General features: G+C 44.8%; 55 protein-coding genes and 7 pseudogenes (1 of these 62 running past the window's edge). 45 read left to right on the plus strand and 17 right to left on the minus strand.

Going from position 1 to position 57,671, the window contains the following annotated elements:
- Positions 1-375 precede the first annotated feature (375 nt).
- On the plus strand, positions 376-585 hold the full coding sequence (locus FU659_RS19100) for a hypothetical protein (protein ID WP_147949034.1): 210 nt from the start codon (positions 376-378) through the stop codon (positions 583-585).
- A gap of 265 nt (positions 586-850) precedes the next feature.
- On the opposite strand, the gene FU659_RS19105 is transcribed toward FU659_RS19100, so the two are convergent.
- Both FU659_RS19105 and FU659_RS19110 read right to left on the minus strand, forming a co-directional pair.
- Positions 851-1,138 (minus strand): hypothetical protein, encoded by a 288-nt coding sequence (locus FU659_RS19105; RefSeq protein ID WP_147949035.1) that lies wholly within the window; start codon positions 1,136-1,138, stop codon positions 851-853.
- Complete coding sequence (locus tag FU659_RS19110) at positions 1,122-2,135, minus strand: phosphotransferase (protein WP_261807922.1); 1,014 nt, start codon at positions 2,133-2,135, stop codon at positions 1,122-1,124. Before FU659_RS19110 ends, FU659_RS19105 begins: the two co-directional genes overlap by 17 nt.
- A gap of 124 nt (positions 2,136-2,259) precedes the next feature.
- Between FU659_RS19110 and FU659_RS19115 the strand changes: the two are divergent.
- Positions 2,260-2,376, plus strand: a pseudogene (locus FU659_RS19115) (DegT/DnrJ/EryC1/StrS family aminotransferase); the annotation flags it as partial.
- Positions 2,377-2,402: 26 nt separating this feature from the next.
- Here FU659_RS19115 and FU659_RS19120 read toward each other — a convergent pair.
- The gene (locus FU659_RS19120) at positions 2,403-3,287 is read right to left on the minus strand and encodes a LysR family transcriptional regulator (RefSeq protein ID WP_147949037.1); all 885 of its coding nucleotides are present in this window, start codon (positions 3,285-3,287) and stop codon (positions 2,403-2,405) included.
- A 262-nt stretch (positions 3,288-3,549) separates the two neighbouring features.
- Here FU659_RS19120 and aroC point away from each other — a divergent pair, with 262 nt between their 5' ends.
- Positions 3,550-4,605 carry a chorismate synthase gene (aroC, locus tag FU659_RS19125; protein WP_147949038.1) on the plus strand — a complete coding sequence of 352 codons (1,056 nt, stop codon included), beginning with the start codon at positions 3,550-3,552 and terminating at the stop codon, positions 4,603-4,605.
- A 431-nt stretch (positions 4,606-5,036) separates the two neighbouring features.
- On the opposite strand, the gene FU659_RS19130 is transcribed toward aroC, so the two are convergent.
- From FU659_RS19130 to FU659_RS37345, 4 genes are all read right to left on the minus strand, one after another.
- Entirely contained in the window at positions 5,037-5,267 is a 231-nt protein-coding gene (locus tag FU659_RS19130; RefSeq protein ID WP_147949039.1) for a hypothetical protein, read from the minus strand.
- 76 nt (positions 5,268-5,343) lie between these two features.
- Positions 5,344-6,384 carry a hypothetical protein gene (locus tag FU659_RS19135; RefSeq protein ID WP_187274252.1) on the minus strand — a complete coding sequence of 347 codons (1,041 nt, stop codon included), beginning with the start codon at positions 6,382-6,384 and terminating at the stop codon, positions 5,344-5,346.
- 83 nt (positions 6,385-6,467) lie between these two features.
- Positions 6,468-6,998 (minus strand): hypothetical protein, encoded by a 531-nt coding sequence (locus tag FU659_RS19140; protein WP_147949040.1) that lies wholly within the window; start codon positions 6,996-6,998, stop codon positions 6,468-6,470.
- A gap of 178 nt (positions 6,999-7,176) precedes the next feature.
- Positions 7,177-7,308, minus strand: coding sequence for a hypothetical protein (locus FU659_RS37345; protein ID WP_261807915.1), 132 nt, complete (start codon positions 7,306-7,308; stop codon positions 7,177-7,179).
- Between the two features lie 523 nt (positions 7,309-7,831).
- Here FU659_RS37345 and FU659_RS19145 point away from each other — a divergent pair.
- From FU659_RS19145 to FU659_RS19160, 4 genes are all read left to right on the plus strand, one after another.
- Positions 7,832-9,175: a phenylacetate--CoA ligase family protein gene (locus FU659_RS19145; protein WP_147949041.1), complete on the plus strand. Its 1,344-nt coding sequence runs from the start codon at positions 7,832-7,834 to the stop codon at positions 9,173-9,175.
- Between the two features lie 90 nt (positions 9,176-9,265).
- On the plus strand, positions 9,266-10,516 hold the full coding sequence (locus tag FU659_RS19150; RefSeq protein WP_147949042.1) for a phenylacetate--CoA ligase family protein: 1,251 nt from the start codon (positions 9,266-9,268) through the stop codon (positions 10,514-10,516).
- Between the two features lie 232 nt (positions 10,517-10,748).
- A complete protein-coding gene (locus tag FU659_RS19155) occupies positions 10,749-11,771 on the plus strand; it encodes a bifunctional 3-deoxy-7-phosphoheptulonate synthase/chorismate mutase (protein ID WP_147949043.1) in 1,023 nt (340 codons plus the stop codon).
- 171 nt (positions 11,772-11,942) lie between these two features.
- Positions 11,943-12,563, plus strand: coding sequence for a 4-hydroxybenzoate synthetase (locus FU659_RS19160; protein ID WP_147949044.1), 621 nt, complete (start codon positions 11,943-11,945; stop codon positions 12,561-12,563).
- Between the two features lie 616 nt (positions 12,564-13,179).
- Here FU659_RS19160 and FU659_RS19165 read toward each other — a convergent pair.
- Together FU659_RS19165 and FU659_RS19170 are read right to left on the minus strand one after the other, a co-directional pair.
- Positions 13,180-13,455, minus strand: a complete 276-nt coding sequence (locus FU659_RS19165; protein ID WP_147949045.1) for a hypothetical protein — start codon at positions 13,453-13,455, stop codon at positions 13,180-13,182.
- 174 nt (positions 13,456-13,629) lie between these two features.
- Positions 13,630-13,869, minus strand: a complete 240-nt coding sequence (locus FU659_RS19170; protein WP_187274253.1) for a hypothetical protein — start codon at positions 13,867-13,869, stop codon at positions 13,630-13,632.
- Between the two features lie 514 nt (positions 13,870-14,383).
- Here FU659_RS19170 and FU659_RS19175 point away from each other — a divergent pair.
- Positions 14,384-14,665 (plus strand): hypothetical protein, encoded by a 282-nt coding sequence (locus FU659_RS19175; protein WP_147949047.1) that lies wholly within the window; start codon positions 14,384-14,386, stop codon positions 14,663-14,665.
- Between the two features lie 169 nt (positions 14,666-14,834).
- On the opposite strand, the gene FU659_RS19185 is transcribed toward FU659_RS19175, so the two are convergent.
- Positions 14,835-15,365: a transposase gene (locus FU659_RS19185; protein WP_147949048.1), complete on the minus strand. Its 531-nt coding sequence runs from the start codon at positions 15,363-15,365 to the stop codon at positions 14,835-14,837.
- A 4-nt stretch (positions 15,366-15,369) separates the two neighbouring features.
- Positions 15,370-16,422 (minus strand): transposase, encoded by a 1,053-nt coding sequence (locus FU659_RS19190; RefSeq protein WP_261807916.1) that lies wholly within the window; start codon positions 16,420-16,422, stop codon positions 15,370-15,372.
- Positions 16,423-16,586: 164 nt separating this feature from the next.
- Here FU659_RS19190 and FU659_RS19195 point away from each other — a divergent pair, with 164 nt between their 5' ends.
- Positions 16,587-17,150: a CPBP family intramembrane glutamic endopeptidase gene (locus tag FU659_RS19195; protein WP_261807917.1), complete on the plus strand. Its 564-nt coding sequence runs from the start codon at positions 16,587-16,589 to the stop codon at positions 17,148-17,150.
- Between the two features lie 221 nt (positions 17,151-17,371).
- On the opposite strand, the gene FU659_RS19200 is transcribed toward FU659_RS19195, so the two are convergent.
- Positions 17,372-18,418, minus strand: a complete 1,047-nt coding sequence (locus FU659_RS19200) for a glycosyltransferase family 2 protein (RefSeq protein ID WP_147949051.1) — start codon at positions 18,416-18,418, stop codon at positions 17,372-17,374.
- Between the two features lie 220 nt (positions 18,419-18,638).
- Between FU659_RS19200 and FU659_RS19205 the strand changes: the two genes are divergently transcribed.
- The 3 genes and pseudogenes from FU659_RS19205 to FU659_RS19215 all read left to right on the plus strand — a co-directional run bounded on the left by FU659_RS19205 (position 18,639) and on the right by FU659_RS19215 (position 19,853).
- The gene (locus FU659_RS19205) at positions 18,639-19,424 is read left to right on the plus strand and encodes a hypothetical protein (RefSeq protein WP_147949052.1); all 786 of its coding nucleotides are present in this window, start codon (positions 18,639-18,641) and stop codon (positions 19,422-19,424) included.
- Positions 19,421-19,555, plus strand: a pseudogene (locus FU659_RS19210) (sugar phosphate nucleotidyltransferase); the annotation flags it as partial. The gene FU659_RS19205 and the pseudogene FU659_RS19210, both read left to right, overlap by 4 nt.
- Complete coding sequence (locus FU659_RS19215) at positions 19,530-19,853, plus strand: hypothetical protein (RefSeq protein ID WP_261807918.1); 324 nt, start codon at positions 19,530-19,532, stop codon at positions 19,851-19,853. The pseudogene FU659_RS19210 and the gene FU659_RS19215, both read left to right, overlap by 26 nt.
- 31 nt (positions 19,854-19,884) lie before the next feature.
- On the opposite strand, the gene FU659_RS19220 is transcribed toward FU659_RS19215, so the two are convergent.
- Positions 19,885-20,079, minus strand: coding sequence for a hypothetical protein (locus FU659_RS19220; protein ID WP_147949055.1), 195 nt, complete (start codon positions 20,077-20,079; stop codon positions 19,885-19,887).
- A 190-nt stretch (positions 20,080-20,269) separates the two neighbouring features.
- A complete protein-coding gene (locus FU659_RS19225) occupies positions 20,270-20,617 on the minus strand; it encodes a helix-turn-helix domain-containing protein (RefSeq protein WP_147949056.1) in 348 nt (115 codons plus the stop codon).
- 32 nt (positions 20,618-20,649) lie between these two features.
- On the opposite strand from FU659_RS19225, the pseudogene FU659_RS19230 reads away from it, so the two are divergent.
- The 21 genes and pseudogenes from FU659_RS19230 to FU659_RS19330 all read left to right on the plus strand — a co-directional run.
- Positions 20,650-20,904: pseudogene (locus tag FU659_RS19230) on the plus strand (carbohydrate ABC transporter permease); the annotation flags it as partial.
- 257 nt (positions 20,905-21,161) lie between these two features.
- Entirely contained in the window at positions 21,162-21,458 is a 297-nt protein-coding gene (locus tag FU659_RS19235) for an HPr family phosphocarrier protein (RefSeq protein WP_147949057.1), read from the plus strand.
- Positions 21,459-21,491: 33 nt separating this feature from the next.
- Positions 21,492-22,385 carry a LysR family transcriptional regulator gene (locus FU659_RS19240; RefSeq protein ID WP_147949058.1) on the plus strand — a complete coding sequence of 298 codons (894 nt, stop codon included), beginning with the start codon at positions 21,492-21,494 and terminating at the stop codon, positions 22,383-22,385.
- A gap of 131 nt (positions 22,386-22,516) precedes the next feature.
- A complete protein-coding gene (locus FU659_RS19245; protein ID WP_147949059.1) occupies positions 22,517-23,530 on the plus strand; it encodes an LLM class flavin-dependent oxidoreductase in 1,014 nt (337 codons plus the stop codon).
- Positions 23,531-23,576: 46 nt separating this feature from the next.
- Positions 23,577-24,911, plus strand: coding sequence for an LLM class flavin-dependent oxidoreductase (locus tag FU659_RS19250; protein ID WP_147949060.1), 1,335 nt, complete (start codon positions 23,577-23,579; stop codon positions 24,909-24,911).
- A 54-nt stretch (positions 24,912-24,965) separates the two neighbouring features.
- Positions 24,966-26,293 (plus strand): annotated as a pseudogene (locus FU659_RS19255) (LLM class flavin-dependent oxidoreductase).
- Between the two features lie 30 nt (positions 26,294-26,323).
- Positions 26,324-27,979, plus strand: coding sequence for an ABC transporter substrate-binding protein (locus FU659_RS19260; protein WP_147949061.1), 1,656 nt, complete (start codon positions 26,324-26,326; stop codon positions 27,977-27,979).
- A gap of 21 nt (positions 27,980-28,000) precedes the next feature.
- Complete coding sequence (locus FU659_RS19265) at positions 28,001-28,927, plus strand: ABC transporter permease (protein ID WP_147949062.1); 927 nt, start codon at positions 28,001-28,003, stop codon at positions 28,925-28,927.
- A gap of 35 nt (positions 28,928-28,962) precedes the next feature.
- Positions 28,963-29,850 carry an ABC transporter permease gene (locus FU659_RS19270; protein ID WP_147949063.1) on the plus strand — a complete coding sequence of 296 codons (888 nt, stop codon included), beginning with the start codon at positions 28,963-28,965 and terminating at the stop codon, positions 29,848-29,850.
- A gap of 24 nt (positions 29,851-29,874) precedes the next feature.
- Positions 29,875-31,932 carry an ABC transporter ATP-binding protein gene (locus FU659_RS19275; protein WP_187274255.1) on the plus strand — a complete coding sequence of 686 codons (2,058 nt, stop codon included), beginning with the start codon at positions 29,875-29,877 and terminating at the stop codon, positions 31,930-31,932.
- A gap of 153 nt (positions 31,933-32,085) precedes the next feature.
- On the plus strand, positions 32,086-32,958 hold the full coding sequence (locus FU659_RS19280) for a transporter substrate-binding domain-containing protein (protein WP_147949065.1): 873 nt from the start codon (positions 32,086-32,088) through the stop codon (positions 32,956-32,958).
- The gene (locus FU659_RS19285) at positions 32,958-33,656 is read left to right on the plus strand and encodes an amino acid ABC transporter permease (RefSeq protein WP_147949066.1); all 699 of its coding nucleotides are present in this window, start codon (positions 32,958-32,960) and stop codon (positions 33,654-33,656) included. The genes FU659_RS19280 and FU659_RS19285 overlap by 1 nt, the downstream gene beginning before the upstream one ends.
- 10 nt (positions 33,657-33,666) lie before the next feature.
- Complete coding sequence (locus FU659_RS19290; RefSeq protein ID WP_147949091.1) at positions 33,667-34,377, plus strand: amino acid ABC transporter permease; 711 nt, start codon at positions 33,667-33,669, stop codon at positions 34,375-34,377.
- Complete coding sequence (locus FU659_RS19295) at positions 34,374-35,126, plus strand: amino acid ABC transporter ATP-binding protein (protein ID WP_147949067.1); 753 nt, start codon at positions 34,374-34,376, stop codon at positions 35,124-35,126. The genes FU659_RS19290 and FU659_RS19295 overlap by 4 nt, the downstream gene beginning before the upstream one ends.
- Positions 35,127-35,144: 18 nt before the next feature.
- Positions 35,145-35,612, plus strand: coding sequence for a DinB family protein (locus FU659_RS19300; protein WP_147949068.1), 468 nt, complete (start codon positions 35,145-35,147; stop codon positions 35,610-35,612).
- A 32-nt stretch (positions 35,613-35,644) separates the two neighbouring features.
- Positions 35,645-36,769: an N-methyl-L-tryptophan oxidase gene (gene solA / locus FU659_RS19305; RefSeq protein WP_261807920.1), complete on the plus strand. Its 1,125-nt coding sequence runs from the start codon at positions 35,645-35,647 to the stop codon at positions 36,767-36,769.
- A complete protein-coding gene (locus FU659_RS19310; protein ID WP_315971336.1) occupies positions 36,711-36,938 on the plus strand; it encodes a hypothetical protein in 228 nt (75 codons plus the stop codon). The genes solA and FU659_RS19310 overlap by 59 nt, the downstream gene beginning before the upstream one ends.
- A 53-nt stretch (positions 36,939-36,991) precedes the next feature.
- A pseudogene (locus tag FU659_RS39350) lies at positions 36,992-37,719 on the plus strand (LLM class flavin-dependent oxidoreductase); the annotation flags it as partial.
- A gap of 5 nt (positions 37,720-37,724) precedes the next feature.
- A complete protein-coding gene (locus FU659_RS19320) occupies positions 37,725-38,219 on the plus strand; it encodes a GNAT family N-acetyltransferase (protein ID WP_147949070.1) in 495 nt (164 codons plus the stop codon).
- 179 nt (positions 38,220-38,398) lie between these two features.
- Positions 38,399-39,406 (plus strand): annotated as a pseudogene (locus tag FU659_RS19325) (LLM class flavin-dependent oxidoreductase).
- A gap of 67 nt (positions 39,407-39,473) precedes the next feature.
- Positions 39,474-39,686, plus strand: coding sequence for a hypothetical protein (locus tag FU659_RS19330; RefSeq protein WP_147949071.1), 213 nt, complete (start codon positions 39,474-39,476; stop codon positions 39,684-39,686).
- A gap of 190 nt (positions 39,687-39,876) precedes the next feature.
- Here FU659_RS19330 and FU659_RS19335 read toward each other — a convergent pair whose 3' ends face one another.
- Positions 39,877-40,530 (minus strand): MBL fold metallo-hydrolase, encoded by a 654-nt coding sequence (locus tag FU659_RS19335; RefSeq protein ID WP_147949072.1) that lies wholly within the window; start codon positions 40,528-40,530, stop codon positions 39,877-39,879.
- A gap of 492 nt (positions 40,531-41,022) precedes the next feature.
- Between FU659_RS19335 and FU659_RS19340 the strand changes: the two genes are divergently transcribed.
- The 6 genes from FU659_RS19340 to FU659_RS19365 all read left to right on the plus strand — a co-directional run bounded on the left by FU659_RS19340 (position 41,023) and on the right by FU659_RS19365 (position 50,208).
- The gene (locus FU659_RS19340) at positions 41,023-41,502 is read left to right on the plus strand and encodes a TnsA endonuclease N-terminal domain-containing protein (RefSeq protein WP_147949073.1); all 480 of its coding nucleotides are present in this window, start codon (positions 41,023-41,025) and stop codon (positions 41,500-41,502) included.
- 38 nt (positions 41,503-41,540) lie between these two features.
- On the plus strand, positions 41,541-45,929 hold the full coding sequence (locus FU659_RS19345; protein WP_222708583.1) for an AAA family ATPase: 4,389 nt from the start codon (positions 41,541-41,543) through the stop codon (positions 45,927-45,929).
- A gap of 215 nt (positions 45,930-46,144) precedes the next feature.
- Entirely contained in the window at positions 46,145-46,849 is a 705-nt protein-coding gene (locus FU659_RS38365) for a TULIP family P47-like protein (RefSeq protein ID WP_147949075.1), read from the plus strand.
- A complete protein-coding gene (locus tag FU659_RS38370; RefSeq protein ID WP_147949076.1) occupies positions 46,846-47,409 on the plus strand; it encodes a TULIP family P47-like protein in 564 nt (187 codons plus the stop codon). The genes FU659_RS38365 and FU659_RS38370 overlap by 4 nt, the downstream gene beginning before the upstream one ends.
- A 34-nt stretch (positions 47,410-47,443) precedes the next feature.
- Positions 47,444-48,997 carry a TULIP family P47-like protein gene (locus tag FU659_RS19360; protein ID WP_147949077.1) on the plus strand — a complete coding sequence of 518 codons (1,554 nt, stop codon included), beginning with the start codon at positions 47,444-47,446 and terminating at the stop codon, positions 48,995-48,997.
- A gap of 38 nt (positions 48,998-49,035) precedes the next feature.
- Entirely contained in the window at positions 49,036-50,208 is a 1,173-nt protein-coding gene (locus FU659_RS19365; RefSeq protein WP_147949078.1) for a TULIP family P47-like protein, read from the plus strand.
- Positions 50,209-50,705: 497 nt separating this feature from the next.
- Here FU659_RS19365 and FU659_RS19370 read toward each other — a convergent pair whose 3' ends face one another.
- Together FU659_RS19370 and FU659_RS19375 are read right to left on the minus strand one after the other, a co-directional pair.
- Positions 50,706-51,908: an MFS transporter gene (locus tag FU659_RS19370; RefSeq protein ID WP_147949079.1), complete on the minus strand. Its 1,203-nt coding sequence runs from the start codon at positions 51,906-51,908 to the stop codon at positions 50,706-50,708.
- Positions 51,909-51,932: 24 nt separating this feature from the next.
- Positions 51,933-52,259 carry a TetR/AcrR family transcriptional regulator gene (locus FU659_RS19375; RefSeq protein WP_147949080.1) on the minus strand — a complete coding sequence of 109 codons (327 nt, stop codon included), beginning with the start codon at positions 52,257-52,259 and terminating at the stop codon, positions 51,933-51,935.
- A 97-nt stretch (positions 52,260-52,356) separates the two neighbouring features.
- Between FU659_RS19375 and FU659_RS39355 the strand changes: the two are divergent.
- The 6 genes and pseudogenes from FU659_RS39355 to FU659_RS19400 form a co-directional block, all read left to right on the plus strand.
- Positions 52,357-52,497, plus strand: a pseudogene (locus FU659_RS39355) (IS3 family transposase); the annotation flags it as partial.
- 245 nt (positions 52,498-52,742) lie between these two features.
- On the plus strand, positions 52,743-52,931 hold the full coding sequence (locus tag FU659_RS19380; RefSeq protein ID WP_222708584.1) for an S-layer homology domain-containing protein: 189 nt from the start codon (positions 52,743-52,745) through the stop codon (positions 52,929-52,931).
- On the plus strand, positions 52,931-53,146 hold the full coding sequence (locus FU659_RS38905) for an S-layer homology domain-containing protein (RefSeq protein ID WP_147949082.1): 216 nt from the start codon (positions 52,931-52,933) through the stop codon (positions 53,144-53,146). Before FU659_RS19380 ends, FU659_RS38905 begins: the two co-directional genes overlap by 1 nt.
- Positions 53,043-54,767, plus strand: coding sequence for an AAA family ATPase (locus tag FU659_RS19390; protein ID WP_397356087.1), 1,725 nt, complete (start codon positions 53,043-53,045; stop codon positions 54,765-54,767). The genes FU659_RS38905 and FU659_RS19390 overlap by 104 nt, the downstream gene beginning before the upstream one ends.
- A 39-nt stretch (positions 54,768-54,806) precedes the next feature.
- Positions 54,807-57,365, plus strand: coding sequence for a LuxR C-terminal-related transcriptional regulator (locus FU659_RS19395; RefSeq protein WP_147949084.1), 2,559 nt, complete (start codon positions 54,807-54,809; stop codon positions 57,363-57,365).
- Between the two features lie 165 nt (positions 57,366-57,530).
- Positions 57,531-57,671: the beginning of a leucine-rich repeat domain-containing protein gene (locus tag FU659_RS19400; protein ID WP_147949085.1), read on the plus strand. The gene runs 441 nt beyond the window's last position; the window shows 141 of its 582 coding nt (coding positions 1-141); its start codon is at positions 57,531-57,533; its stop codon lies beyond the right edge, outside the window.

The following is a 57,671-nucleotide window of genomic DNA, read 5'->3' on the forward strand; positions in this document are numbered from 1 at the left end:
ACTGAAAATTCTGATCATTATACTTGAAATTTATTTGCTTATTTTTTATCCATCGTCCCGATGGATAATCCTACCTTACACAAACTTCTTGACGCTTCCGAGTAAGGTTGAGTTGTAACACTGATTTTCAGTGTTACAGAAGGGTTGCGGCTCGTCAATGACGCTGTAAGCCCGAAAAACGTGCTTATAGTGAAGGGAAAGGGCCATCCTGTCACAAATGGGGACTATTTTATGATTACTATCCTTTGAGATTTTATATAAAGTTATAAGTTTCTATTAAGCCGTTTATCATGTCCACTTGCGGTTGCCATTGTAACTCGCGGTAAGTGATTCCTCATTCTTCGGCTACAAAACGCATCTTGCCATGACCAAGGAATGATTACAGCCGCCGTTGAAGAGCGCTTCTTTGTCGCGGATGTCGCCGATGAAAAACATGAAATAGTCTACTGGCAGAAACTCATTGACGTGCTTGAAGAAGAAGGAGGTGTCTGCGCAAAACCCCTTAGCCGCAGCTTTCGAAACTTAGTTAACGAACAGGAATCCATTACTGGCTCTTCCGGTGCCATGTTAAAAATAGGATGGTGAGAGTATCCAGACTGTAGCGCTCCTGCTTCATGTCCCAACGTTTCTCCATAATGAAGGATGATCGGAGCGGACGGATGCTCCTAATTCGGTCAATCCACCACGCTGATCGGAACGAAGGACGGACGCTAGCCAGAATCATCTCCAACGCTCGAAGTCCTGGATCCATCTTTGTAGTGAGTCATCCCGCGATCCGTTCGCAACAATTACATAACGAATAGCCTCCAGATGGTCCCCAATGTCAAGGAAAGAAGGGTGTCGGGAAAAATCAAGTCGATACGTACTGATACGGCTTACTCGGAGAAAGCTTGCCCCGGTGGGATGTCCATAACTTATTATTAAGACCATTTACAGGCTTAGGAGCATAGCGATAGCCCTTATTATCAAGGTATCCGAAAAGCTCTCTTATGAACGCAACCTCATCTTCCTCGAATTTGTATGGCTTATAACAAAGGGTTCGATGGTTTGCTGTGAACACTTGGAAAACATCACGATTTTTCTTCTTCTGCTTAATGCGTAAGTCGAATTCCTTTTCAAAATCAGTCCATAGCGGCATGTTTCTCCTCCCTTGCTCTTTGCTGGGACCAAATGTCCATCCATTGGATTGCTTCCATTCTTGCATTCCAAGATTTTTCTACAATATCAAGAAGGTGCTCATATTTACGGCCGCTAGAGGCATATCGACAGACATGCCAAGCCTCTCTGGGGATGCGGTACAAGGCGCTGATCAGCTTTTTCTCGCTGCGGGTCAGCGGGCACACCTGTTCATATCCGCTAAGGAAAGCAGCCATATTCGGAATGTTAAATCCTGCCGTATTGGTAATTGCTACGACCAAATCGAAATAACTTGATCCCGGTCCCATCCCATCCCAGTCAATTAAATAGGTACGTTCTTTTGATTTAAGCACATTTGGAATGGTAACATCCCCGTGCACAAGAGGCGGCCGCCGGCTCTCCTTTAGCATCCTGGAACGAATCCTCTCCGTTCCTAAAGAATCCAGGGCATCCCGACACAACTTCATGCAATGATCCCCATGTTCTTGAAACCATCTTCCCGCTTTCGTAGATTTCCCTCGGAGAATCTTCAATTGGCTGCAGAACGCGGCGTGGCGTTTCCCAAGCTTTCGGATAGACGAATCGGACCGGGGAGCGAGTCTGAAGCTTCGTGAAACGGAATGCAGATTAGCTAAAGCTCCCCCCAACTCGGCAAAATCCTCCTTGCTGCCGCTTTTGTGAATTTTTCTTCCCTCTATCCATTCCGTTACGTAATAGAGCTTTCCGCGCTTCTTCACCCAATGCTTCCCCGAACGGGTTTTAAGCCATTTCGGCATGCTGCGAAAACCTTTTCTGTGCAATCTTGCCGCATAAGAGGAAAGTCGGATAAGACGGCTTCGCGATCCGATAAAAGGCTTGACCATGTAGTTTCCTTGATTGGTTGTTACCCGGAATGCGGCAATGTTTTTATATTGTGAGGAGTAGGAACGGATTTTTATGACGGAGAACCCGTAAGAATGAGCTATCTGTTTTAAAATCAGTTTGTTGCTGCTAACCATTCTGGCCAAGAAACGTCCTCCTTCCTGAAGGGAGCCTAAAAATTTACTCTTAACATTTTATTAATGAGGATACGGATTGGTGCCCCTCCATTCTGCAGGAGCTATACCTGTATTTATAGACTCAGTCTTTTCTTTCAATGGTAATAAGATCATAACCGCCTCAGGTGGTGGCATGCTTGTTTCCGATGATGGGGATGTCTTGAAAAAGATGCGTTTCTGGGCTACCCAATCTCGTAGTCCAACCTTGCTATTGCGGAATCCGCGGTGTCATTGCTGGGCACGAAAAATCCGAACGAAACAATCAGCCGCAACTGACAGCTTCATATCTCGCCGTACGGCAAAGCCTATGCTCCGGGGGGGAAGTGGATCGTCCAGCCGTAGTTCAAAAAGCTTTCCACTTTGAAGCTCCTTATGCACGAAAGAATGGCTAATGAAAGCGGCCCCGTAGCCTAACCTCGCGAACTCAGCTAGTAGATCTATGCTTCCCAATTCAATATCTGGCTTCACCATAAGTCCTTTAGCAGCAAACCATTGATCGACGAAAACTCTAGTGCTGCTTCCCGGAGATAAAAGAATTAAAGGGAGCTCCGCAAGTTCCCTCGTTGTAATGGAACGGCTCGCCAAATCTTGATAGGCTTCCCCCACTACAAAGCAATCTTCCAGTATGGCCAGTGCTTGAATATTCAACTGCGGATCGTTAATAGGCATGTGCACGACGGCACAGTCGATCTCGCCTTCTTTTAAGCGCTGTGTGATCTCGGGCGTTTTCCCGTGCGAAAGACGAATCCTTATCCCAGGATATTCCTTATGAAACGAGTTCAACTGCGGTAGCAAAAGATGCTTGATAAGCGAATCACTCGCACCGATCCGAATCTCTCCCTCGCTTAACTGCTTTAGATTTTGAAGATGTTTCTGTGCAGAATCCAGCATAGCAAACGATTGCTTCACATATTCGAACAGCGCTCGTCCTTCTTCCGTTAGCTCTACACCTTTCGATAGCCGGTGAAACAATTTAAGCCCCAAAGTATCTTCCATCTGCTTAATTGCATAGCTCACTGATGGCTGCGTGATGTGTAGTTCTTGTGCAGCCTTTGTTAAATTTCGATAACGCGCAGTATGCAAAAATATCCGATACCACTCCAGGTTAATCATGTGATATAGATCACCTCTATAACATTTTGATAAAAATCCAATTTCACTTATTCCAATTATCTTATTATAATTGAGATATATCAATAAGACAAAAGAGGGGGATGAAATGGCGGCTTTACTTTCTTTGATCGGTCTAATGGTAGAAAACATCCGTATTACAGACCCAGGCTGCGTATCTAAGACATGTCCAGATTATTTTGAGCAGTAGTCTGCGCTAGGGGTAGAAATAAACATAAACTACTAAACGAGGAGGAATATACCAATGGCAGGTAACACGTTCGGCGAAATTTTTAAAATTACAACCTTTGGAGAGTCACATGGTGCGGCGGTTGGTGTCATCGTGGATGGAGTGACGCCTGGAGTCGAAATCAATGAAACGTATATTCAGAGACAGATGGACAGGAGGAAGCCAGGTCAATCCACAGTTACTTCACCTCGCAAGGAATATGATATTGTCCAAATATTATCGGGAGTATTCGAGGGGAAAACAACCGGGACTCCGCTCTTTGTAATTCTTCATAACCACGATATGAAACCGGAGGCTTACAATGAAATCCAGCACTCATTTCGGCCTGGTCACGCAGATTTTACGTATTTACAGAAATACGGAATTCGGGATCATTGGGGTAGTGGGCGGGCATCGGGAAGAGAAACTGCGGCTAGAGTGGCTGGAGGTGCTGTAGCCCGAAAGTTGTTAGAGAAAAGAGGTGTACAGGTGTTGGCTTATACGCGAGAGATCGGGGGGATTATTTGTCAAACTTTCGAAGAGGAAGTCATTGAACAAAACGCTGTCCGCGCCTGTGATCCTACCGCAGGAGCGAAAATGATTAGAAAGATTGAGCAGTTGGCCTTGATTGGCGACAGCTGCGGAGGCATTGTAGAATGCCGTATTCGAGGGGTTATTCCGGGTCTTGGGGAGCCGGTATTCGATAAATTGGATGCTGAGTTGGCAAAAGCGATGCTGTCTATTGGCGCTGTAAAGGGTATAGAATTTGGAGCCGGCTTCTCAGCAGCTCCTATGCTTGGAAGTGAGCATAATGACGAGATGGGCAGCAGTGGCTTTCTTAGTAACCATTCGGGTGGAATCATCGGAGGGATCAGCACCGGGCAGGACATTATATTTCGGATAAGTGTAAAACCGACATCGTCCATTTCTGTTCCTCAGAATACGATAAACGTTAAAGGAGAGGAACGAGTGATTAAGACAGAAGGCAGGCATGATCCATGTATTTGTCCGAGAATCGTGCCAGTCGTTGAAGCGATGGCTTGTCTGGTATTGGAAGATCAGTACAAACGACAAGCCGCCATGCTTGAATAATTGTATATTGCTCTGATACATTCCTGTGCATGTATGGAAACGATAGTTCAGTATAGGCGAGGATTTTGTTCTGGTTTGAGTAACTTTATTATTAAACCCGTTCACATTAAGGATGGGTTTAATAAACTTCTGTGACTGCATCTTTTAAACGAAATGAATGACTGGTGCAATCTCCTCCAATATCTGTGTTGCAGTAGGTGCTGAGGGGTGATGGTTCAAGGTCTTGCTGTGACGGGGGGGAGAAGGATCACTCCGATTACGACTTTGTCTCATCAAGGTTCGACGTTGTTGAGGTATGTCAATGAATGCGAAAAGGCTCTAAGCCTTCAATAGGCTTAGGGCCTTTTGCGTAGAACTCCTGTCTTATTCCTCATTTTTTTGGATGTAGGTTACTCGGGAAATTTCGATGTATTGTCTAGCGAGTTGACTGCCTAAACGCGTTCGAGTCTTTCCTTCACAATTTCTAGGCCAGTCTCAAGGGCGCCGTTCTTCAGGCCAGTAAAGATTTTCAAGAGAACAATATCGGACGGCTGATTTACATCACTCACCGCGTCCAGAAGTTGTTTGCCGATATTGTTAGCGCCGCTTCTCAAAGCAACTTCGATGAAATCTTTGGACTCTTTCTTAACTCGCGTGGCGATCTTTTTATGGTTGTTAGACATGTGTCTCACCTCCTCTCGAAAATCCGGTTTCCCCCGGAGGAAAAGTCTGTTGCGTCTTGTTCTAGCGTCGACCTTTCTACTTCTTGCTTTGCTTAGGACGAACTTCATTTGTCTTTCCTATTGCCTTTCCTTTTGCACTTACTATTGCCCTTCCTATTGGCCTTCCTATTGTCTTTCCTAATGTCTTTCCTAATGTCTTTCCTAATGTCTTTTCTATTGCCTTTCCTATTGGTCTTCCTTTTGCCCTTCCTATTGCCTTTCCTATTGGCCTTCCTTTTGCCCTTCCTATTGCCTTTCCTATTGGCCTTCCTTTTGCTCTTTCTCTTGCCCTTTCTTTTGCCCTTTCTTTTTCCTTCTCCTGCTCGACCCAGCTTAGGAGAGCGTTGCCGACAGTGCGAGTGGCTCCTATCAATATCGAAGTGGGGCTGTCGTTGGTTATGTTTTCAATCTCCGGTTTGCCTTCAAGAGACTGCAGATTTTGCTTGTAGAGCTGTTGCAATTCTGGATTTTGCGTTTGATTCTCCAACCTTCTCCAGCACTCGGCTGCATCCTTGTTCCGACCGATCCTCTGGTACGCCTCGCCGAGCTCATAGATCAGTTTCGAGTACTCTTCAGTCTCGAGTATGCCCTCTTGGCGTATATGCTGATCGATAAGGAAAGTATAATCTTCAATCACCGTCTGTGTCCGGTGGAAATACTCCTCCGGTAGATTGTACGCGTTCTTGCCGCGAAGCAGTCGGATCATGCCGTCCTGCGGAGCGGTGGCTACCGCTTTGTCAAGAATCTCCAAGCCATTATTCGACCATCTCAACTTATCTAACGACTTCGGTTTATCCCGAGCGATTAATATCATTGTGCTGCCATAAAATGCGTCCGCAAGTGGGCTATCCGGATAATCGAATCGCAGCCGTGTTAACAACCGATGTGCTTCCTGAACGGCGGTTACATTGCCTGCCACGCCCTCCTTGTGTAGTTTGATGGCCTGGGCGAGTCTCTCATTGAATGGGGCAGAATGAACAGGCTCCTGATCTGACTCGGTACTCGGGTTATACTCGGGCAATGTTGTGTTCTCATTCAAAGCCGATACTTCAATATTTTTTGGGTTTAGGTTTGTCAATGGATTCCTTCCTCTCTGTGCGTTAACAATTTTTTACTAGATCGTGTGGAATTGGCTTGAACGCATCGTCCGCTTCCGTTGATCTATCCGTCATGTTTCTCCGGATTCATTTTGGCTAGACGCTGCAAGACCGCATTCGCCTCGTCCTGTTTTCCGGCATTTTGGTAGGCTGTACTCAGATTTCGCAGTACTTCTCTGACTTGCTTTTGGGAAAGGTAACTGGAACTTTCTTGATAGCGGTCAAGAAGGAAGGAGAAGTCCTCGATCGCCGTCTTCGAGCAGTGAAAATATGACTCCGGCAGCCGCAGACAGACGTTCGCGCGTAACAACCGAATTTCTTTTTGGTTCGGATCCAAAGTAACTGCCCGATTCAGTGCATCTAATCCTTCTAGCGCTTTTTCCTCTTTTTCCAAAGGCTTAACGGCATCCCGCGCTAATAGAGCTAATGAGCTACCGTAATAGGCTTCAATTAGCGCATTGTCAGGCTCGGTCTCACGGAGCTTTAATAGTTTCTCGTTTGCGCTTTTCACCGCTTTTTTGTCTCCGTCTATACCATCATTATGGAGCTTTTTAGCTTCCTTGAATTGTTTCTCATCGTTGCTGTTATTTGCCATTTCTATCAACCTCCTGATGAAAAGTCTTGATGAATAACGAGAATCAGGTATATCTGTTGAGCAGGAAGCGATACAAAACGAGAGATTCTAAATTCGGGACTGTATACATAGATTCCGTCGTCTAAGAATTTAACCGGGTCCAGATACAAGTAGTCATAGGGAAAAACATCGAAACGTTTTAGGTGTTTCTTTCCAACCAAATGTCGCTGATATGATGAGTATCTTTGTCTGCAGGATTGAATCGAATTTCTCCTATTCGCATGAATGTATCGACCTTATAGCAACAGATCGCATTGATCGCCGTTTCCACGATAAATACGCCTCTATCATTCAGCTTCGCGATGCCATGAAAGTCGAGTTTCCCTCCCTCATGATTCAGAATTCTTCATACTTGTTACGATATGTGAGTCCCCCATACAGCGATTGGATGAAATACTTACTTTATTAAAAATATACGCATGTCCGAGTCAAGAATGTAATTTGTTGCATTTCATAATAGAGTAATTAGGAAGGAGGGAACAGCATATCACGGCTAAAGAAAAACATGCAAGGAAAAGAGAATAACAAAAAAGCGGAAAAGAGAATGAGCAGAAAGAATGGTAATAATGAACACGTGAAAACTGAAAATATAATGGAACAGGAGATCATAATACAATCGGATAGGCAAACGGTAAGAGAGTCAGTTGCCCGGATCCTGGACTTTTTAACATTGCATAACCATCTATACAGAGAGAGCCCAGAATGATCAAACGTTCCTTATAGCGCTGATTTCCAACCGGCAAGACGGATTGCGATACCGGAGGTTACTATTGAAAATAGATAGGAGGGCTTTTATGAAATTGCAAACCCATAAGATGACGGTTTCCATGGACGAACATTCATCTCATCTGGAACAATTCAAAGATTATTTTAAGCAATTGGATGATGAAGGAAGAACCATAGAAAAACTGCCACGGCAAACAATAGAAGACTATCAGTTGAAAGCCATAAACGCTACGCTTTCTCATATCTGGAACCGGAATGAATATTACCGTTCGAAGCTGGAAGAAGCAGGCTTCTCGGGACCGAAGATCGAAAGTCTGGAGCAATTAACGTCTGTACCGCTGTTGAATAAAGACGTTATACGAGGAGATAAGCAGAAGATCTTGTGCGTTGATCCGAAAGAAATCGGTCAGGTTCACCTCACAAGCGGAACCTCGGGGAAACCGATTTATACCTCCTACACGTTAGCTGATCAATATATATACGATTTGCTGCCGAAATATTTGGAATTGTTTAAGGAGTCGGACATTGATGTGGCGGCAATTGCGTTACCGTATGAGTTTGCCCTGCCCGGTCTTGGATTTCAGCGGTTGTATCAATTTGCGTTTGGAACGGCGGTGCTGTCGCTTGGCAAAGGCGGATACATGGCTCCCGTCGACAAGTCATTGGAATTGATGAAGGAATTCCAAGCTACAGTCCTCGCTACGACACCTTCCTATGCAGCACTCTTGGCAGAAGAGAGCGAGCGGTTCGGCATAAAAATAGGTGAAGATATACGATTGAAGAAAATTTTGCTTACCGGTGAAGGCTGCTCCAGCACCTTCCGGGAGCGGCTGGAAAAATGGTGGGGATGCGAAGTATCATTCTTCTACGGCTCGACCGAATGCGGGGTTGTCGCTGTTGAATGTAGCGAGCACAAAGGGTATCACGTGATGGAAGGACATGTAAAAGTAGAAATCATCGATCCGGTTTCGGAGAAACGGCTTCCTTACGGCAAAACTGGAGAAATCATTGTGACGACGCTGCTGCGCGAAGGAATGCCAATGGTGCGCTACCGCACCGGGGATATTGGTTATTTACAAAAATCCAATTGCGCTTGCGACATCACTATGGACGTCCTGCATTTGAGAGGCAGAATGGAGAATATGCTGCGCCTGGGCGGAGAGGATTATTCTCCGTTCATGATAGAACACTTCCTAATGGAAATTCCCGATGTGGGTTTGTGGTATCACTTCAAGCTGAGTCAGGGAGTGTTTAAGATTGAAGCCGAGCCGTTTCGGACGGAATTAAGCGACGAACAATTGGCAGAGAAAATCCGAAAGCATATGGCTGATAGGATCGGGATTGATTGCGATGTTGAAATTAGACACGATATCCCTCGTACATTCGGCAAAGCGACCAGAATATTCAATTAGATAAAACCGGAGAAACGGCCCGGAACAAGGGGCTCAGGATTCGTTTCAGCCATACTAACGTGCTGTGTTATGCCGAGAGGAGGTGCCCTAATGACTGACAATAGTTGGGAGCGGGAGGGAAGGTTCAAGGATTTATTAGTACGCCTTGCTAAATCCCCTCTGTACAAGGAAAAATTATCGGAATATAACCTGGAGAACATGGGATTGGACCTCATTCAAACACTGCCGTTGACAACAAAAGAAGATCTCCGGAAAGCCGGCACTTTCGGTCACCTTGCCGTCGAAATAAAAAAGGTTGCACAATACCACGAATCAACCGGTACGACCGGAGAGCCCTCCGCTTCCTGGTTCACTCGAGAAGATTTGAAGATTGGCGGAAAACAGCTGAAGGAATGCGGTGTTCGTTTGACCGCGGAAGATCTTGTACTAATTCGTTTTCCTTACGCATTGGCACTTCCCGCGTTTTTAATGCAGGAAGCAGCATGGCAGTCGGGAGCTGGGGTCGTTCCCGCAAGCGGACGTACCGTAGTTACTCCATACCCCAGAGTAGTGGATCTTATGAAGCGTCTTCAAGTCACTGTGATGGCTGGGCTCCCGCGCGAGATGGAACTGCTGGCCGAGGCAGCACGTCTACTCGGTTCAGCTTCGAACAAGGATTTTCCAGCGCTGCGAGCCATTTGCGTTGCCGGTGAATTGATGAGCGACAAGCGCAGGGAACATATAGAAATGCTGTGGGGCGTGCCTGTATATAATATGTATGGTTCGACTGAAACCGCTAATATCGCTGCCATGTGTGAATACGGCGCAATGCATATCGTGGAACAGGATTTTTTCGTGGAAGTGCTGCATGAAGACGGTTCAGGCCCTGTTGCTCAAGGAGAGAGAGGGTTTGCGGCGATTACAACGCTTTCCCATCAGGGTTCTCCTCTATTGAGATACTTTAATGAAGACATTATCTCTGTCGAACCTTCCTTATGTGCTTGCTGCCGAACGGTGGGCAAGTTGGTGCATTACGGCAGAAGTAAGGATCGAATCCGTTTCGGTGAAACCATCCTGGACGCCCTTGACATCCATGAAGCCGTATATTCGTTATCTCCTGTTCCAGATGCTTGGAAGGTGTTGGAGCAAGAGAACGGGCTGCACTTTCTTCTTGATTCGCATGATTCTGGCAAATGGTCGGAGGAGGATATCCGTTCTCGATTATCATATATGCTTCAAGTACCTGTCACTGTAGAGATCATTGCCGACTCCATGCTGCTCGATCGTGTCGGGCTCGTGAATAACGTTCCGTCGACAAAGCCGGTATATATTCAAAAGCTCAGTAACGATACATCTGTTTAAGCTGTCAGTATCGGTTGTTCCTCGGAATGCCAATGTTCGTGCGAATGTTATATAAAAATGGAAAACTGGCTCATGCAGCAACGCATTGAAGGAAGCATTGTCTCGCGAACCTGAGCATGGGCGAGCGATAGAGTTACTGGCTGATGCGGCAAAAGGGGATATTGGATTGTAAGCATAAGTTGGCCAGGAAAAGGTTGCAGTCATTTGTGGAAAAGAAGGGAGTGCTCGGGTCATGAGCGAAAAATTGCAACAATTAATATCTCAATTGAACGGGCTTGACCAACAATTGCTTCATCTGCTGAGCGAACGGGCACGTATGACCAGTGAAATCGTTCAAGAAAAGCAAAGTCAGGGCATATCAGAAGCGGAGCCGATTGGAAACCAACAAATACTAAACGAGCTTGCAAAGTATAACCTGGTAATTCCGAAAGGGCAAAAGGATGCTGTAACCGAGCGCAAGCTCCTCGTTAGTCGGCATCATAAGAGCGAGGATACGATCATCCATGTCAAGCATGCCGAAATCGGAGGTTCCTCGCACGTAATTGTCGCCGGTCCCTGCTCAATCGAATCCAAAGATCAGCTTTTGACGGTTGCGGCCGCAATGAAGAAAGCTGGCGTCACGGTCTTACGCGGAGGTGCGTTCAAACCGAGAACTTCTCCGTATGATTTTCAGGGGCTTGGCGAAGAGGGGTTGAAAATCATGAAGGAAGTGGCTGATGAAATCGGAATGGTGACTATCAGCGAAATCATGAGTCCTTCACAAATTGATACGGCAGAACGCTATATCGATATCTTTCAGATTGGTGCCCGCAACATGCAGAACTACGAACTGCTGAAAGCCGTCGGCCAAACCAGAAAGCCTGTACTTCTGAAGCGCGGCCTTTCCGCCACACTGGAGGAGTTCATTCTTGCGGCAGAATATATTCTATACAACGGTAATGACCGGGTCATGTTGATCGAGCGCGGTATACGTACCTTTGAAAAATGGACTCGAAATACGCTCGATATTTCTGCAGTTCCGATATTGAAACAGGAGACTCATCTTCCGGTGTTTGTGGATGTCAGCCATTCCACCGGCCGAAAAGATATCCTGCTTTCTTGCGCGAAGGCTGCTCTTGCTGCGGGCGCCGATGGGATCATGGTCGAGGTGCACCCGAATCCACAGGTTGCACTGTCTGATGCGAAACAGCAGATCAACATTGATGAGTTTAATACATTCTGGACGGGGCTCCGCGAATCGGGCTTGTATCATTGATATGATTTCATCACAACGAGGTTGAGATCCCATGATGGACATGTGGTGTGCTTGGATGATGCTTTTAAAGCGGTAGCGGGCGAAATACTGCAGGAAAGACAGACTACCGGGAACTGATGCAGAGAGTTGCGAAGCTGCTCGAATTGACATACGGCTAATGGAGGAAAGTGTATGACAGATATAAATTCTATTGGCAAGGACTCGCAGTATGCGAGAGAGGCATTGGATTTTTTGCAGGGGGTGATAATCAATATTCTACTGGCGACGGACGGACGGACGACGGATCTGCTGGAAACTTTGTTAAATGAAAAAATGCTCGTTACTGTTATTCGGCAAGAACATTTGAATAAAGAACTTGCCGATCTTCTGGGCGAGTCCTCCGACGCTCCGTATTATATGAGAGAATCTATCTTGATAAGCGATAAGAGCCATTTTATTGTATCTCACAATATTGCCCTTGTTAATTCGAGGCATGTGCCGCCCTCTTTGTTTGAGAAGATTGCGCACCGACAGGAGGGGATTGGAAAATCAATCAGTTCTATAGGTTTGCAAACGTTCAGAAAGGTAATTGATTCCGGGCTTAAAAGTGAGGAAGAAGCGGTCGATCTGTTCCAAAAGCCGATCAAACTTCGTTTTCATGAGCTGCACAATAAAGTTCCTTACAAGAGATACTCCATTTATTTCGGACTGGTACCGGGGATTCAGATGCTTGAATATTTTAATCCGGATGTCGTCAGACACCGGTTGAAGCAGGTTGTCAATTATAAAGATGGTGGGATGAATCATGAGTGACGAAACAAGGAAAGAGCAGAAGCAAGCAAGGAAACAATTAAGAAAAGAGGAAAAAGAAAGAGTAAAAGAGCAGAAAAATCAAGATTGTGATGCATAATAAAAGGAAAAGGCTGACTCAAAAGGGAGAGAATGAATCCTAGTCATACCCCCGTTAAGCAGACAACAAGAAAAGGCTTTTATGCTGCGACTGCTTCCCTGAATTCGACTGGGGAGCGGTCGTTTAGTTTTCTTTGTTATTATGGTGGTTCTACGAATTTCAGCAAAAAAATCCCCTCCGGTCAACAACGTAAGTTCATCAACCATAAATTCTTTTGACTTTTTAGGCTCTTCGTTAGAATCAGTGCTTGATTGGATAGGAACGCGGACACAGCAGCCGTTAATTACCTTTTATCCCCCGTAATTCGCCTGCCCTGCGGACATACGTTCCGTTAAGGGTCGTGAAATCGTCGATATCGGCCCCTTCTCGTTCGAATAACGGCGCTGGTGTCCGCTAAGTCCAAATTAGACTATTCAAGACTACAATAACGGCTCCAGGGTCCGATCCGCCACTTGCACCCTCTATCCTTTCGTCAAGCACCGATTTCGATGTTTAGCCACTTTTTATGTTCTCTTCTTCTTATTTTTTTGCTTTTTTTTTCATTTGTTCAACGAAATCCATTCCTGAGTCCATCATTTGTTCACCGGCATGTTGTACACCGATTTTAACGGCCGCTATCAGCTTACCTGCAGGAATATCAGCTGGTTGATCCAATTCTTCTACAACTTCAATGATTTGTTGCCCGGCCACTTTCGCACCACTTTTCACCGCGCTTGCATAGCAGTTGGCGAAATGTAGAAATTCTCGCTTGATTTCGCCGAAAATCCCCGAGATATCCTGACTTCTCTCTGACATTTGCTCCACCTCCTCTCGAAAGCTACTCATTACGTGCAAGAAAGGGATCTTAGGGAGAGAAAGCGACAGTTTCATCGAGAAGCCTAAGCCTGCTCCTCGCCCGCGTCTGCATTTCCGGCAATTGCCTCATCATGAAGTTGAATTGCTTCAGCCAACCTTTGCTCGAACGGGGTATCAAAAAAACTCTGCCTTCGGCTCATCATCAGGCATCGGGCCGGAATGAATTTGAACAGGTCGCTGTTTGCTATCCATAAAAAATTTTAATACTGCGACAATTACGCCAGCCACAAGAACAAATGTAATAACACCGGCTAATGTTAGTCCAAGAATGAATATCGCTCTATCTGCAAATCCCATTTTCTTCATATTCACTTCAATTCTCACTTCCTTTGTACTTGGAATACCTATCTGCATCGAACAAAGGGGGGGATACCCTGCCTACTGTCCTTATTTCATTACACCAAAATGTTGAACGTTTGAATCCAAATATTCTATTAACTTCATCTTCGTGAGCAGGCTCGGCTTGGAACGCTGAAAAAACATTATAGATGCTTTTGGTCATGCTCCTGCATAAATCAACCTCCTTCTGGAAAACACAATTTCCAGTATGTCATGATCAAGCCTTTGAGTTTTGGTTGTTTGGGGCAATGAACGACATCATTTCACACAATTGAAGAAAAATAGCGGGTTACTGTCAATCGTTGCCTTTCACAATAATTCAGTATATGTATGGGTTTCCTCGATAATATGGGTACATGCATATTGTCCGGAGTAATTCCGCTATTGTCCATTCCGCAGGTACAAACCGGCACATAAGTATAGTGAGGAAAGAACTAATAGAGAGCTGTACAAATCATTTTTAAGCTGCTCCGGGAGATTGTCCAGGAACAGAGCGTTCGTAATGAGACTTAATCTGGGAGGAATAACTTTGGATCATCTTCAAAGTGAGCTAGGGTCTAATCCCAGGCAAACAGTTTCTCCTGAAGTTCCGAACTCCAATCTGAGCAAAGAGGAGGCATTGAAGGAAGTGAGCAAGGACCATTGGAGACAGCTACTGAAGCCGATCCGCCAGCAGCAGAACGGGGGTAGACCTAGAGTGGAGGCAGTTCATCCATCAAGAACTCGAGAGATTGCAGAATCGGGGAAAAAGTTGAGCCGAATCGATAAAAATATAACCAACTTGAAATATAACCAAGTTATAAGCAGGTGATAAATTATGAATTACGAATTACTCCGGAATATGGCGTCCTTGTTCTTGTTTGGGTCACTTATTACCTTACTTCAAACAAATAACTACCTACTGTTGTGTCTTTGGGGAGTATGTGCCGGGTTGCTTTGTATTTACAAGCCTATGAGATTTTTTTTCTACGACGGCAAGATTAGCAAACACATTGTGCATTCCATAGGTTTTCCAGGCTTTCTAGGTACTTTTGTGGGTCCCGTCTGAATCGTTTACGTTTTACGCTATCTTGTAAGCGGTTCTGCCAATTTTGTTTCTGTACTTTGTATCTGTCGTAATCAACGCTTTTTAATCGAGCAAGAATATGCTTTTGCTTCAGTGCATCCTGAACAAGAACGATCATTTCTCCATTGCGTAAGATGTACTCGTTCCAATTACGAAGACCCGTGATTCGACGGTGTGCTGTCTTCGTAGCACGGAAAAATCGCTCCAAATCATTATTGGTTCTTGGGACGTGATACTCGTCATAGCAAGTAAAAAGTCCTTTCCAGAAGCCTCCAGAGTAGCTTAGTAAATTGGTAACCATAGTTACGTCGTGTTCTTCTGTATAGGTCTGTTTTACCCAATTCAGTAGCTCATTCATCTCCCATCGCACGTTCTCCGTGGTCTTATCCATGCTGGGTTCAAAGATTTCTACGATATGACGGATCGGCTGCATCCAGCGCTTCACAGCTTCATAGTGAGTCTGTAGATTGTTTATTTTGCTGAATATTCTGAAAATGTTTTCGAGCAGGGAAGGCCCCTTTTTTACTCAGGCATTTTTGTAAAGAGGCCTGAATGGCTTGAGCTTTTTCGTAAATTCGCATGCCAGGTAAATCAAGGGGAGGATTGCCATCCTCTAGTAACAGCGAGCGAACAGCTGCGACATATCCTTTAGCAACTTCGACTTCTATAGAATCACTTTGTTCAATTTTACGCTCGGCATCTCGAATCCCACGCATACTTTTCTTCAGCTCTGTTTTGAGCTTTCGATCTATGTCAACGACTGGTTTGGCAATGTCTTTTAAGTAGTGATACTGACAATATTGGTAAGGAACTTCTGGCAATAATGTCTCCATAGCCAAACGGATAGATTGTTGACCGTCGCTCACAATACCTACAATTGGATAGCCTAAATCAATGATCGGTTGAATAAGCGTTTGTAGTTCGACTGCTGTTCCGCTCTTCATGTTCCGTGCGACTAAAACCGTTCCGCTGAATACTTCACGGATCACATAAAGAGTTTCGTTTCCCTTTTCAGGTTGAACACCATCCATCGACAAGACAATGCCGCCATTTTGTTCAGTTACTTCGGCAAGCGTATTTTTCACGTGATCATCCAAACTTGCCGCGAGTAGTGTTTGGTATCTCTCGTAAAGATTTTGTGCCGATCTTTCGGAAGTAAGTACGCCGCGTTCATTGAGCTCATCGGCAATTTCCTTGCGAGTCATATGGCGCTTAAAGCGAAGTTCACCGACTAAGCAAAGCACATCGAATCCATAAGCGGAATGCTTAGGACTTAATGCTTCGGCTTCAGCAGATTTAAAGAGAGCATCAAGATTCGAGCAGTTTACATTCACGCATTTGTAAGCCATGCTCCATGCTTCAATAACTTCATTTAGTGTGGCAATCTTCTTATGCCAAGCCGTATGGGAACGGCGTAATTTCGATTCACAATGCGGACAATGCTTTATCTCCGACTTGAAATATATTTTTTTAGTTGGGCGAAGACGATCTTTAACGAGCAAAACAGACAACCCCTTTGGTGAAAGTTAACCACACAGTTAACTTCGCCAAAGGGGTTAGGGAATCCTGTTATATGATCTTGCCGTCGTAGTTTTTTTTGACAACTATATGTTTTGGAGTGGGATTCTTTCTATATTTGCATGTGAATTCGCGTTGGATTATCGATTTGAATCCTAAGGAATTGCATATCATTCTCAACAGGTTATCGTTGATTTTTATTATGATTCCGTTGATTACTTTATCTCTTATTTACAAAATTCCTTTCATGCGGTATTGGAAGAAACCGCAATGGAACGAGTTGATTGGTATCCCATTTATATGGTCAGGATTCCGCCAATCAAAAGTAAAATATTTTCTACTTATCGCGTTAACAATCAATCTTTTTGCTTTTATGCCATTTATCATTCGTAACGGATGGACCTACATCCATGAAGTTTGGTTACTTGCTATTATTTTATCAATAACAAACGTGATTGAAGAGATGATCTGGAGAGGTACTCTTCTAAGTCGGTTTTCAGAGCAATTAGGTGATAAATGGGCAGTTATTGTAACCAGCTTAGGGTTTGGACTACAGCATTATTCCCTTGGGTTCTCTTGGGGTGTTTGCATCGCATATTCTCTTGGAGGGTTATTTTTCGGGGGAATTACGATCAAATCTAAAAGCATCGTTCCTACAGTTATATGGCATATGTCGATTAATGCCCTTATGGTTTTCAGTGGTTTAATATAACCTGAAATATCCATAGGTGCTTAGAACTGGTTACACTCATTCAAAGAATGACCCTATGTATTTTTGTGATTTCGTTACACCTATCTAAGAGGTGGAGGTCGGTCTTTCTAACGGAACGGGTTGAGTCGGAGCTCTAAAATATTTAACATAAATAAGCCCTTAGCTTTTTTACAGCAGAAGGGGTTCAAAATTTAATTAAGACTCCGAGTCAACCTTTGCTATCACTCCTGAATCCTTGCGCCTATGAAGGCCTTAGCCGACTGATGCAGCGCTTTTTCCATGACTCCCCCAAGTTTAGAATATTCGTCGTCCCTGCTCTTCCATTTTTTCAATTCACGCAGTAGCGTTTTATATAATTGGGGGTCCTTCCACGGGTGACAAATGGAAAGTAACGCAAGCTCGGGATCCCCCGTACCGTGGATGTCATAAAACATCCTCAGATTATTCAGCTCGGGGTCATCTTTACGGATTGTAGAAGGATGCTCCTGATGATATCCAATGATCTGATTCATGCTTCGATAGGATAATCCATGCTTATGGAGACGATAACCGAGCTCCCAATCCTCAATCCCGTATTTGATAAAACGTTCTTGAAATCCCCCAACCTCCATAAAATGTCTCCTCTTTACGGAGACGCATCGGGTGATGAACATCAACCAAGGTGCGACATCGGTAGACATAAACTCCCTATTATCGATCTTGCTCAAACGGGATGGCAGGATGACCGAAAGGAGCTTGCGAAAGTTTCGACGAAGATCGTCAGGGGTTACGATGTCCACTATAAGGTTATTAGGCAGCCAAGATTTGTCCCACAACCCGTTTGGTTCGAGAATCCGGCGCATCTTCTTTTTTTGGTGGTTGCTAAAATGCGGGTAGTATTGAGTAAAAGCACCGTATAGGCTGTGGGGAAAGCCGGAAATAACGTGGTTTGGATATTTATGATTATACGTATTGAGGACCTCTAGAAATTCCGGCACCACAAGAAAGTCTGCATCAAGGAAGACGAGGTACCTGCCCTGAGCGCGTTTCACCCCTGCATTGCGGGTAAACGCTCTGCCCTGCCTTGTGTCATTCTTGATATAGATTAACGAATACGGCGGAGTATAGGTTTTCATTACTTCATCGGTGCCGTCGTCCGAAGCGTCGTTTACAACGATCACTTCAAAACGATCACTCGGGAACGTTTGAAGTTCCAGAGAGGTTAAGGTTAGCATAATCGGTTTAGCGCAGTTATAAGAAGGGATGACAATACTAAATTTCTTTTCCATGAGACTCCCCACCTCCTAAACTCAATATATACACTATGGACTTTCCGGTAACGGCGAATGCTACACTCCTATTCAAAATCTATTTTAAGGAAGATGGGACATACATCTATGCAGAAGCGGCCTCCTTTTCATATGCGGGGTCAAGCTGAGAAAAGAGTGGAAGCGGTGGAAGCCCCTACTGCTTACCGACAAATTCCTGGGTGCCTTTAACGTAGGGCAGGTGTTCAGCCGCAGTCTCGTAAAACGGCTGCTTGCCTGGGATCAATTATACCGTCTGAAAAAAAACTTGCTCCGCACAAAAGCGTTTGGCGTTGACGAAATCGTGTTTGTGATGATGGCTAAGCGTCTTGGCTTTAAACCCAAATCATACCCGAAGGAAACAGGGAGCGCAGTGCGTTATAGACCTCACTACACATATGAAGAACCGATTAAGTTAATGAATGAAAGCCCTAGCAGCTTTCTCCTCCACCCCGTATATCGAATAATGAAAGATGAAGCTCGAACGTTAATCCGCTACCTTATAGGAAGGGCATGTCGTGAAAACTTCTTCAATAGCGGAGAATGGGATGAAGCTTCAATAATGATTCGAACCGGTTTCGGAAATATGGAGTTCGTCGCGAGGCTTGGGAACCGGCTTATTCATGTTTGGCAGGATAAAGATGGGACACCGAATTGGAGGAAAAGTGAAGAATTTGCCAGGGGGGTACGTGGAGCGCCTATTTTTATGGAAAACCGCAACGGAAACTTTGAAGTGATCGCTCCTTTGAAAAGCGGAGGCATCGGGTACTGGTGGAGGAACAACAGCCATCCCCGGCTTCCGTGGCATAGTCCGGTCGTTATCGGTAAAGGAGAAGTGGATGCCGTTTCGCTGATGAATACCAATAGCGGGAAACTAGCTGCCGTTGCGGAAAAAAAGGCCGTCTCATCTCGTACATCCAGGTCCGCAACGGATCCTGGGATAAGATTCGATAGCGCCAATGAATGGTCGAAGGAGGAACTTAAATGAAAGGAATGATTCTTTGCGCCGGAAAAGGAACGAGATTGCAGCCCTTTACTTTCTCATCGCCGAAAACATTATTGCCGGTTGCGAACGAGACGATTTTGGACCACTGTGGGGTTAAATCACGGGAAGCAGGGCACAGGGGTATCTGTTGAGGCGAAGGTAAAGACAGGGGCCATTACGACGTTGAACGTAACTCTGACCGGCGACGGCAAGCTGAAAATGATTTCCAGCGAAGGGCAGTCCACGAAGGGGCCGATCATGAGAATTGGGAATACCCAAACGCCAGTAAAGTTCAGGGATCACCCAGACACGTATATGTCACGGTGGTGCGCCGAGGCGCCAACACATCACTGCGCAATGTCGATAGGCCATAACGCCTCGCTTTTCCAGAAGGTTGCAGAGTTGATGGACGTGAAGCATGTCACGTTATAATTAGATCGTGTTAAGGGGGTTCGGGTTCCCATCAATTTTGTGGTAAACCGGATTGTGTATCCTTTGACGATTGAAATTCAGATAAATCTACGTATGTATCAATAGAATCTAATACCTCGCTCAATGGCCATTGCGTAAAAACGATACGATCTGTGTTAATTGCCTGATAGGTACTTTCTTGTTTACATATTTTAAATCCTCTGTAATTCTCATAAATCGTTCTCATTCCGCTCTCTCCTTCGCTTTGATGTATATCTTAAACTATCATCAAATCTGTATTTTTGAAAGAGGTGTAAAATGATGGAATATGTCTAATTCTGACAATATAGATTAAATTACATTAAGTTGCAAGGAAGTCCGCTATTCCAAATGGAAAGCGGACTTCTCATTGTGTGCAAAGCGTTGCAGACATTAGGCTACTCAAGAGATTGAGTCGTATTCAGCTGCGTCGGCGGTATGCCTGCCAGTTTTTTAAATGCTTTGGAGAAGCTGAATAAATCCGGGTAGCCAACGGAATGGGCAAATTCAGAAAGCGTATAGGTGGTCTGTTCGAGCAGAAGCTTGGCTTCGCTCATCTTCAGGTTCTGTTTTCCGTCAAAGGCGATGAAGATTTTGCGAAGCGGGTTGTCTGTAACCGTAAAGTATTCGTGTGTCACTTGTGGGAATAAACAAAACATATCGTGTTTCCGAAGGGAAAAGGTTTGGTTATTTTGAATAAATGTGCTTGATGTGGGGATCAGATTTGTGCTGCTCAAAGGCTTCATGCAGGTTCAGAGCAAGGAAATCCTAGACTACTCCTTCATTAGCTGCGACAGCGACATTTCTGTTCGTTATGGTGTGGAATGATTGATTGATTCCTATGCTGCTTCTCAACAGCAAATCTAAGCTGACGCTGCCCTTGGCGATGCTGCAGATTCGGGGCGAATATGTCACCAACTACCCGATGCAGTTGACGGGAGTCGTCATTACAGCGGCACCCATGGTCGTCATGTTTTTATTTTTACAGCGATATTTTGTGGCAGGCGTTATTGCGGGATCTTTAAAAGGGTAGGTGCCATGAAAAGCCGATAGGGCCTTGTTAGGTAAAGCCCTATCCGGTTTTTTTGCTGTTTTGGGATTTTCTTTATTTTATCGTTGACAGAATCATGTCCTACTCACTATAATCTAAATACAAGTAAATATATCGGAATTATTGGATTCTACCAGACAACTGGAGATGCTTTCATCCTTAGGGATGCTTGTGTCTCCTTTTTTAATTGCATAAAGTGTATGAGCCGATGGAGATTACCAAATTGTTGGGAGGAATAGATGATGAAAATCGAGTGGACTTTTGCTATGAATAAGCCTTGGACGATTGATCGTGTTTTGGAATTTGTAACGATTGCGAATCGGTATACCTGCAATATTTATGTGGGGAAGAAGGGGAAGATGTTGAACGCCAAAGGGCTGCTGGGCATCGTTTCGCTTAGTTTATCACTCGGAGACCAATCTGCTGTTGTCCTCCAATTAGATGGCACGGATGCGCAGGAAGCGTTCGATCAGGTTTCTGTTTATTTACAAAGCACGGATAGGAACTTACGCAAGCTGATCTCACAAAGCTCATAATGTTCGTTGAAGCAAGAGAGGAAGTCATCAGGCATGAATATAGAAAACATGGAAGCATTTGTCTACGTCATTCATTTTAACAGTTTCAATAAGGCCGCAGATGCGTTGTTCCTATCTCAGCCATCCGTCACGGCACGCATTCAATCCTTGGAGCGTGAACTCAATACGTTGTTGTTTGAAAGAGAAGGCCGAAACTTCACATTGACGGAAAAAGGGAAGCAGTTTCTTCCCTATGCGCAACAAATCCTTTTGACCTATAAGAAAGGGAAACAGCAGCTGCAAAGCTTGAACACAGCTCCCAACGAACTGAGAATTGGCAGCACCGTTTCTGTATCCAATTATGTCATTCCCGAAATATTGCCGATCATAAAAAAAAAGTACCAACATCTGCAAATAAAGTTAAGCACGGCTCCTACGGAGGTCATTCTGGAGAAGCTCCTGAATAAAGAACTGGATATTGGGTTTGTTCGAAATGTGACGCATCCGCATGTAGAAAGCATTGGATACTATGAAGATCCGATTCGACTATTTGTTCATCATCGCCATCCTTTTGTTGAGCGAGAGAACGTTACGATTGATGATGTGAGCCGTGAATCTCTTGTGTTTTTTGAATGCGGTTCGTTGGATTGGATGAAAATTCATCGTTTATTTGCTACTCTCGAAAATCCTCCTCAAATCGAATATCAAATTGATAATCTGGAAACGGCGAAAAAGCTTGTTGTTAAAGGAATGGGGATATCCTTTCTTCCCGAACTTTGTGTACGTAATGAAGTGGAAGAAGGATTGCTCGTACCGATTCATATTCCCGTACTAAACGGACTTTCCTTACGCACGAATTTAATCTCTCTAAAAGAAGCGGAAATCGATTTTTCTCATCTTTTTCTGGAAGCAATCAAAGTCATTCATTTGAAAACAAGCGCTTCATAGAAGAGTTCTATCTAAAGTATAGAACATCTTGATAAGTGATTGACCGACCTAAGAGCGGGTGATACAGTAAATGAAAATATTAATACCGACAAAACCAATTGGAATTATATTTTAAGAGAGGAGGGGATGAAGTGGCACTACGATTAGGCTTGCTCGATCAGTCCCCTATCGGGGAGGGTTTAACAGCTTCTGAGGCTTTCCAACAAACGCTGGAATTGGTTCAGCAAGCAGAGGCCCTTGGTTATCATAGGTTTTGGGTTTCCGAACATCATGATTCTGAAGGTGTTGTAGGGTCATCGCCGGAAGTTCTCATTTCTTATCTGCTTGCCAAAACGAATCGCATTCGAATTGGTTCCGGTGGGGTTATGCTGCAGCACTACAGTCCCTACAAAGTAGCAGAAAATTTCAATGTGCTTGCATCACTGGCACCAGGACGTGTGGATCTGGGCATCGGCCGAGCGCCAGGAGGTCTACCACGGTCGACCAAGGCGTTACAGCTGGAATCGGCCGGTAATGGGGCGCCGTTGTCTGAGAAACTCGTCTTGCTGCATCAATATCTGCATAACGATCTGGATGAGTCTCACGAGCTTTACGGTATCAAAGCTGTTCCGCTTACCGATGAGCCTGCGAAATTATTTTTGCTGGGCGGAGGCGGGTCGGGCACAGAATTGGCTGCGAGCTTAGGGATCCCTTATGTATTTGCACAATTTATTAATGGGGAAGAGTCGATCATTGAGAAAGCTTTTGCCTCGTACCGGCAGCATTTTTCGGAAAATGACCGATCTAAACCCCAGGCCATTCTAGCCGTATCTGTTATTTTAACGGACACGGATGAAGAAGCGCAAAGTCTTGCTGCCAATGTCAAAAATGTGAAGGTTCATCTGGAAAGCGGCAGAACCCTGACGGTTAAAACGGTTGAACAGGCAGAGGAATTTGGCAAGCAATCAAACGAGAAGTACACAATTGAAGAAAAGGCAGCCAATATTATTCATGGTTCCAAAGAAACGGTCCGCAGGAAGCTATTGGATCTTCAAGCAGCGTATCAGTTGGATGAAATTATTCTGACGGTCCCCATGCAAGAATTCAAGCAAAGGTTGCGCGCGATTGTTCTTTTACAAGAAGCATTTTCGGAACTTACCGTATAAATCAAATCAGTTATCTGGCTGGAGCCAATAGGGAGGTTTATAAATAATGTCGAAACAAAAACAACTTAAACTTGGTGCTATCATTCACGGAGTTGGCGGGAATATGTCATCTTGGAAACATCCAGATGCGGTGGTTGATGCCAGCGTTAACTTCTCTTATTACAAAAAACAAGCTCAGAAAGCAGAAGAAGGAAAATTTGATCTACTATTTATCGCAGATGGTTTATTCATTAATGACAAATCGATTCCTCACTTCCTCAATCGTTTTGAGCCATTAACGATTCTTTCCGCTTTGGCTGCTGTTACATCCAAAATTGGCTTGGTTGGCACATTATCGACTTCTTATAGTGAGCCCTTCACCGTGTCCAGACAGTTTTCTTCATTGGATCATATTAGCCAAGGTCGGGCAGGCTGGAACGTGGTCACGTCACCGCTGGAGGGCTCGGCTTTGAACTATAATAAGAAGCTGGAGGATCATCCTGATCATCCGAAGCGGTACCGCATTGCTTCCGAATATTTGCAGGTAGCCAAGGGCTTATGGGATTCTTGGGAAGATGATGCGTTTACAAGAGATAAACAGTCAGGTGTGTTCTTTGATCCGGAGAAGCTGCATCGTCTCGATCACAAAGGTGAATTCTTTTCGGTCCAAGGGCCGCTCAATATAGGAAGATCCAAGCAAGGCAGACCGGTTGTTTTCCAAGCAGGCTCATCGGAAGACGGTAAAAACCTGGCAGCTAAAGAAGCGGATGCGATCTTTACAGGCCATCCAACGGTGGAAGACGCCATAGCCTTTTATGAGGATGTGAAAGGTCGGGCCGCAGGGTTTGGCAGAAACCGGGATGAAATCGTTGTGATGCCGGGGATTAGCCCGATTATCGGCTTGACGGAAGAAGAAGCGGAACGCAAATATCAGCAGACGGCAAGTCTGGTTACGGTCCAAGATGCCCTTGCGTATTTGGGCAGATTTTTCGAGCACCATGATTTCACGCAGTATGAGCTAGATGCGCCATTTCCCGATTTAGGTGATCTGGGCAAAAACAGCTTTCAAAGCACGACAGATCGTATAAAACAAAATGCAAAAGAACATGGATTGACGCTGCGTGAGGTAGCTTTGCAAGCCGCTACACCGCGACCACTGTTCATTGGTACGCCGATTCAAGTTGCCGATCGTATACAAGAATGGTTTGAAAGTGGGGCTTCGGATGGTTTTATCGTCGGTTCCGGCGTTCCAAATGGGTTAAGCGATTTTGTGGATCTGGTTATCCCTATCTTACAAGAGCGAGGTATTTACCGTAAGGAATATGAAGCAGATACGCTTCGTGGCAATCTTGGATTACCTTTTCCGACAAATCGGTACGCCAAAGAAAAAGTCACAAAGTAAACCTTTTAATCCGACTTAACATACTGGAATAAATTGAAAAGAGGCGAATCTTCCATGTCAAAACGCAGACAATTAAAATTAGGCGCCAATATTAGTGGCGTTGGCAATAGTATGTCGATCTGGAAGCATCCGGAGGTGGCTTCCGATGCCAGCATCAGCTTGGACTATTACAAGCAGCAAGCACTTGTGGCGGAGGCTGGAAAGCTTGATTTCGTGTTTATAGCCGATGGCTTATATATTAACGAGAAATCCAATCCGCACTTCTTAAATCGCTTTGAGCCGTTAACGATTCTTTCCGCACTTGCTGCCGTTACGGAACATATCGGATTTGTAGCGACATTGTCGACCTCGTACAGCGAGCCATTCACAGTAGCGCGTCAATTCTCATCACTAGATCATATTAGCGGCGGTCGTGCAGGGTGGAATGTCGTGACATCTCCACTCGAAGGCTCTGCGAAAAACTTTGGCAAAGGTGAGCACCCTGCTCATGAGCTGAGGTATCGGATTGCTGAAGAGTATGTTGAGGTCGTTAAAGGGTTATGGGATTCTTGGGAAGATGATGCATTTGTGAGAGATAAAGCGTCTGGCGTTTTCTTCGATCCGAGCAAATTGCATACGTTGAATCATAAGGGAACCTTTTTCTCCGTTCAAGGCCCACTCAATATCGGTCGCTCCCGACAGGGACATCCGGTAGTTTTCCAAGCAGGCTCTTCTGAATCAGGTCGGGATTTGGCGGCAAGAACGGCTGAAGCTGTCTATACGGCACATGAATCCATTGAAGAAGCGAAGGGGTTCTATCAGGATGTTAAACAACGTGCTGCTGCCTATGGTCGTAACCCGGACGAATTGTTAATCTTCCCTGGTATCAACCCCATTGTGGGTCGAACGCAGGAAGAGGCAGAACGTAAATATGAAGAAATTGCTAATCTGGTCACGATTCAGAATGCACTTGATTACTTGGGACGATTTTTTGAACATCATGATTTTACCCAGTACGCGCTGGATGAACCGTTCCCGGATCTCGGAGATTTCGGATCGAATAGCTTTAGAGCGACGACGGACAAAATAAAAAGCGAGGCGAAAAAGCATCATTGACGCTGCGTCAAGTCGCGATTCGCGCATCGACGCCAAGAAGCGAGTTTATTGGATCGCCAGCATATATAGCTGATTTGGTCCAAAGATGGTTCGAGGAAGAGGCTGCTGACGGGTTTGTGATTCGCACGACGGTGCCTCACGCGCTGGATGATTTTGTGGAGCTTGTTGTTCCTATTTTGCAAGAACGAGGAATTTACCGCACGGAGTACGAGGCGGATACGCTTCGCGGGAACTTGGGAATTTCCATTCCGGCAAATCGATACACGAAAGAAGCTATAACGAAATAAACCGTATTTACATACATGGGGGAGTGTTACATGGTGAGAAGATCAAAGGGTTGGGTCGCATACAGTGCTTTATCATTAGCTATTATTTTAGCTCTGACAGGATGCGGCAGCGCTAAGAACAGCAGTGAAAATACGGGTGCTTCATCACCGAATGCCAAAGAAGCGAAGCAGGCGGCAGTGGTTGGCGGCGATCTTACTTATGCGCTTGCCACTTCGCCGGACACGCTAGACCCGCATCGCAGCGGACTTGCGGTAGCCGTCAGAGTGATTCGAACTATTTATGACAGCCTAGTCGTTCAATTGCCGGATGGTTCCATCAAACCGTGGCTAGCCACGGAATGGACGGTTTCTCCGGATGGACTTAGCTATACGTTCAAATTGCGTAAAGATGTAAAGTTCCATGACGGTACGCCATTCAATGCGGAAGCTGTCAAATATAGCTATGATCGGATTCTCGATCCGGCAACGAAAGCGGCTAACTCTGTGGCGCTTATCAAGCCTTACAAATCTTCCGAGGTTATTGATGATTCTACAATCAAAATCAATCTGGAGACACCTTCGAGAGCCTTCCTAGGCAATCTTAGCCAAGCTTTATTAGGTATCGTATCGCCGACGGCAGCGAAAAAATATGGTGATCAGTTCGGAAAAAATCCGGTAGGCAGCGGTCCTTTTTCATTCGTGAAATGGGAAGAAAATGCGACGATCCAAGTCAAACGCAGCCCTGATTACAATTGGGCTCCGGACATTGTAGCTAACAAAGGAAAGTCTTATCTGGACCAAATTACCTTCAGTATCGTTCCAGAGGAAGCGACGCGTGTCGGCAGCGTGCAAAGCAAACAAGTGCTGGCAGGTGAAACGGTACCCCCGCAAAATATTGTTTCTTTGAAAAGCGATCCGAATGTGCAAGTTTACCAAGTGAACACGACCGGTTTACCGTACACGCTATTTATTAATCAACGCAAAGCTCCATGGGGTGATGTGAAGGCCAGACAAGCGCTGCAAGCAGCTATTGACGTGGATGCCATTGTTAAAACATTATATTTAGGAACTTATGCAAGAGCGTGGTCACCACTTACACCTGGAGTAATCGGTTATGACAACTCCCTTGAAAACGGGGTTAAGCCAGACATCGCCAAAGCCAATAAGCTGCTGGATGAACTTGGATGGGTGAAAGGCGCGGATGGTGTTCGCGAGAAGGATGGCAAGAAGCTCACGCTTCATTATGTGGATGGTTCACCGAATCGTGAGAAACGCAACGATATTGCGGTCATTATCCAGCAGCAATTGAAACAGGTAGGTATTGTTGTCGAAGTCGAAATTACGAAAGATACGGCAAATGTGGTTTATACGAAGGGAGCTTATGATATTTACGGCAATAGTCAGGTGAATTCAGACCCGAATGCCTTATATGCGTTCTATCATACAAGTGATCCGAAGGCCCGTCCAAGTTTACCAGGCAATGCCGATCCACAGGTCGATAAATGGCTGGAGCAAGGTGCGATTGAAGCCGATGATGCCAAACGAGTTGATTTGTATAAAAAAGTTCAGAAGTCGATTATCGATAATGCCGTCATTATCCCGATTTACGTATTTCCTTACACGGTAGCGGCATCCAAAACGGTAAAAGGATTGAAATTCGATTCTCTGGGTTATCCGCTCTTCAACGATGCGTTTATCCAAAAATAATGAAATAAGGAGCTATTTGGCATGAGCAGGATAATAACGGAGCGGCTTTTGGTTTCCTTGCTGGTCATACTTGGTTCCTTAATCCTCGTATTTTGTATTCTGTATGTTCTTCCGGGAGATCCTGTTCTTTCTATGGTTGATCCTTCGTCCATGACGCCGGAAGCGATTGCCAATTTGCGGCATCAGCTTGGATTAAATGAGCCCTTTTATGTGCAATTTGGCAGGTATTTGGGTTCGATCTTTCAAGGGGGTTTTGGAAAGTCTTTACTGAACAGCGAACCTGTGCTGCCTAAAATTTTGAAGCATCTTCCCGCTACAATGGCGCTTACGTTAGCCAGTACATTAATTTCAACGATCATTGGTGTGGGACTGGGCGTACTTTCGGCCATACACCGCAATCGTTGGATAGACGTTGTAGCTCGGATTGTCGGTTTATTCGGTATTTCTATGCCGACGTTTTGGTCAGGCATCTTACTCATCCTGATCTTCTCTGTCTCCTTAGGCTGGTTCCCAGCGATGGGTTCCAAAGGATGGGAAACCCTTGTGCTTCCGTCCTTAGCGCTTGGTTTCGTGGGAGCCGGATTTATCGTGCGAATGGTTCGCAATTCGATGCTGGAAGTCATCAATGAGCACTTTATTGTGACGCTTCGCGCAAAAGGACTGTCAGAGAAGCTTGTTATGTACAGACATGCTCTGCGGAATGCACTCATCCCTGCGGTGACGATCATTGGTATTCATATCGGTGATCTTCTGGCAGGAACGGTTGTTATTGAAACGGTATTCTCCAGACAAGGGATTGGTAGAATCCTTGCTGACGCGATCATGTCCAAAGATATTCCTGTTGTCCAAGGTGTTGTCTTTTTCTCGGCAATTATCTATGTCGTGATCAATTTACTTGTAGATATTTCGTATGTTTTCATTGATCCGCGTGTGCGAAAAGTGCAATAAATGAGGAAAGAAATGAGTCGGAGAGGAGATGGGTTATGAAGGAAGTGATTTCTGCAGAAGCCATTTGGCAAAATAAAAGGATTCGAACTAGCCGACCGAAAACGATAAGTAAAATTTCCGTTACAGATGTTTTCGTTTATTGTGCAGGTATCGTTACGTTGTTTATTTTAGGCTGCGCAATTGTCCCTCAATGGATTGCTCCTTATGCCCCAACGGCGATGTTGACAGACGCTATTTTAAGCGGACCTAGCAAAGCACATCTGTTCGGTACGGACTATTTTGGAAGAGATGTATTCAGTGTTGTTGTGTATGGCAGTAGGGATTCGTTGTTTATTGGCTTCGCTTCAGTGATCACTGGAGCGCTTATCGGGGGATTAATTGGAGCCTTATCTGGATATATTGGCGGGATATTGGACACGATTTTCATGCGATTTGTCGATGTGTTGATGACGATCCCCGGTATTTTGTTAGCGTTGGCGATTGCCGCTGCCCTAGGACCTCATTTGATCAATATCGTTTTCGCCGTTGCGGCATCTGCGATTCCTCAATATGCCAGGGTGATGAGAGGACAAATTCTTAGTATTAAGAATCGATCCTTTGTTACGGCTTCGCGTTCTATTGGGGCTTCGAATATCCGGATATTTTTCCGGCATGTGCTGTCCAATGCGTGGTCTCCGCTTTTGGTCATGGCGACAATTGGTCTTGGATCATCGATATTGGTAGGTGCCGGATTAAGTTTTCTGGGATTGGGCGTACTTAAAGAAATACCGGATTGGGGAGCACTTCTATCGCAAGGTCGCGGTTATTTGACAGTCGCTTGGTGGATATGCACATTCCCGGGTCTTGCCATTACTTTGTTCGTGCTTTCTGTTAATCTGATCGGAGATAAACTCCGCGACGCCATGGATCCCAAGCAAAGATGAGCTTAGCAGAGGAGGTGGCATATATTGAAGCAGTTGCTTGAAATTGAAAATCTGAGTGTCGAATTCACAACAAAAAAAGGTGTTGTAAAGGCGATTCATGATATTTCTTTGAACATTGGTTTCGGAGAAACGGTCTGCCTGGTTGGCGAATCCGGTAGCGGTAAATCGGTCACATCCAAGTCAGTTATGCGATTGATCGATTATGAGAACGGAGCTATAGCCGGTGGTCAAATTGTCCTTGATGGGGAAGATCTGACGACTTTATCGCAAAAGGAACTTCAAGCCTTACGCGGAAAGAAAATGGCCATGGTTTTCCAAGAGCCTATGGCTGCATTCGATCCCGTATTTACGATCGGAAGTCAGATCATAGAAGTCATTGTGCAGCATAAGCAAGGCAATCAAGCGCAAGCTTGGGAGCGTGCTGTTCACTTATTGCAGCGTGTAGGGATTCCGGAGCCAGAGATCCGGATGAAGCAATATCCAGGTGAACTTTCGGGTGGTATGCTGCAGCGAGCGATGATTGCCATGGCACTGGCCTGTGGACCCCAACTGCTCATTGCCGATGAGCCGACGACTGCGCTTGATGTTACGATTCAAGCGCAAATTCTCCATTTGCTGCAGGAACTGAAAACTGAATTTCAGATGTCGATATTGCTTATTACCCATGATATGGGCATTGCCGCCGAGATGGCGGATCGCATAGTTGTCATGTATGCGGGGAAAATCGTCGAGCAAGCTACGGTTCAGCAGTTATTTGCAAAACCTCATCATCCTTATACAAGGGGCTTGCTTCGTTCTATAACAACGATGGATAACGATCGAAGCACACGATTATTTTCCATTGAGGGATCGATTCCGAGTTTAACGGCATTGCCAACAGGCTGCAGCTTTCACCCCAGATGTCCGTATGCAACAGAACACTGCAGGAAAGACGATCCGCCACTCCGCCATATGGATGGCAGGCAAACCGCATGCTGGCATGTCGAGGAGCTTGTTCAGTTAGAAGGGTGGCTTCAGCAAACGGTGCGCACGGATTCTGCGTCTTTGGTCAAAGAAACAGCGGAAACAGTTGGAGAACCAAATCCATATCCAGCAGCTGCTGTGCGAGAAGGTGATAAGGAGAAGCTCTTTGAAGTGAGAGGGATAAGCAAATTTTATCCAGTCGGAAAAGGGACTCTACAGCGTGTGAAATCCTATATTCGAGCAGTTGACGACGTTTCTTTTTCGATACATAAGGGAGAGACTTTCGGATTAGTTGGTGAATCCGGAAGCGGTAAATCGACACTCGGCAGGGTGCTGCTCCAGCTAGAGAAGGCGACGCAGGGGCAGGTGCTTTTTGGCGGGCACGATTTATCCAAACTGACGGCCAAAGGGCTTCAGGCAACTAGGCGTGATATGCAAATCATTTTTCAAGATCCTTATGGCTCCGTAAATCCTCGTCTTAAAGTTGGAGATATTATTGGCGAACCTTTTGACGTACACGAATCGTTAAGCAATGCTGAACGGCGAGCCAAGATAGAGGAATTATTGGAAGTAGTAGGGCTGGACCGTATGGCGTATGATCGTTTCCCTCACGAATTTTCTGGCGGACAAAGACAAAGAATTGGTATCGCCAGAGCGATCGCGCTGAATCCTCAGTTCATTCTTGCCGATGAAGCTGTATCCGCGCTCGATGTTTCGGTGCAGGCTCAAATTGTGAATCTGATGCAGGATTTGCAGAAAAAGCTGGGATTAACGTATTTATTTATCGCGCATGGTTTAAACATTGTCAGGCATTTATCCGATCGCATCGGGGTTATGTATTTAGGCAAGCTCGTAGAGATTGCACCGAGTGAGGAGTTGTTCCTTCATCCGGCGCACCACTACACGAAGGGACTGCTTTCCTCGGTTCCATCTACCGATCCTTCCAGAAAAAGAGATTGGTTTGCGATTGAAGGAGAAATACCTTCTCCGGCGAATCCACCGTCAGGCTGCAGGTTTCATACAAGGTGTCCAGCAGCTACGACAAGATGCAAGATGGAACAACCTGAGCTTCTCCAGATTCGCCAAGGACATTGGACGGCCTGTCATTACCCTTTGTAAGAAAAAAAAACGACACATACCTCACGTTAAGACCGGATGAGAATTTGTATGAAGACTCAGGAGGAATTGGCGTGAGTATTCTCTTGATTTAATACATAGTTAACACATGTGAATAATAATATTAAAAACAAATATAAAATTTGGAGGATTATTATGAAAAAATTAACGATTTTGTCATCCGTTTTATTAACATTAACTTTCGTGGCAGGTTGCGCGACCCAGTCCAAAACAGCAAGCACGACGCCGGCAGCTCAAGCAGCTGCGACGGCAGCGGCAACCTCAACCCCAACGGCACAAGCAGCCACAGCCGCACCAAAAGCCGTAAAGAAAATCGTTGTGGGCACAGGTACACAGTTTCCAAACATTTGCTTTCTTGACGATAAAGGCAATTTAACAGGTTACGATGTAGAACTTGTCAAAGAAATTAATAAACGCCTTCCTGAATACGAATTTGAATTCAAAACAATGGAATTCAAAAACTTACTTCTTAGCTTAGAGACGAATAAAATTGATTTTATTGCTCACCAAATGGAAGTAAATGATGAAAGAAAGCAAAAGTTCCTTTTTAACGATGAGGCCTACAATATTTTCCCGAACAAAATTATCGTTCATAAAGACAATAAGGATATTAAATCAATTGACGATTTGAAAGGCAAGAAGCTGCTAGTTACAGCAACAAGCAATGCTGCCGTCCTAGCAGAGAAATATAACAAAGAGCATAATACAGGCATAAACATTGTCTATACGGGTGCAGGTGAAGACGCTAAAACACAAATTAAGGCAGGTCGTGCAGATGCGTCCATCAGTACGCAATTTGCTATCGATTTCGTGAATAAATCCGTAGATGCGCAATTGAAAACGGTAGGAGAGCCACTTTCTAACTCTAAAATTTACTTCATTTTACGCAAGGATGAAGAAGATTTGAAGAAAAAAATTGATGATACGTTAAAGGCGATTAAAGCGGATGGAACGCTTAGTAAACTTAGTACACAGTGGTTGGGAGCCGACTACTCTGTGGGGAACTAATGGGAAAATCATTCGATATTACGCTCGTTGCTGACTTTCTGCCGAAGCTTTTATATTATTTGCCGCTGACCTTGCTGATTTTGGTTGCTTCCCTGGCAATCGGTTTCGCGCTCGGATTATTAATTGCATTGACAAGACTTTACAACATTCCAGTACTCAGTCAAATCGCCATTGTGTATGTCTCGTTTATTCGGGGGACACCAATTCTGATTCAATTGTTCCTTGTTTTCTATGGATTACCGATGCTGCTTGAAATCGTTCATATTAATATCTCGCGGTGGGATCCGATCTATTTCGTTATTGCAACCTATGGCTTAAGCATTGCAGCATTCAAATCTGAAAATATCCGGGCGGCTGTTAATGCAGTCGACCGGGGTCAGACCGAAGCGGCATATGCTGTGGGGTTGACGGGGACGCAGTCTTTTTTCAGAATTGTGGTCCCGCAAGCTTTGCTTATTGCCTTCCCTAACTTTGCGAATTCCGTCATTGGCTTTCTCAAAGACACATCACTAGCCTTCTCGATCGGTGTCATGGATATGATGGGGCGGGGCCAAACACTGATAGCCTCTACAGCGCATGCGCTTGAAGTGTATATCAGTTTAACCATTATTTATTACATCACCGTATTAATTTTTGAGAAAGTATTTAAAATTTCGGAGTTCAGGCTGCAAAGGCATGAGCGTCCGTTAGCAGGGTGAGGTGAGAACGATTAAAATTGACGTTGTGTTTATTTATACCGCTTTTTTTGAAATTTTGAAGGCGCTGCCGCTTACGTTGGTGCTGACTTTCATCCCTCTTGTGATCGGCTTTGGCATCGGCATTATAACGGCGCTTGTTCGTATTTATAAAGTTAAATACATCTATCGTGTGTTAGATTTCTATGTGTCTTTTTTACGCGGAACGCCGATTCTGCTGCATATCTTAGTTATCTATTGGGGATTACCGCTGGTCATTGATCGTCTCTCTGTGTATTTTGGCTGGGGGTTTAAATCCTCCTCTATTCCCTCCTTGCTTATTGTATTAACGGCCTTCTCGATTACAGCGGGTGCCTATATGTCGGAAATTATTCGTTCCGGTCTTTTATCCGTAAATCGTGGTCAGATTGAGGCTGCTTATGCAATCGGGATGACGACGCCGCAAGCGCTTTGGCGTATTATTGTCCCGCAGGCGGTTGGCGTCATTTTGCCGAATTTATGTAATATTTTCGTTGGTTTTTTGCACACATCGTCGCTTGCCTTTACGGTATCGCAGATGGAGCTTTTGGGAAAAGCCAGTGTCGTAGCGTCCGTCAGCTTAAAATTTCTGGAGGCCTATATTGCTGCCGCGTTTATTTATTGGGGGCTGACGCTGCTGGCGGAAAAACTGACCTCATTTTTGGAGAAAAAAGTTACGGTATACAATCGAGGAGGTGTCGCATGATTCAGTTAACGAACATTCATAAGTCCTTTGGTAAAAATAAGGTGCTGAACGGCATTCATTTAACGGTGGAAAAAGGCGATGTTGTCGCTATTTTGGGACCCAGCGGTTCTGGCAAAACGACCCTGCTGCGCTGTGTGAACTTCTTGGAGAAGCCTAATGATGGCGAGGTGTCTATCGGTGATTTCAGCATCAGCGGCAAACATCCAAGCAAACACGACATTCTGCAGCTTCGTAGGAAAACAGCGATGGTTTTCCAACATTATAATTTATTCAAGCACAAGACCGTTCTGGAAAATGTCATGGAGGGACTGATTATTGCTCAAAAGCAGCCGAAAGAAGAAGCGAAAAGAAAAAGCTTGGAGGTCCTCCACAAAGTCGGCCTTTCCGATAAAGTGGATGCCTATCCAAGCCAGCTCTCAGGCGGCCAGCAGCAGCGTGTAGGGATCGCTCGTGCGCTTGCTTTGAATCCTGAGGTAATTTTATTCGATGAACCGACATCTGCACTGGACCCTGAGCTCGTCGGAGAAGTATTAACCGTGATACGGAAAGTTGCAAACGAAGGGGTCACGATGATTATTGTGACGCATGAGGTTGGTTTTGCAAGAGAGGTATCCAGCCATGTTGTGTTTATGGACGGCGGTGTTATTGTGGAAGAAGGGCAACCGGAAGAATTGTTCGTCCGGCCGAAGGAAGAGAGAACCAAGCAATTTTTGAAACGCGTTACACCAGAATGGAGCTATGTCATTTAATTATTGGGAGGCGTTATCATGAGTAAAAGCGTTATTGATCTTCAAAAATTTACGAATACGTATGAGCAGCTTCGTTCAGCCATTGCGGGTTTAAGCGAGGAAGAACTGCATTGGAAAGCATCTGAAAGCAAATGGAGCGTTGTCGAGGTGCTTTCTCATCTCGCGGATCATAGCATCATAACGTCGTTTCGAATTCGTAAAATTGTTGCGGAATTGGATGTGCAGATTCCCGCCTTTGATCAAGATCCGTGGGTTAGTCATTCGAAAGCGAATGAAAGCTCGGCGGAGGAAGTATTGGCAGTCTATCAGGCTCTACTCACCTATAATACGCTTTTCTTCAAACGTTTGTCGGCTGAGGACTGGGAGAAATCCGGGGTGAATGTGCAAGGGAAGACACTGACGATTTCCGATTTGTATCACTCTTTCGTGGATCATGTAGGCGTGCATTTGTCGCAGATTGATCGGATTAAACAAGCCTATAAGTAAGGAGGAGAGGACATATACCAACCTCATATGATGTGATTGTTGTTGGAGCTGGCTCCATGGGAATGAGTGCCGGCTACCACTTGGCTAAAAATAACGTCAAGACGTTATTAATTGATAAGTTTGATCCGCCTCATGTGGCTGGAAGTCACCATGGGGAAACGCGTCTCATTCGGCATGCCTATACTGGCAGCCCAACTTATACGGCTATGGCACTGCGAGCCGACGAGCTCTGGCAGGAACTTGAAGCAGCGAGTGGGCAGCAATTGCTCACTCGAAGTGGCGTGTTAAATATGAGTGCTTCGGATTCAGGGAATAAATGGAAGTCAACGGAGGCGTTTGGTCTTCAGGTTGAAAGATTGGATGCAGACGAGATTCATCGACGCTGGCCTGGGGTAAGAGCGCCAGAGTCCTACGTGGGTCTATATGAAAAAAATGCCGGCTTTTTGCATAGCGAAGCCTGTGTTCGCGGATATCGTCAACAAGCGTTGGCGCTAGGTGCGAGACTGTTGGTGAATACAGCTATTAGCCGTATCCAGGTGGAACCTCATGGCGTGACAGTTCAAACGTTTGACGGTACTTACCATGCCGACCGTTTAATTCTTTCCACAGGTGCATGGTTTAGTGAATTGGACTCGATCATCGAGCTTCCTATTCGGTCTGTACGCAAAGCTGTTGCCTGGTTCAACTCGGATCCTGAGCTGTACGATTCAGCTCAATTTCCTGGCTTTACTTTTGGCGCGGAAAACGGCGGTTTTTATGGCTTTCCCAGTATTAATGGCTCAGGCGTGAAGATTGGCCGGCATGATGCTGGTCAGCTATGGAAGCCTGGTATGCCCTTCGAGCCCTTCGGACATTACGAGGACGATGAAAGAGATTTACGGCAAGCACTGGAAGCCTTCCTGCCGCAAGCGGCAGGCAAGGTCAATCGCGGAGCTGTGTGCAAATATGAATTTACGCCAGACGAGCATTTCATTATTGACCGTCATCCTGAGCATGCTCATGTTTTTGTGGCGGGAGGCTTCTCTGGGCACGGGTTTAAATTTGCTAGCGTTGTCGGTGAAATATTGTCCGATCTGACACGCGAAAGCAGAACAAAGCATGATATTACGCCCTTTGCTTTATCCCGATTTCAGAACCTACACGCACATACGAGGTGATCGACTTGAGGAGCCGGATTCCGGACGTATCGTCATCGGAGACAAGGTGATTACCGATTTGAATAAGAAAGAGCTGCGCGAAGCGCGCAGGAAGATCGGCATGATTTTTCAACAATTTAATTTGTTGGATGCGAGAACGGTCTTTCAAAATGTTGCATTCCCCTTGTAAGCTGCAGGAATGGCTAAGTCGTTCATCAAGCCGCGTGTGGATGGAATTCTGGAGTTAGTCCAGTTAGGGGGCTATGGGATTCATGGGAAGACGATGCGTTCATCCGCGATCAGGCGAGCGGTCAATTCTACGATCGAGAAAAGCTGCATCGTATCGATCATAAGGGAGCCTTTTTCTCTGTCCAAGGTCCTCTCAACATCGGTCGTTCACCGCAAGGTCATCCTGTTCTGGTGCAGGCAGGCTCTTCTGAAGCCGGGCAGCAGTTCGCCGCGCGTTCGGCTGAAATTATTTTTTCGCATAAAAACAATATGGAAGAAGCCAAGGCTTTTTATCAATCGTTTAAAAGCAAGGTGGCTGCTGCAGGGCGTAAAATAGTTTCGATTTCAGTCGGCATACGCTGGAAACGCGATCCAGAGATATTGGTTTGCATGAGCTTCCTCGTGTTCGGTACGAATTTATACGATTCCAAGGCATTATTGCAAAGGAAAACCCAACGCTGCGCCAGCTTTATTCTTTGCTGACAAGATCTTATAGCGACGAGGCGTTCGTCGGCACTGCTGAACATATCGCAAACAGTATGGAAACCTGGTTTAACGAAGATGCAGCAGACGGTTTCATGCTCATGACACCCTTGCTGCCAAGCGGGCTGCAGGATTTCGTTGACGATGTTGTGCCTATATTGCAGGACAGAGGTCTTTTACGTTATGAGTATGAGGGAACGACTTTACGGGAGCATTTTGAACTCCGTATCCCGGCCAACCAATTTCAAAAAGGAAGGTGACCAAGATGAGTGAAATTTTTCGATTAGCCAACATTCAGGATGCTGAAGAGCATCTTCAAGTGATTACAGAAGCCTATGAGACGATACGCGATCTGGGAATTTCGTTTCGGGCGGCCCATGCGGATCTAAATATGATTACAGAAAATATCATTCATAATTCCACCTACGTGTTAGAGATAGATGGCAAAATGGCAGCAACGATATCCATGAAAAATCTGGAGGAAGTGACGGATCTTCCTTTTTTGTACTGGTTCGCAGTTCGACCGGAATACAAAAATCAGGGCGTAGGCAATCGACTTCTCACCTATGTGGAAGAGGTAGTCGTGCGCGATACATTATTGGAAAAAGGCGTTGTGTTGGCTACTTCGAAGAAGCATCCTTGGTTGCTGCCGATGTATGAGCGCAAGGGCTATGAAGCGTTTTTTGAAAGACCACTCGGGGATTCAGATGTCCTCATTTTTTTGAAAAAGACGTTAATTCAGCAAGAGCAGCTGGCTTGATTAGGATTGAGAAAGGGCAGAGATATAGAAAGGCAGTCAGGAGAGGTTCTGGCTGTTTTTTGTTTTGAAAGAAAAAAACCGTTTTTTTTAGAGGGAAGTGTGGGGAGTTCACCTTAGCCAGCGGCTCTTTTTGCTATTCTGTGCTCGAATATGTTACAGTTAAGATGAGGTGATCGAAGATGTTAAAATTGGGGATATTGGACCAATCACAAATAGGAGAAGGTCGTACTGCCGCGCAGACGCTGGCTGAAACGACGGCATTGGCGCAAGAAGCGGATAAGCTTGGTTACAGCCGTTTTTGGGTGTCTGAACATCATGCTTCACAAGCACTTGCTCACTCAAGCCCAGAGGTGCTGATTGCCCATCTAGCAGCTAAAACAGAGCGAATCCGCTTAGGCTCCGGCGGCATTATGATGCCGCACTATAGCGCCTATAAGGTGGCGGAAAATTTTCGTTTGTTGGAAGCCTTACATCCAGGACGGATCGATGTTGGGCTTGGGCGAGCACCTGGTGGAATGCCGATTTCCACCCGCGCCTTGCAGGAAGGGAAATACACGGGTGTTGATCAATACCGCAGCAGGTAGCAGATCTGACCGGATATCTGCATGATTCATTACCCGCGAACCATCGCTTTGCTGCCTTACACGCGGCCTCCGATGATAGAGACAGCACCAGAAATTTGGCTTTTAGGTTCTTCTTATGACAGTGCGAGAATATCCGCGGAGCAAGGGGCTGCGTTCGCTTTTGCCCAGTTTTTTGGAAATGCGGACTGTGAGCAGGCTTTACGTATTTATTGCGAGAATTTTCAGCCTTCACAATTAAACGAGCAGCCGCATTCACTTGCAGCCGTTTTAGTCATTTGTGCGGATACGGAAGAAGAAGCGAATCGTCTGGCGACAAGCACAGACTTGTTTTTCCTATCCCTCGGAAAAGGCAGTTTATTGCCAGCTTTCCCATCTGTGGACACCGCGATGAACTATCCATACACGGAGAATGATTTGGCGCAAATTCGCGGAGCCAGGCATAAACGGATCGTGGGAACGCCACATCGTGTGAAGGAAGAAATCCTGAAACTGAATGAAGCCTACAAAGCGGATGAAATCATGGTTGTTTCACCGATCCACGACATTCCTGCGAGAATACATTCTTATCGTTTGCTAGCGGAGGCTTTTGAGCTGCAGGGATAATTGATTTGTGATTTGCCTTTTGAGGCTATTCCCATTACACTGATACAAAAGATAGTGGAGTGGTGAAATGAGTAAAGGCAGAGTATGGAATAAAGGAAAGCGCAACGGCGGTGGTGGACCAGCTCCTGGGACTGGTTATAAAGAGAAGCTCGCTGCTTCACAACCTGAGACACATAAGGTAGAAGTTATCGATCTTTCCAACCCCATTAATCAGGTGAAAAGAATGAATCGTGAGACCTGGGTGGAACGGCAAGCACGAGTGAATCGCGAACAAAAATAAAAGTTTGATAGAGCCTAATGAGATGCTGAGATAGCACTTCATTAGGCTTTTTTCAATAAAATGAAAATATTTGTTTTTGTGTTTTTGGGTATATGTGGTGTTTGAGAAATCGAATGAGTGGCATCGTACCGCTGCTAATAGCATTAGTTGCTGTATATATACACCTATTAGCGGCCAAATCCTTCAAAATCTATAATATTCGAATTTGATCATTAATTTTTCCCTTGCTTAGTCCTCCGTGATAACATATTACGGATTCAATGTTAAAATCCAGATATTTTTTCAACGAGAGTCGAGCTTCCTCTATATCGAGTGTTGTTGGCTCATGAATTCCTCCAAGCATTCCGTTTACACTATACATCGAATCCCCAGCAACGAGAGTTTTACTTCTTCTCAAATATAGGCTGATATGACCGGGAGTGTGTCCAGGAGTGTGGATGACTCGAATTCCGCCGCAAAATGCAAGTTCCTGACCATCGATTAAGGTATTGTCCACCCTACCCATGGGGGGATTTTTTATTTGTCCGTCTTTTAGAAGAGGTAGTTCCCCTTGGATATAAGGTTTATCCAGTTCGTGTGCGTATACCTGAACTTTACTGCCACACTCCCGCAAAATCTCAGGTAGACTTCCAATATGATCTATATCCTGATGTGTCAAAATCACAATTTTTACCTTGTCGAGTGACACTCCGACCTTCTTCATAGCCATTCTTAAATCTTCTATTTGTCCTGGGAATCCGGTGTCTATTAACACGGCCATTTCTTGATCCCACAAAAGGGTAGGGTTGATTGTATTCCCGTGAAAGTCCAGCTCAAGCATGTGAACTCCATTCGAAATTTCCAAGTTTTTCAGCTCCTTTTTAAGCATAGAGATCAAACATCACAGTATATATTTTATAAAATGTAAAATAATTTTTGTACGTAAAAATATATTATTACGAAACCTATTTATTTGTCAATAAATTACTTACTTTAAGACATTGAAGTGTTGGGTGACAAATATAGTTATGAAGTATAGAAAATAATATTTTTGGCGAGATTTGATAGTACCAAGATATACAGGACATATGTCCTTAGTTAACAGCTGCGTTCACTCCATGGGGTGAACGCATATTTTATTTTAGGGGGAAGAAAGATGACTAGAGGTAGTGCCATTCACAAAACGCAGATGAATAGACTAAAGGACGGTCGAGGTCAAGGATATGGGAAGGATTATAAGCCTTTCATTTAAGCTAGTGATAATAAAGCTCCTTCAGAAGGATACCTTATTAGGGAATTAGGATGGAAGACAAGTAGAATACATCACACACTGTCCAAAGAAGAGTGTCGCTATCTAATGGTATTAAGCTGGTCAGATAGTGTTATTGACATAAGAGAGCAGTATCCTCTAACTCCTATTGAAAGAAGTATTGAAATTGCAGAAAAACTAAATATCAAGCATGCAAATAAAGATAATGAGCCTATAATAACAACGACTGACTTTATGATCACAATTGAAACTGGGAAAGGCTTAGAAGATATTGTTAGAACGGTCAAGGTTCCTAGTGATTTAACCCCAAGAACCCTAGAACTCTTTCAAATCGAAAAACTTTTTTCGAAGAGCAAGGAATCAATTGGGGAATTTTTCATTTTATCGATTAATTACCGCCCGAACGAGGGAAAGCTCTTCTCATCAGATTGGACAAGAAGAGCAGGGAGTACGTCAACCCTATCGGATAAGCACTGCTCAAAGTCATGTTCCGCGTCAGGTCCGTACACGACCCCATCACGATCTACATTATTAATAATTAATGGTAGAATGATAAAGAGTCAATAATAGTATTTATATAAATATGAATGGGTCACGAAGGAGGATTGGACAACATTCCACCAATAGAAGGAATCGAATTACGGAAGTTGATGAATGGGACTACAATCGATATTTCTTCTTTTCTGCAAATCGCCCTAACACTGACGGATGTGGTCTATACCTACCACAAACGGGATACGATTATCGGGAATTTGAACCCGGCAGGCGTTCGAATTCAATTAGAGAGAAAGCTTGCCGAGCTTACCGATATTCGTATAACCGATTACGCTTACCTATCTCCAGAACAAACGGGTAGGATCAATCGTACTCCTGAGAAGTGCAGCGACCTGTATGCGTTAGGGATGGTTTTATACGAAATGCTTGCAGGGAGCCTGCCATTTCGAGCACTGAGCAAGGAACAATGGGTGCATGCCCATCTTGCCATGATGCCGATTCCTCTGAGCGAAATACGTCCGGAAATTACGGGCCCTCTCGAAGGTATGATTATGAAACTTTTGTCGAAGATGCCCGAGGAACGCTATCAGAGCGCTCACGGTTTGATAGTCGATATACAGCGATGTATCTCTTCTATAGAAGAGACAGGTGGAATTGTTCCCTTCGAGATTGCCCGTGCAGACGATGACAGCCGCTTTCAGCTCCCGAACAGCCTCTTCGGACGCGAGGCGGAAGAGGTTCAGCTCTCCAAAGCTGTAGAACAGGCTCGTGCCGATTCATGCGCATTTGTCATTGTGTCTGGAGGGGCAGGTAGCGGTAAGACCGCGCTCGTTCAACAGCTTCAAGGTTCGGTTATACGGGCAGGTGGCCGCTTCATTGCGGGCAAATGCGATCTGATGAATCGGGATATTCCGTTCTCATCGATACTGGAAGCGCTTCGAAGATTGATTCGGCAAGTGTGGAGCGAATCTCCAGAATCCATCGCAAAACTTAAAGTACGGTTAACGGAGGCATTAGGCCGCAGAGCGGGTGTTATTACACAACTTTTACCGGAAGCTGAGAAGCTCCTTGGTAAACTTCCTTCGGTAGAAATGCTGGGTCCTGCAGAAGCGGCCATTCGTTTTCGTCTGCTGTTTCCTATTTTCATACAAATGTTTGCCGACAGCGAGCATCCCCTTGTACTCTTTCTGGACGATCTGCAATGGGCGGATTCTGCTACGATGGATACCCTTCGTACAGTTGCACAAGACCCCACTTTACATGGTTTATTATTGATAGGTGCATTCCGGGAAGAGGCAGCGCCGCATCAGATAGCGATCGAAGATCCCCTAGAAACGGCAACCGCATGGATAGAAAATTCATTCCCCCGGCATACAACTTCAACTTTGCTTAACGTGCAGCATATTGCGCTCGATCCTCTGACCTATATCGACGTTAGACAATTCGTATCACATATCGTTAAGGAAAATTCGGCTCGTATTCGGTTGTTAGCGGAGTCGTTATACCACCGCACAGGTGGGAATCCGCTCTATTTACACCGTCTTCTGGATGGTTTGTACCGTGAAAAAAAGCTGTATTATGACGAGGAGAAATCCAATTGGGCCTGGGATGCAGCAGTAGTTAAGCAAATACCGGAAGACCCCGACATTTTGCATTTGATCGGTACTCGTATCCGCATGCTGCCATCCCATACCATTGAACTGCTAGCCGTAGCGGCGGCTATCGGGCATCGATTCCGACTGTCGACTGTCGCTGCGGCAAGCGGGCACACGATGACTCATGCGAAACGGCTTTTGCGTGTAGTCACGGAAGAGGGATTAATCTCACAAGAGAATGATTTCAGTGAAGCGGATACAGACGAGGTTTTCTACACCTTTCTGCATGACCGAGTGCAGCAGGCCGCTTATCAGACGATTCACGAAACACAGCAAGCAGATCTACATCTAAAGATCGGACGTTCGATGGGCAGCCTTGCATCGGAGAGCCCTGACGATTGGATATTTGATCGGGTATATCACTTGAATCTGGGTAGCGAACGAATGACAAGCCAAGCAGAGAAGAGGGAGCTAGCTGCTTATAATCTCCAAGCCGCTTTGAAGTCGAAGGCTTCCACGGCTTTTGCCACCGCCAAGAATTTCCTGGAAAAAGGCATGCGTCTTGTCGAGAATGATGAGCAGGGGCAGAATTCTCTAGCGTATCGTTTAATGCTGGAACTGCCCGTGTGCGAATATATGTGCGGAAGCGTCGACCGCGCGGAAGAGTTGCTGGATCAGCTACTGCTCCGCACCGTAGGCATGGTCGAGCGCTCCCGTATTTACCTGATTCAAATCTCCATGTATGCCTATCTCAAGAAAGATCGAACGGCCGTTGCTATTGGATTCAAGGCGCTTGAGGAAATCGGATTTCCTCTGCCGGCGAAACCCTCCAATGCCCTGATCAAGGAAGAAATGCACCTGTTACAGATCGCATTGACTAGCATGTTTAACGAACCGGAGCCTGTGCCAAGCGATGATCCCCATCACATTGCAATGTCCAATCTGGTCATGGCGATATCGACATCGGTATTTTCATTAAGTAATAAACGATCCTTCGTGTTATTTTCCAGATTCATTCGAATCAGCCTGAAGGTTGGAAAAGGAAGTAGCGAGGCTTTTGCGTATATCCTCGCGTTTTACGGTGTCATCATTCTTGGAAATAAGAGCGTTGCAGCCCCAATAAGTCGTCAGTGCATGGATGCTGCGTTCCGAATAGCGTCATCTTTCGAAAGTACGGATTTGTTATGCAAGCTGAGCTACTTCAGGGGAATCGCTAGACTACTACACCAACCGGAAGAAAGTATCGCGCATTTCGAGCAATCGATGCGTTATGGAATGGAATCCGCGAATTTGGTCTTTGTTAGCCTAGTGGCGTTTACATGTGCGGTCACCCATACTGGAGATTTACATACATTGTCTGCACGGATAACGAAATATGAAGATCTGTCAAGGCAGCTTCTAGATGAGGTCGCGAAGAACGCTTTTCGTATCTCGCGGTGGTATATCGCCCAATTGCAGGGTGGTGACGGCGAGGGCGAGGAAGTCGTATTGCCAGTGCAGAATGATCGATTCAAAGGGACTATGAATAACGAAGTTTCTCATATCCATACCTGTAAAATAGAAATCGCTTATTTGTTCGGACGGTACAAGGAAGCCCTGGAGTGGATAGAACAAGGGGAGTTCAATACCGCCAGACAGAATTGGTTGCAAGCTCGCAAGCAACATGTTTATCATGCGCTTACGCTTGCCGCTAGATATACCGAAGCGCCGACCGAGGAACGCCCAGGCATTCGGGGCAAGCTGAAGAAGTTATTGCGGGTCATGAAGCAATGGTCCGGATACTATGGACAGAACACTTCGGTCTGCCTGCTCGTCTCGGCCGAGTTGTACAGGATTGACGGGAGTTCGGTCGCTGCCGCCAAAGGGTACGATGATGCGATCCGCGAAGCGCGAAGCCAAAAAGACAGGTTGATGGAAGCGATTGCTTGTGAACGAGCTTCCGTATTCTATAGGGAAGCGGGAAGTCGGAACGGAGCGGACGTGTTGATGGCGGATGCCTGCATTGCTTATTCGGCTTGGGGGGCTTCAAGAAAAGCACAGAGGTTGCGAGAGGATTACCCGGATCTACGGTTCTCAGGCGCCCAATCGCAATCGCAAGAAGACGGAATAGTGGCTAAAAGATTAGATGGATTTGAAAAGGAGCGCGAGAGGGCACCGACAATCGGCGATGAGAATGTGTTCATTAGACAAATTTCGGAATGGTCGAGTACGGAAAATAGCGAGGATGTGATGCATCATTTCCTGGAATCGGCGATTCGTTATTCGGGTGCGGAGAAGGGATACGTGTTAACCAGTCACGAAGAGGGCATTACGATAGAGGAGCAGGCGGGCGTTTATAAGAATGTTCGAAATGAGGTTTCATTCATAGAGACTATCGTACGTTATGTCGCCCGGACTGGGGAACCGGTTGTGTTGGGAAATGCTTCGCGAAGCCTATTTACGACGGATTCCTATGCTCATCACAGTCTCCCGCTATCCATCCTTTGTATGCCGGTTCTTTTTCCGGAGCAGTCGCGGTCGTCCGTTCTGTATTTGGAGAATAACCTCCTCCCTGGCGTGTTCTCTACGAAGACACTGGAGGTGCTAGATCTCATGATCGCCCGAATGGTGTATGTGAGATCATTCAACCTTTGGCGTCAACAGATTAGAGATTCAAACGATATCGCTAGCCCTTCCATATTGCCTGTCCAAGATTCGCTGCCGCTTGTCGATGCGCTGACGACGCGCGAAATGGAAATGCTGTACGCATTGGCGGATGGCTTGTCTAACAAGGAAATCGCTTATCGGTTTGGGTTAACGGAAGGTACGGTCAAGAGTTACGTCTTCAACTTATACGGTAAGCTTGGGGCGAAACGACGAGCTCAGGCGATTGCGCGCGCAAGGGAAAGAGGATTATTAGAGTAGATAAATGGAATGAATAAAAGATAAGCCAACAATTGGAGCAGATAGATGCTCTATTATTGGCTTATTTTTTTTGCGCGGAACTAACTTTCGTTAGTACCCTTGAGTTTCACGTAGGAGATATACTTAATCTTGAAAAGTACACATGGCTAGAAGGAAGTATTCATGAGAATGTATGAAGCGATGTCCAATTATTAACTGATCTTAAAGGAGGGTTTATGGAGACATACGGTTGGGATACAGTCTACAGTATTAATATTAACCGTGTTAATTCAGTTCTTGCTGAAAACATGAACACACTTCCACAACTAATTGACTATTCTACCGAAATTGAAGGCATGCATTCACACATTCAATGTAATTTAGCACCTTGGGAAATCGTCAAAGGAGGCTCAGGAAAGCTTCTTCACTTAAAAATCCCCATCGTAAACGGTATGCTGCAAATCAACTCAAATTCTAAAGAAATATCAAATGTCGATGTTATTGTTCAGGTTTCCTTGCAGTTTCTTCCTTCCAATATCGACCCGTCGAAGCACGAACTGATGTTTAATATTTCTGAGCTTGGCGCTATCGGAAGCAAGAAAGAAGGTGCAGTCTCCCCAGTCACAGTTATAGATAGGGCCGGTTGCCTGAGTGAAACAGCAAAAAATATTGTACTATGGTTAGTTGCAAAATATTTGGTAGAACGCGCATCAATAATCAGCTATGTTTTTGCACAAATAAATTATGTCAAGCCTGGTACAGATACCTGGTTATCACCTAAACAATGTACCTATGCATATGTTGAGAGCCAAGAAGGAAATGGCTATCTTTCCATCCTTTCTGTAACTACGGACAGAGATATGAGCGGGCTTCCTCTTCTTGTTGATCCAAGTATGATGTCGGAGAATGCAAATGCCGCATATTTGATATCAAAGATATGATATTGCAAAATATCATTATGCCGATGTTGCCATCCATGTACCCTGGCTCAAGACCTGATGGTTTTTACATGAATTCCAATCACTGTATTGTAAATAGTGGCAGCTTGGGAACACCTCCTGTAACCGCAGGATTAATTACCTATTACCCGCGGATAACCCATTTAAATATGACTATAGAGGGAGGAGATTTAAAAACAAGCGTAGATGGTTTTTGTGATTTGTATGCAAATATAACGATGAATTTCTCCATAAAAATTAAAAATAATAGCGAATTTAATCCTGCTACAAGCAGTATAGCTTTCTACGAGGACCCGGACCCCAGAAATGACTACAGTCAAGATATTCCATGGTATTTGTTGTGGCTAAATTTAATTGTAGGAATAATTGTACGTATTGTTGTTAAAATCATTGCCGACAGTATTGCTCAAACACTGCAGAGTGGCAGCCAAAGCTTTGCTACTTCGCCGCCTCCTTTTATTGACTGGACGGGAGTAAATAATGCGATGCAGGTCACGGATGCAGGTCTTGATAACTGCTACTATCTTAAAGGAAATATTTAATAACTATAAGACCAATAACGAAAGAAGGTAGATTATGGTTAACACAACTGTGTTAAGTTCCAGAAGTATGCCAATCAGCTTTACGCTGCCGCATTTGAACGAAAAACTGAGAATTGAGCAGGGCATTAATGACGTATCAATGCTGTTAAGCAGTGACAAAAGTGTAAGTACTGTGGTTGCAGACACACTTGGTTGGGACACCGTATATGCAATCCGAGTACCTGATATTAATAATGCTATTGTGGCAAAGAAGGCTTCGCCGAAGACATTTACGCAAACCACGACAGACCCTGATCTTGGAATTGAAGTTTCAATTGACGGGGAATTCGGCGACTGGGCTATCAGTAGAGGCGGTGATGGGCAAAACTTACATATGAAAATACCTATTACCAAAGGTACCTACACTACACCAAATAAAACATATTCATTAAACAATTGTAACGCAGTTATTAATATAAAGCTTGCCTATTTCCCGAATCAGATACCTCAATCAGTATCAGAAGTAGGCTCAAAGCATGATCTCAAGCTTAAAACAGATCACACAGACGAAGAACCAATCGTTTTCCTAGTATCTTTTCTATTCCCTCATGGTGCTGATAAGCCTGCAAGTGATGCATTACTGCAAGGAGCATTCAGGGATTGGTTTAATGCTAACATTAAGAAGTTTGAGCATATTTTTTCAACTGTAAATATTAACCTGCATACTGAAGATATTAAATGGTTAAAGCCAACCTATACCAGCTATGCATATAGTGATAATCCGGATCCTGACGAAAGCTTTTTCGCTGTACTTTGTATGACAGACGGACGCTCGGGAAAAGGTCTTACACATGCCTTATCCCCCTCAGCTATCGCACCCGACAGCAGAGCGAGCTTCCTGATAAGTAGAAGCCTGTTTCTAGAAAAATCTATGCTTCCTGGAGTTCCTACAGTATTTGTTGATTCATCAGTTGATAACTTCCAATTGATCAATGGAAAGACTGAAATTAGTAATAAAGACGGTGTAATACTAAAAATAAAACCAATAAAATATGGGGCCATATATTATACTCCTTATGCAGAAAGCTTTAATATATCAGTAAATGAGCACGAGATTATTACAAAGATCAAAGCTCGCATTGTATTTTCACCAGGTATAGAAGCAGTAGTAAGTACGACAACTTATCAAACCATTGAATTGGTTAATAAGCCGGATGGGACTCAGACTATAGGCTTTAAGGCATCGAGGCCTACAGAAAGTATGCATACAATAGAAACAGCTACTTGGGTAATCGTAACCACAGTAATAGTTGGTTTAATTGCAACTGTATACGCTTCTCTTGTTGGATATGTAGTGGGTGATCTTACTATAAAACTTATAGTTTGTACGATAGCTATTTTCGTAGGCGTATTGATAACATTGCTGCTCAGTGTCGTCCTGCAAACTATTGCAAAGGGGGTCGCTGAAAGTATGCCTTCCATAAATCCTGTGATCCAAGCAGCAACTGGCCCTATCGTTTGGCCTACTGCCAAAACAGAGTTCAAATTGACTTCCGCACAGCTCAATGGTGCTCTTCAATTTGGCGGAGATCCTGGCTTCGCGCTGTAAGCTTGCCACATCGTATATAAAAGAAAGAAGGATGAAAGATGTCAAACGAGAACGAGTTGTTATTGCATCCTATCAATATGCCGGTAACCTTTCATATGCCGCATATAAATGAAATGCTAATATCAAAATATAAAGTATCAAATACAGTCAAAACAGCAAATGATGATACTCCTATGAGTGTGATCCCTGCAAACACAGCAGGTTGGGATATGGTTCATCTTACACGCATTTCTGAATTGAATAAAAGAATTCAAGAAAACCGCACTTCACCAGCCCATTTCAAGTGCAGCTTTGACGATGATGATACTGCACTTTCCGCAACAATTAATGGAAGCTTTGGTACATGGCAAATAGAAAGGGGCGGCTATGGCAGTTTTGTGAATATGACAATACCTATCGCCCAAGGCGAGATTATTATTAATGGTAAATCAATAGCTATTGATAGCTTATCGGTTCGTGCACAAGTAGATTTGGAAAAATTATCACAAGAAAATGCTTCACAGGATATAAAAGTTATTTCTATTCAGTCACCGGAAAATTGTGGTGTAAATGAAACTGTAAGAAGTATACTGTTCCACACCATTGAAATCTGGCTAAAAAATAATAATTCTGAGTTTTCCAATATTCTGGCTATAAAAAATACAGGACTTTTGTCTTCTGAAGAATGGCTCAAGCCAACCTCTACAACCTGTGTTTATAAGGAAGGAGAGGATGACAGCACCAGTTATTTAGGTTTATTGTGCATGACCGAAAATAAATCTTCCGATGGCCTGAATCACAGAATACCCTTAACCGAAATTCCGGAAAACAAAAAATCTTTACTCATGCTTGGAGAGCATCAAATATTGGAGAAGGCATATTTACCTAAATTAGCAAACAGGTTTGGCAATCATTCAATAAATGATACTTCATTCAATCCGAAGGTGGCATTACTTGACTCAAAAATAGTAGCAAATGAAGTACAGACACTTGTAAGAATCAATGTTAATATACGGGAAAATATTGATGTTGATATAGATATAACTACTTATGAAGCTCTCTCTTTTGACACTGATCCTACTAAACAACAGATAAGTTTCATAGAAAGCAGGGATCCTGAAATCTCTTACGGCATCAATGCTGCCGCCGGGACTAGTATTGCAGATCAAGATGTTGATCACATTACAGCTATTGTGGACACAGTCATCCAAAAGTATATGGAGGAAGGATAATCAAGAAGCAGAATAAAAATAAATCCATAGTAATGGAGCTGTCACAAAAGTAACATTTTGGTTTTGCTTTCTACAGTCTCAGTTGGACACTAAAACTAATATTCGCTCTTTATTTAATTAACTCGTGGGAGTGAAACAGGTAATGGTGGGAGAGCGCATCGCTGGCAGCGATGAGGTCAGGGGTTCAGTCTGCGCGTACGTAATGGGTGAATTGGCTTCGTAGGAAAAGCATCAAATGGAGGAGCACGACGTCTACCGCTAAAAGTCCACTTCGAGACGGCTTCGTCAGCCTATAATCAGGATTCATACATCCCTTTACTTATCCGGTGTTGTGTTAAAAAATAAGGCATAAAGAAAGCTGTCGAGACTTTCTCGACAGCTTGAGCAGGTCGTTCCCCATTAGAGGGCGAGCTGCTTTTTCTTTGTGTTAACCTTATTATTCCCTTCACATTGACTACGAATGTATGAAGTTCTCCAAAATTGAGAATGCTCTTACATTATTTTGCTAAGCTGCTAGCTGATTGTTTTTCTTTCCACATCATTGTAATGACAAGACCAATAAACATAATGACAGCAGCAAAGAGATACGGATAATTGATGTTTACATCAAATAATATACCGGCTAACGCGGGCCCGACGATATTGCCCAAGCTTGTATATGTTGAGTTCATTCCAGCGATAAATCCTTGTTCTTTTTCGGCCGTTTTTGATAAATAGGTCGTTAATGCTGGTCGTAATAAGTCAAATGCGAGAAAGATGAAGCAAGTTGTTAGTAAAATGGCTAAATAACTAGAGATCATGGTGGATGCTACCGCTAATACTACGCCAGTGATTAAGCATATCTGGATGAGTTTCTTTTCACCGAGTTTATCTACCATTTTACCAAACATAAAGACCTGAACAACAACCCCGAAAATTGAGCTTAGTGTAATAATGGTAGCAATATCTCGTGGAGTGAAACCAAATTTATGATCAGAATACAGACTAAATACAGTTTCATATTCTGATAAACCAAAGGCCAGTACAAACACAATAATAAAGGCAATAAAATATAATGGATGAAATGATCGTTTGATATCTCTTACAAAGTTTGTATCTTTTTTAAGCTGTGTGATTTCCAAAAGCTCCTGTTTGGTTAGTGGCTCTTTTAAAATAAATAGGGATGAAATACATGTTATTAATGCGAAGCCACCAGCAAAGTAGAATGGGGCACGCACACCCAGCTCAGCAATAAAACCTCCAATACCTGGGCCAATAATAAAACCGAAACTAATGGCGGCAGAAATATAGCCCATCGCTTTTGGCCTTTCCTCTATTGAGGTAATATCTGCAACATAGGCAGTAACGGCTGGCATAATAAATGCACCACTAGTGCCCCCTAATTTTCTGGATAAATAAAGAACGGATACATGTGTACCTAAACCAAAGATCACCTCTGATACACTGAAGATGAATAAGCCGATTATGATCATTTTCTTTCTGCCATAAGTGTCAATCCATCGTCCTGCCAGGGGAGACATGAGTAATTGTGCGAACGCAAAGACCGTCATAAGATAACCCATCGCTTGGCCTGATAAATGCATAATATTCATAAAGGATGGCATAACAGGGATGATCAGTCCGACTCCTAGAAAAACAATGAATATGTTACTTAATAGAATGAGTAAGACTATTTTTTGTTCTTTCAATGGTTTCTTCATGAAGTAATACCTCTCTCTGTAAAATCATAGCTGTGAAATACCTCTCCAAAATACGGTCCATGAGGCATTTAATTTATCATTTAAACGTTTTTCATTATTACCATATACAAGCTCTAACATGATTGAATCAACTACACCTAAGAAGGAAAGAGTAGGGATGAAGGTTGCATCTGCCATGATGACTTTGGCATCTTGTAAAACTTGTAGAAATAGATCATCTTTCCCTTTGAAATGAGCATAGAGAGACTGTTTTCTCATACCAACATTCTCGGCAATTTGAGACAGAGATGCTCCCTCATACCCATGAATTGCAAAAAATTGTAAAGCTGCGTCTTTAATTCCCTTTTCAATACAATCACCTTGATATTAACGAACGTTCGTCAGTTTTATTATTGAATTTAATTTTTTAATGCAATTGTAAATTGTTTTCAGTGATTAAGGTCGAGAGGTGAAGAAATACAAAGCAACAATGAATTCTAAGCATAATCTGCTCATATTCGAGAACCTTCTGGAACAAAAATTTGAAACAAGAAAACCATGTGAGAAATGGCTTTCCGATATCACATATATTGTTATAGATGAAGGGTATTATTAGCTTGCGTGGGAGAGTGCTTGCATGGCATGCAAGAGGTCAGGGGTTTGATCCCCCTATTTTCCATAAGAGATTGGTGAGAAAACGGCAGAGATGCCTTTTTTTATTTTGATTTTTTCCACACTCCACACATGTGGAGTGTGTTGTTGGTGAGAACGCAGTGATTATGAGTCGCATTTACCTTGATTATAGATGGTTCATCCCATGCGAATGCTACAGTTACTAGAGCCGAATTTGCGACGATGTTAGTCAAAGCACTTGGTTTAACGTTAGAAGGTGCACCCAGCTTTAAGGACACCAAAGAGCACTGGGCGGCAGATGCGATTGCTACATTAAAAGCTAGTGGTATTATCAATGGCTACGAGGACGGAACATTCAAACCGAACCAGATAATATCTAGAGCGGAAATAGTGGTTATGCTCTCAAAGTAATGAACACTACATTAGTAAAAGACGCTAAGTTCGAGGATGTTTTAGGTCACTGGGCTGAGGCTGAGATTGATACGTTATCCAATATGGGTATCGTAAAAGGTGCAACCGATGATTCATTCACTGACGAATGTGGTCTATACCTACCACAAACGGGATACGATTATCGGGAATTTGAACCCGGCAGGCGTTCTAATTCAGTTAGAGAGAAAGCTTAACGAGCTTACCGATATTCGAATAACTGATTACGCTTACCTTTCTCCGGAACAAACGGGCAGGATCAATCGTAGCCCGGAGAGGCGTAGCGACTTATATGCTTTAGGGATGATTTTATACGAAATGCTTGCAGGGAGCCTGCCATTTCGAGCACAGAGTAAGGAACAATGGGTGCATGCCCATCTTGCAATGATGCCAATTCCTCTGAGCAGGCTACGTCCGGAAATTACGGGCCCTCTCGAAGGTATGATTATGAAACTTTTGTCGAAGATGCCCGAGGAACGCTATCAGAGCGCTCACGGTGTGATAGTCGATTTACAACGGTGTGTCTCTTCTATAGAAGAGACAGGTGGAATTGTTCCCTTCGAGATTGCCCGTGCAGACGATGACAGCCGCTTTCAGCTCCCGAATAGCCTCTTCGGACGCGAGGCGGAGGAGGTTCAGCTCTCCAAAGCTCTGGAACAGGCTCGTGCCGGCGGATGCGCATTTGTAATGGTGTCTGGAGGGGCAGGTAGCGGTAAGACCGCGCTCGTTCATCAGCTTCAAGGTTCTGTTATACGGACAGGTGGCCGCTTCATTGCGGGCAAATGCGATCTGATGAATCGGGATATTCCGTTCTCGCAGATCCTAGAAGCGCTTCGAAGATTGATTTGGCAAGTGTGGAGCGAATCTCCAGAATCCATCGCAAGACTTAAAGTACGGTTAATGGAGGCATTAGGCCGCGGAGCGGGTGTTATTGCACAACTATTACCGGAAGCGGAGAAGCTCCTTGGTAATCTTCCTTCGGTAGAACGGCTGGGTCCTGCAGAAGCGGCCATTCGTTTCCGTCTGCTGCTTCCTATTTTCATACAAGTATTTGCGGACAGCGGACATCCCCTTGTACTCTTTCTGGACGATCTACAATGGGCGGATCCTGCTACGATGGATGCCCTTCGTACGGTTGCACAAGACCCCACCTTACATAGTTTATTATTGTTAGGTGCATTCCGGGAAGAGGCAGCACCGCACCAGATAGCGACCGAAGATCCCCGAGCAACGGCAACCGCATGGATAGAAAATTCATTCCCGCGGCATAAGACTTCAACTTCGCTTAGTGTGCAGCATATTGCGCTCGATCCTCTGACCTATATCGACGTTAGACAATTCGTATCGCATATCGTTAAGGAAAATTCCGCTCGCATCCGAATGTTAGCGGAGTCTTTATACCACCGAACAGGTGGTAACCCGCTCTATCTACACCGTTTTCTGGACAGTTTGTACCGTGAAAAAAAACTATATTATGACGAGGAGAAATCCAATTGGGCCTGGGATACAGCAGTAGTTAAGCAAATATCCGAAGATCCTGACATTCTGCTTTTAGTCGGTACTCGTATCCGCATGCTGCCATCCGATACCATTGAACTGCTAGCCGTAGCGGCGGCTATCGGGCATCGATTCCGATTGTCGGCGGTCGCTGTGGCAAGCGGGCACTCTATGATTTATGCGAACCGGCTTTTACGCGTAGTCGAGGAAGAAGGGTTAATCTCGCAGGAGAATGATTCCAACGAAGCGGATACAGACGAAGTTTACTATACTTTTCTGCATGACCGAGTGCAGCAGGCCGCTTATCAGACGGTTCACTAAACGCAACAAGCAGATCTGCACCTCAAGATCGGACGTTCCATGAGTAGCCTTACATCGGATAGCTGGGACGAAGGGATATTTGATCGGGTTTACCACTTGAATTTAGGCAGCGAACGAATGGAAAGTCAAGCGGAAAAGCGGGAGTTAGCTGCATATAATCTCCAAGCTGCTTTGAAGTCGAAAGCGTCCACGGCTTTTGCCTCCGCCAAGAACTTCCTTGAGAAAGGCTTGCGTCTTGTCGAGAATGAGGAGCAGGGGCAGCATTCGCTAGCGTATCGGTTAATGCTGGAGTTGCCCGTATGCGAATATATGTGCGGAAGCGTCCACCGCGCGGAAGAGTTGCTCGATCAGCTACTGCTCCGCACCGTGGGCGTGGTTGAGCGCTCCCGTATTTACCTGATTCAAATCCCCATGTATGCCTATCTCAAAAAAGATCGAACAGCCGTGGCTATTGGATTCAAGGCGCTTGAGGAAATCGGATTTCTGGTGCCGGAGAACCCCCCAAATGCCCTAATCAAGGAAGAAATGCGCCTGGTGCAAATCGCAATGACTAACATGCTTAACGAACCAGAGCTTGTGCCAAGCGACGATCCCCATGACCTTGCAATGTCCAATCTGGTCATGGCGATATCGACATCGGTATTTTCATTAAGTTCTGAACGATCTGTCGTGTTATTTTCCAGATTCATTCGATTAAGCCTGAAGCATGAAAAAGGTAGTAGCGAGGCTTTTGCGTATATCCTTGCGGTTTACGGTGTCATTATTCTTGGGAATAAGAGCGTTGCTGTCCCAATAAGCCGTCAGTGCATGGATGCTGCTTTCCGAATAGCGTCATCTTTCGAAAGTACGGATTTGTTATGCAAGTTGAGCTATTTTAGGGGAATCGCTGGACTACTGCACCAACCAGAAGAAAGTATCGTGTATTTCGAGCAATCGATGCGTTATGGAATGGAATCCGCGAATTTGGTCTTTGTTAGCTTAGTGGCGTTTACGTGCGCGATTACCCACACTGGAGATTTGCATACCTTGTCTGCACGGATAACGAACTACGAAGATGTGACAAGGCAGCTTCTGGATGAAGTCACGAAGAACGCATTTCGAATCTCGCGATGGTATATCGCCCAATTGCAGGGGGGCAGCGGCGAGGACGAGGAAGTTGTATTGCCGGTGCAGAATGATGGATACAAGGGGACTATGAATAACGAAGTTTCTTATATTTATACGTGTAAAATAGAAGTCGCTTATTTGTTCGGACGGTACAAGGAAGCTCTGGAGTGGATAGAACAAGGGGAGTTCAATACCGCCAGACAGAATTGGTTGCAAGCTCGTAAGCAACATGTTTATCATGCGCTTACGCTTGCCGCTAGATATGCCGAGGCGCCAACGGAGGAACGTACAGGCATTCGGGCCAGATTGAGGAAGTTATTGCGGGGCATGAAGCAATGGTCCGGATACTATGGACAGAACACTTCGGTCTGCTTGCTCGTCTCGGCCGAGTTGCATAAGATTGAAGGGAATTCGGTCGCTGCCGCCAAAGGGTACGAAGATGCGATCCGTGAAGCGCAAAGCCTAGAAGACAGGTTGATGGAGGCGATCGCTTGCGAACGAGCTTCCATATTCTATCGGGAAGCGGGAAGCCGGAACGGAGCGGACGTGTTGATGGCGGATGCGTGCGTTGCTTATTCGGCGTGGGGGGCTTCGCGAAAGGCACAAAGGTTGCGAGAGGATTACCCAGGTCTACGGTTCTCAGGCGCCCAATCGCAATCGCAAGAAGACGGAATGGTGGCTGAAGGATTAGCTGGATTTGCGAAGGAGCGCGATAGGGTACCGACAATCGGCGACGATAATGTGCTCATTAAACAAATTTTGGAAGGGTCGAGTACGGGGAGTGGCGAAGATGCCATGCATCGCTTCCTGGAATCGGCGATTCGTTATTCGGGTGCGGAGAAGGGATACGTGATAACCAGTCACGAAGAGGGCTTTACGATAGAGGAGCAAGCGGGCGATCATAAGGATGTTCGGAATGAGGCTTCATTCGTAGAGACCATCGTACGTTATGTCGCCGGGACTGGGGAACCGGTTGTGCAGGGCGATGCTTCGCGTAGCCTATTTACGACGGATGCCTATGCTCATCGCAGTCTCCCGCTATCCATCCTCTGTATGCCGATTCTTTTTCCGGGACAGTCGCGGTCGTCCGTTCTGTATTTGGAGAATAACCTCCTCGCTGGCGTGTTCTCTACGAAGACACTAGAGGTGCTAGATCTCATGATCGCCCGAATGGTGTATGTGAGATCATTGAATCATTGGCGTCAACAGATTAGAGATTCAAACGATATCGTTAGTCCTTCCACATTGTCTGTTCAAGATTCGCTGCTGTTCGTCGAAACGCTGACGACCCGCGAAATGGAAATGTTGTACGCATTGGCGGATGGCTTGTCTAACAAGGAAATCGCTTATCGGTTTGGGTTAACGGAAGGTACGGTCAAGAGTTACGTGTTCAACTTATACGGTAAGCTTGGGGCGAAACGACGAGCTCAGGCAATTGCGCGCGCAAGGGGAATGGGATTATTGGACCAGATATATGGCGTGAATAAATGATAAGCCAATAATTGGAGCGGACAACTGCTCTATTATTGGCTTATTTTTTTTTGCGCAACTAACTTTCGTTAGTACTGTTGAGTTACGTGTAGGATATATACTTGATCTTCGGATGTAATATTGTGTAATCGTTCGGTAGAAATTAATGAGGAGGTTGAAGGGGATATGTTACGAAGGCGAGTACAGGGTATTAAGAAGTTAATGATTTGTCTACTCACATTGTCGTTGATTTCGCTTGGTACATGGTCAGTAGGTAATGTTCGGGAAGCGCAAGCTCAATCTTTCGGAGATTTTGAGTATTCTTTA

Source organism: Paenibacillus sp. N3.4 (assembly GCF_008017805.1).
GTDB lineage: Bacteria > Bacillota > Bacilli > Paenibacillales > NBRC-103111 > Paenibacillus_E.

Bases quoted from the DNA above. Each gene is read 5' to 3' on its own strand.
- FU659_RS19150 (WP_147949042.1), top strand. From the start codon at position 9,266: ATGACTGACAATAGTTGGGAGCGGGAGGGAAGGTTCAAGGATTTATTA.
- FU659_RS19220 (WP_147949055.1), bottom strand. From the start codon at position 20,079: ATGAGAACGATTTATGAGAATTACAGAGGATTTAAAATATGTAAACAA.
- FU659_RS19295 (WP_147949067.1), top strand. From the start codon at position 34,374: ATGATTCAGTTAACGAACATTCATAAGTCCTTTGGTAAAAATAAGGTG.
- FU659_RS19300 (WP_147949068.1), top strand. From the start codon at position 35,145: ATGAGTAAAAGCGTTATTGATCTTCAAAAATTTACGAATACGTATGAG.
- FU659_RS19130 (WP_147949039.1), bottom strand. From the start codon at position 5,267: ATGTCTAACAACCATAAAAAGATCGCCACGCGAGTTAAGAAAGAGTCC.
- FU659_RS19235 (WP_147949057.1), top strand. From the start codon at position 21,162: ATGATGAAAATCGAGTGGACTTTTGCTATGAATAAGCCTTGGACGATT.
- FU659_RS19265 (WP_147949062.1), top strand. From the start codon at position 28,001: ATGAGCAGGATAATAACGGAGCGGCTTTTGGTTTCCTTGCTGGTCATA.
- FU659_RS19100 (WP_147949034.1), top strand. From the start codon at position 376: ATGATTACAGCCGCCGTTGAAGAGCGCTTCTTTGTCGCGGATGTCGCC.
- FU659_RS19155 (WP_147949043.1), top strand. From the start codon at position 10,749: ATGAGCGAAAAATTGCAACAATTAATATCTCAATTGAACGGGCTTGAC.
- FU659_RS19225 (WP_147949056.1), bottom strand. From the start codon at position 20,617: ATGAAGCCTTTGAGCAGCACAAATCTGATCCCCACATCAAGCACATTT.
- FU659_RS19240 (WP_147949058.1), top strand. From the start codon at position 21,492: ATGAATATAGAAAACATGGAAGCATTTGTCTACGTCATTCATTTTAAC.
- FU659_RS19120 (WP_147949037.1), bottom strand. From the start codon at position 3,287: ATGATTAACCTGGAGTGGTATCGGATATTTTTGCATACTGCGCGTTAT.
- FU659_RS38905 (WP_147949082.1), top strand. From the start codon at position 52,931: ATGAACACTACATTAGTAAAAGACGCTAAGTTCGAGGATGTTTTAGGT.
- FU659_RS19110 (WP_261807922.1), bottom strand. From the start codon at position 2,135: ATGGTTAGCAGCAACAAACTGATTTTAAAACAGATAGCTCATTCTTAC.
- FU659_RS19370 (WP_147949079.1), bottom strand. From the start codon at position 51,908: ATGAAGAAACCATTGAAAGAACAAAAAATAGTCTTACTCATTCTATTA.
- FU659_RS19365 (WP_147949078.1), top strand. From the start codon at position 49,036: ATGTCAAACGAGAACGAGTTGTTATTGCATCCTATCAATATGCCGGTA.
- FU659_RS19140 (WP_147949040.1), bottom strand. From the start codon at position 6,998: ATGGCAAATAACAGCAACGATGAGAAACAATTCAAGGAAGCTAAAAAG.
- FU659_RS19330 (WP_147949071.1), top strand. From the start codon at position 39,474: ATGAGTAAAGGCAGAGTATGGAATAAAGGAAAGCGCAACGGCGGTGGT.
- FU659_RS38365 (WP_147949075.1), top strand. From the start codon at position 46,145: ATGGAGACATACGGTTGGGATACAGTCTACAGTATTAATATTAACCGT.
- FU659_RS19380 (WP_222708584.1), top strand. From the start codon at position 52,743: ATGTTAGTCAAAGCACTTGGTTTAACGTTAGAAGGTGCACCCAGCTTT.
- FU659_RS38370 (WP_147949076.1), top strand. From the start codon at position 46,846: ATGATATTGCAAAATATCATTATGCCGATGTTGCCATCCATGTACCCT.
- aroC (WP_147949038.1), top strand. From the start codon at position 3,550: ATGGCAGGTAACACGTTCGGCGAAATTTTTAAAATTACAACCTTTGGA.
- FU659_RS19395 (WP_147949084.1), top strand. From the start codon at position 54,807: ATGAGTAGCCTTACATCGGATAGCTGGGACGAAGGGATATTTGATCGG.
- FU659_RS19145 (WP_147949041.1), top strand. From the start codon at position 7,832: ATGAAATTGCAAACCCATAAGATGACGGTTTCCATGGACGAACATTCA.
- FU659_RS19250 (WP_147949060.1), top strand. From the start codon at position 23,577: ATGTCGAAACAAAAACAACTTAAACTTGGTGCTATCATTCACGGAGTT.
- FU659_RS19270 (WP_147949063.1), top strand. From the start codon at position 28,963: ATGAAGGAAGTGATTTCTGCAGAAGCCATTTGGCAAAATAAAAGGATT.
- FU659_RS19280 (WP_147949065.1), top strand. From the start codon at position 32,086: ATGAAAAAATTAACGATTTTGTCATCCGTTTTATTAACATTAACTTTC.
- FU659_RS19105 (WP_147949035.1), bottom strand. From the start codon at position 1,138: ATGCCGCTATGGACTGATTTTGAAAAGGAATTCGACTTACGCATTAAG.
- FU659_RS19160 (WP_147949044.1), top strand. From the start codon at position 11,943: ATGACAGATATAAATTCTATTGGCAAGGACTCGCAGTATGCGAGAGAG.
- FU659_RS19340 (WP_147949073.1), top strand. From the start codon at position 41,023: ATGGTATTAAGCTGGTCAGATAGTGTTATTGACATAAGAGAGCAGTAT.
- FU659_RS19260 (WP_147949061.1), top strand. From the start codon at position 26,324: ATGGTGAGAAGATCAAAGGGTTGGGTCGCATACAGTGCTTTATCATTA.
- FU659_RS19170 (WP_187274253.1), bottom strand. From the start codon at position 13,869: ATGCAGATAGGTATTCCAAGTACAAAGGAAGTGAGAATTGAAGTGAAT.
- FU659_RS19165 (WP_147949045.1), bottom strand. From the start codon at position 13,455: ATGTCAGAGAGAAGTCAGGATATCTCGGGGATTTTCGGCGAAATCAAG.
- FU659_RS19285 (WP_147949066.1), top strand. From the start codon at position 32,958: ATGGGAAAATCATTCGATATTACGCTCGTTGCTGACTTTCTGCCGAAG.
- FU659_RS19360 (WP_147949077.1), top strand. From the start codon at position 47,444: ATGGTTAACACAACTGTGTTAAGTTCCAGAAGTATGCCAATCAGCTTT.
- FU659_RS19310 (WP_315971336.1), top strand. From the start codon at position 36,711: ATGATATTACGCCCTTTGCTTTATCCCGATTTCAGAACCTACACGCAC.
- FU659_RS19200 (WP_147949051.1), bottom strand. From the start codon at position 18,418: ATGGAAAAGAAATTTAGTATTGTCATCCCTTCTTATAACTGCGCTAAA.
- FU659_RS19320 (WP_147949070.1), top strand. From the start codon at position 37,725: ATGAGTGAAATTTTTCGATTAGCCAACATTCAGGATGCTGAAGAGCAT.